Below are 57,671 nucleotides of genomic sequence, written 5' to 3'. Positions count from 1 at the left end.
AGGCGCACTGGCGGCCATCCTATATTTTTCATTACATACAGGACCGTTATTTAAAGCCTGATTTTCTGTTTGATATTTCTGATGCCTACGAGCAAAAAATAAAAGCGGTGTTGTGCTATACAACGCAGTTCAATACAACTGATGCCAGCGAGCCGGAGACCTATATTTCCAACCCTGATTTTTTAGATGTTATAAGAGCAAGGGCGCTTATGTTTGGCAAACGCATAGGCGTAAAATATGCCGAAGGATATTTAACCACAAAGATGATAGGCATTAAAAGCTTTGATGCATTTATACAGCAGGTAACATGATGTAGTTATGAAAGGTTTAAATAGCTTGAAATAATGCATAACTTTTTTTGCGCAAACGTTTGAAATGCATATCTACATCATTGTGCTTTAAATTTGGTAATTCACAACGATGCCTGCAAAGCTTTATTGATACATCTTTATTTTCAAAACCAATGCAGAAGAAAAATTTGTTTAAAGCCGTTTATCTCATTATTGTAACCCTTATTTCCTTTTCGGCATCGGCACAGCAGAAGCATATATTCAGCCTTGGAAAAGAAGCATTCCTGCTCGATGGAAAACCATATCAGATAATAAGCGGCGAAATGCACCCGGCGCGTATTCCGCATGCATACTGGCGGCAGCGCATACAGATGGCAAAGGCTATGGGCTGCAATACCATTGCGGCTTATATTTTCTGGAACTACCACGAAACTTCGCCCGGCGTTTTCGATTTCAAAACAGGTAATCATAACATAGCTGAATTTATAAAGATATGCCAGGAAGAAGGTATGTGGGTATTGCTGCGCCCCGGCCCGTATGTATGCGCCGAGTGGGATTTCGGCGGCCTGCCAACATCTCTTTTAAAAATACCTGATATAAAAGTCCGCTGCCTTGACCCGCGCTATATGAATGCTGTAACGAAATATGTGCAGCAGCTTGCAAAAGAAGTGGCACCATTGCAGTGCTCCGGCGGCGGCCCCATTTTAATGGTGCAGGTGGAAAATGAATATGGCAGCTATGGCAACGATGAAGCCTATCTTGAAACATTAAGAAAGCTATGGCTGGATAATGGCATCAATGTTCCTTTTTATACCGCCGATGGCCCAACGCCTTATATGCTTGAAGCCGGCAATGTTTCAGGCGCAGCCATTGGCCTGGATAGCGGCGGCAGCGATGCTGATTTTGATGAAGCCAAAAAACATAATCCCGATGTGCCGGCATTCAGCAGTGAAACCTATCCCGGCTGGCTTACACACTGGGGCGAGAAATGGGCAAAGGTGGATACGGCTTCTATTGTAAAAGAAGTAAAATGGCTGCTCGATAATAAAAAATCATTCAACCTCTATGTAATTCATGGCGGCACCAATTTTGGCTTTACGGCAGGCGCCAACGCATTCAGCCCAACGGCTTATCAGCCTGATATTACAAGTTATGATTATGATGCGCCGATAAATGAACAAGGCCGGGCAACGCCTAAATATTATGCATTGCGTAATCTCATCAGCCAGTATGTAAGCTATAAAATTCCTCCTGTTCCTGCTGCAATCCCCACTATTGAAATACCGGCTATAAAGATGGAAAAATTTGCCAGTATCTGGAATATGCTGCCATCGCCCATACAATCGCCGCAGCCAAAACCGTTTGAAGATTTTGATCAGAACCAGGGCTGCATGTTGTACAGAACAACTTTAACCGGCCATAAAAGCGGCACGCTTACCATTACCGAGCCACATGATTATGCACTGATATTTTTAGATGGAAAATTTATTGATACCATTTTTCGCGAAGGCGGCAAATGGAGCGTAAAACTTCCGAAAACGGATAGTAAAAACCCGGTGCTGGATATATTGATGGAAGGCATGGGCCACATCAATTTCGCACAGTACATGATAGACCGCAAAGGTATTACCGACCGTGTTACTTTAAACGGCATGACGCTGATGAACTGGCAGATCTATCCTTTGCCTTTGGATGATAAGTTCATTGTATCCGTAAAACAAACATCTCTTGATGGCCCGGCAAAAGGCTTGTTCTTTAAAGGCAAATTCAATTTAAGCGCAGCCGGCGATACGTATTTTGATATGAGCCAATATACAAAAGGCAATGTGTATGTGAACGGTCATAATCTCGGAAGATATTGGAGTGTTGGCCCGCAGCATAGTTTATATTGCCCGGCATCGTGGCTGAAGAAAGGGGAGAATGAAATTGTGGTGTTTGATTTATTGCAGGAAGAAGCGGCGGATGTAAGCGGCGTGAAAACGTTGAATTAATTTATTCGTCAAATGTCAACCAATAATGTTTACTTAAGGTTTAATTTTTGAAATATTCAGTCATCAATATTCAATATTCATTTTGCTAAGCATTCCTGCCCGTCCGGCAGGCGGGGATCGTTGTATTATTGAATATTGAGTGTTTTCTTAACTAAACAACATCGAAATGTGAATAAAAGAAAAGATTTAAAGTGTGTTAGAAACAGTGATCAGATTTAGAAGTTTTCACGTTTGACGATTCACGTAAAAAAAATCACGCTATAAAACCTTACAAATGGAAAGACGGAAATTTATACACAACACTGCAATGACAACAGCGGCTTTTGCAATGGCATCCAAAGCTGCATTTGCCGCACCGGCAGACAGCAAAGTGAAAATTGGTTTAATCGGCACAGGCCTGCGTGGTATGAGCCATTTATCGCTGCTGCTGCGCAGGGACGATGTGGATGTGGTGGCAATGTGCGATATAGATGCGAAGATGCTCGACCGGGCAAAAGGCATTGTAACCAAAAGTGGTAAGAAAATGCCTGAGATATTTACAGGTAATGTATATACGTGGAAAGATATGCTGGCAAAAACCCAGTTGGATGGCGTAGTGATCGCCACGCCATGGGAATGGCATAACCCGATGATGCTGGGCGCTATGGACGCCGGTATAAAATATGTGGGCTGTGAAGTGATCATGGGCATTACACTGGAAGACCACTGGAACCTGGTGCGGGCTGCCGAAAAACACAATGCGCATGTAATGATGCTGGAAAATGTTTGTTACAGGCGCGATGTTATGGCTGTTTTAAATATGGTGCGGCAGAATATGTTTGGTGAACTTATTCACTTGCAGGGCGGTTACCAACATGATTTACGCGGCGTGAAATTAAATGATGGCAAGGACGGTGGTGTGGGTGCTGAGTTTGGCGAAAAAGGTTTTAGTGAAGCCAAATGGAGAACCAACCATTCTGTATTCCGCAACGGCGATCTGTATCCCACACATGGCATTGGGCCCGTTGCCAACTATATCAACATAAACCGCGGCAACCGTTTTCTTTCTTTATGTTCTTATGCCACCAAAACGAGGGGCCTGCATAATTACATTGTAAAAGTGGGCGGCGAAAATCATCCTAATACAAAAGTGCGTTTTAAACTGGGCGATATTGTTACTACCATGATTCATTGCAATAACGGCGAAACCATTTTATTGCAGCATGATACCAATTTACCCCGGCCTTATTCGCTTGGTTTCCGGGTGCAGGGCACAGAAGGCTTATGGATGGATGTGAATCATAGTATTTACATACAAGGCAAATCAAAGGAAGAAGATGCGTGGGATGATGCGCAAGCATGGCTTGATAAATACGACCATCCTTTATGGGCTAAATATAGCAGCGATGCAAAGGGCGCCGGCCATGGCGGCATGGATTTTTTTGTGGTGAATGCTTTTGTTGAAAGCATTAAGCGAAAACAGCCTACACCGCTTGATGTATATGATGCGGCGGCATGGAGCGCCATTACACCTTTAAGCGAACAATCCATTGAGCTGGGCCAGCAAACTGTGGAATTTCCTGATTTCACCGGTGGCCAATGGATGTACAGGAAGCCGGTTTTTGCATTGGGTGATGATTATTAGATTGCATTAATTTCTCCTGTAAATTTTATTGTTTTTTTTGACAGGAGTAACCTTTGGTGAAATTTTTCATGCTTGTTTTGTGTAATCTTCGCATAAAAAATTTCATGCCGGTTTGGTTTATATAACCGAAAAAAGGCTGCCTCAAATTGAATCATTCCTTTTTATTTAATGCACCTGTATAAATTGATGAATCAACAAAGCATATTTCTTTAATAATTTTGCACAATGCTTACTACTGAACAACCGTCGCATTACAGGCATCTTGAGGAAATGCAGGTTAAAGAAATAATTGAGTATATAAACGGGGAAGATAAAATGGTGGCCTTTGCAGTTGAAAAAGCTTTGCCCCAGATTGAAAAATTGATAGAAGCCATTGCAGATAAAATGCTTGCCGGCGGCAGGCTGTTTTATCTGGGTGCCGGTACCAGCGGCAGGCTTGGTATTTTAGATGCGAGTGAATGCCCGCCCACTTATGGTGTGCCTTACGATCTTGTGCAGGGCCTGATTGCCGGCGGCTTTAGCGCCATTGTCCGGGCAGCGGAATTTGCAGAAGATGATACAGAGCAGGGATGGATTGACCTGAAAGAAAAAAATATTTCAGATAAAGATTTTGTAGTGGGCGTAGCCGCCAGCGGAACAACGCCGTATGTGATTGGCGCTTTAGCGCATTGCAAAAAAAATAATATTGAAACGGGTTGTATAACCTGCAATGCCGGTTCGCCGCTGGCTGCTGCCGCAGATTACCCGGTTGAAGTGATAACGGGGCCAGAATTTGTTACGGGCAGTACACGCATGAAAGCAGGCACAGCGCAAAAAATGGTGCTGAATATGATCTCAACCACCGTGATGATACAATTAGGCCGCGTGGAAGATAATAGCATGGTAAACATGCAGCTGAATAATGAAAAGCTTATTGACCGCGGTGTAAAAATGCTGATGCAGCAGGCAAATATTAAAGCCTATGCTGAAGCGAAAGATTTACTGGTAAAAGAGGGCAGCGTAAAAAAAGCAGTTCAATCCATTCATAAAGACTGACCTGTTTTTCTTATACGTGATCTTCAATTTTAATCATCTTAACCGGATGCGCATAGCTTAAAAACTATTGCTGTAACATCAGCTCTGCTCTCAGCAAAGCCTGCAGCTTAATAACAGACTCTTCTTTCCCGCATAAATCTGCCAGCGTCATTTTATCCAATACCTGATCGAGGGTGAATTGAATTATTTTCCATAGCGAGCGCGCCGAGCAATCAACAGAATTGGTGCAAAGATTTAAGGCCCCAATATGTGCAGCGCAAAATTCTTTATCAAACAAAGCGCCGCCAAGGGTTTTTAAAACCTGGTTAACGTTAATTTGAGAAGTGGGCCTTGAAAGTACATAACCGCCTTTTTGCCCGGGCGTGCTTTTTAAAAAGCCGCCTAACCGCAACTGCCGCGTAAGCTTGGCCACATAATGCGGTGTTAAGCCTTCGGCTTCACTTATTTGCGGTATGCTTAAACCATTTTCATCGCCGCATCTTGCAATGCGAATGAGAATGCGGATGCCATATTCTTCCTGTGCGGTTATTTTCATTTTTCATTTAGTTTAAAAGTTCACTTGTTCACAAGTTCACGAGTTGTTTTACAACTCGTGAACGCGTAAACTTGTAAACTCGTGAACTATTGCTGTTGTTCTACAGACAGCGGATCAACGTCATACGTTGAAATAAAATACTGCCTCAATGCTTCAACAGCCGCATCCTCATTTTCTTTTGTGCAAACCTTACTGTACTCCTGCATCAATGCATCAGCAATATCGCCGGCTGCGCTTCTTTCAATCTGGTAGCGATGCAGGATGAATACCAGCTCACCATCTTTAAACAATGAAATGGTTGGCGAGCTTGGTGTAATGCCCGGCAAATATTTTGAGCGAAACAATGCCACTGCATCTTTTTCCATACCTGCAAACAAAGTCAGTTTTTCATCAGGAACCACTTTGCCAAACAGGGAAAGCAATGCACCCGGCCTTGCTACCCTTGCACCGCAGCCACAAACAGAATTTAATACCACCATTTTTACCTTGCCGTCTGTTACGCCCAGGGCCTTGTCCACATCTTCTGCTGTAAGCAACTGGGTAAAGCCATTATCCGTAAGTTCCTTACGAAATGGTGCGGCTATTTGTTCAGGATATGAAGGGCCATTGTTGCCCATCAAACTATCTACGCTTATCTGTGCCATAAATTTATGAAGCCCATCCCTAAATCCCTTCCCTACAGGAAGGGACTTTGAAGAGCGTTTTGTTTTTATTGTTTAAAAATATATAAGAACTTGTTTTGCTTTTTAATAATCAGAGGCCTTTAAACTCCCCTTTAAGGGATGAGAGTTACATAAAACCCAAATCTAACTGTGCAGCTTCACTCATCATACTTTTATCCCACGGCGGGTTCCATGTTACAGAAACATGCACATCGTTCACGTCTTCAATCTCTCTCACTTTCTGGTCCACTTCAACGGGAATGCTTTGTGCAGCCGGGCAACTTGGCGCCGTTAACGTCATTGTTATTTGCACGTTGTTGATTGGTAACACATCCACGTTATAGATTAGTCCCAGATCATAAATGTTCACCGGAATTTCCGGGTCATATATTTCCTGGAGTTTTTCTATTACTTTTTCTTTTAATTGTTCTTCGTTCATAACCTCACCCTTGTTCCCTCTTTATATAAATAAGAAAGAGGCCAGGCTTTTGTTTAATAATTTATTTTCTGCTACCGGTCAGACGCTTCAAAACGTCTGACCGCGTTACACCTTTCAACTATTCAACTTCACGCTATATGCCAGCGCATAATGCTTCATCTGTTTCACCATCGAAAGCAAACCATTGCTGCGGGTTTGCGCCAGGTGGTTTTTCATGCCTATTTTATCAATAAATTCAAGCTTTGCATCAATTATTTCCTGCGGCGTATGACCGCTTAAAACCCTTATCAGCATGCTTACCAGCCCACGAACAATTACCGCATCGCTATCTGCTTTAAAGTATATCCTTCCGTCATGTTCCGCTGCAATTAACCAAACCTGGCTCTGGCAGCCTTTTATTTTGTTCTCGTCAATCCTGAACCGGGTATCTAAAGGTTCCAGCTTTTTACCAAGGTCAATGATATATTCATATTTATCTTCCCAGTTATCAAATAATGAAAACTCATCTGTGATTTCGTCTTCTGTTTCCTGTATGGTTTTCATTTAGCTGTTAGCTGTTAGCCATTAGCTAATAGCTTTTTTATTTTTACTTTAATGTTTCAAGTTTCTTCTTTCTTCCCTTTAGGGGATGGGGGCTTTACTTCAGCATTTTCATTGCCTTCCCCACACCTTTCACCAATTCATCCACTTCTTCTTTCGTATTGTACATGGCGAAAGAAGCACGTATCGTTCCCGGAATTTCAAACCTATTCATCAAAGGCTGGCAGCAATGATGGCCTGTTCGTACAGCAATGCCATAATTATCTAAAAGAATTCCCATGTCCTGCGGATGAACGCCATCTACTATAAACGAAACAACACTTGTTTTGTGTTTGGCTGTTCCAATCAGCCGCATGCCATCAATTTTTGATAGCTGCTCCATTGCATATTTTGTGAGCATTTCTTCATGCCTGCGGATATTTTCCTTGCCCACCGCCTGTACAAAATCAAGCGCCGCCTTAAAGGCTACTGTGTCTGCAATATTCGGCGTGCCGGCTTCAAACTTATACGGTAATTCGTTGTACGTAGTTTTATCGAATGTTACTTCTTTAATCATTTCACCACCGCCCATGTACGGCGGCATTTCTTCCAGCAATTCTTTCTTGCCATATAATACGCCGACGCCGGTTGGCCCGTAAATTTTATGACTTGATATAACGAAGAAATCACAATCCATAGCCTGCACATCTATATTTAAATGAACAGAAGATTGTGCCCCATCTACTAATACAACCACGTTATACTGATGTGCTATATCAATAATTTCTTTTACAGGATTGATGGTGCCCAGCGAATTGGATGCATGGACTATCGAAACAATTTTTGTTTTGGGTGTGATAAGCTTTTCAAATTCACTTATCATTAATTCACCATTATCATCAACGGGGATAACTTTCAGCTTTGCCCTCTTCTCTAAACACAACATTTGCCACGGAACAATATTGGAATGATGTTCCATGCCGGAAATGATGATCTCATCGCCTTCCTTAATATTTTGCCTGCCATAAGTGGCTGCTACCAGGTTAATGCCTTCTGTTACGCCTCGGGTAAAAATGATCTCCTCGCGATATTTTGCGTTAATGAAGTCTTTTACCGTATCACGTGTGGCTTCAAATGCAGCCGTAGCTTCTTCCGCCAATGAATGAATACCGCGATGGATATTGGCATTATACTGATGATAGTATCGTACCAGTGCATCAATAACAACCTGCGGCTTTTGCGCTGTTGCCGCATTATCAAAATACACCAGGTTTTTTCCTTTTACTTTTCTTTCAAGCACAGGAAATTCTTTGCGTAATGCTGCCACATCAAAAGGTTTTATATCTGTTTCAATTGAAGTCATAATTCAATTGTTATGCTTTGTGAACGTTATTTTGACTAAAGGAGAATGCGAAGCATCTCAAATTCAAATGAAAATAAATTGCGCCATTTGAAACTCTCCCGATAATCCATCTGCTTCAATTTATAGAGATGTCTCGTTACCCCGACATGACGTTTAAATTCTAAATTCAAATATCTATTCAATCTTCACTTCGGCTAAAGCCACTTCAACAACCATCTTAACCAACCCAAGGCTTAAGCCTTGGGTTAAAAGCAAAATATATAATTGGCTTTTAACCCAAAGAATTAAATCGCTTCAATTTCCAAACGCTCATCTATTTTTTGTTCGAGATAAGTGCGCAACACTTCAATCTTCACTTGTTCCAAAATATCTGCAGCAAAAGCATGTAACAATAAAGCTTTTGCTTTCTTTTCGCCAATGCCTCTTGCACGCAGATAAAACAAAGCTTCATCATCCAAACGGCCAACCGTGCAGCCATGCGAACACTTTACATCGTCTGCAAAAATTTCGAGCTGCGGCTTTGTGTTCACAGATGCATTATCGCCCATCAAAACATTCTTGTTGCTTTGATAAGCATTTGTTTTTTGCGCATCCTGCCGCACAAAAATCTTCCCGTTAAATACGCCGGTAGCGTTGCCATCCATGATGCCTTTGTAAAATTCATTGCTGAAGCAATTCGGCTTCACATTATCAACGATGCTGTGATTATCCACATGCGTTTTGCCATCCACCATATACAAACCATACAAATGGCCTTCGTTATTTTCTGCTTCCAGAATCATATTGATGTTGTTGCGGATGGTGCCGCCGTTCAGTGTTACCGTTACACAATGCGTAAAACATTTGCCCACCTGCTGCACATGCGTTGTGCCAACATGATGGCAATTTTCATTTTCATCCTGCACTTTATAATATTCAAGCCTTGCATTTTCCTGTACGGCTATTTCAATCACTTCGTTGGTAAAGCTTTCGTGCAGGCCATTGTTTTTATACAGCTCAATCAATTGTACCTGCGCATTTTCTTCAATTACAAACAAACTTCTTGGCTGTACAAAAACATTGTCGCTGGCTGTATCGGTTAAATGATAAATAAAAACAGGCTTTTCAACAGCTTTATTCTTCTTTGCCACCACAAACAAACCATTGGCTGTGAATGCAGCATTCAGGGCATTCATGCCATCTTTCATGTATTTGCTGCTTTGGTTTAAATGCTGCTGCACATAATTTTTATATTCACTTTCTGCGGCTTCATGCAGGTTTAAAACCACCAATGCATCGTTTGTATAAGTTGAAATCTCTTTTACAAAAACGCCATTTACAAAAAATAATTCTGCTGCATATTCAGTTTGCAAACGCACCTTGTTCAACGTTTCTTTACCCGGAACAACAGCGGTTGTATGCACTGAGAAATTCTTGTTGGTTAAACCAGTTAAACGGGTATATTTCCATTCTTCGTTGTGCGAAGAAGGAATGCCCGATTTATTATATAATTCAAATGCCTTTGCACGCATTGCGCCCAGCAAGCCATTACCGGCAACTGCGTTTAGTTCGTTGTATTTATTTTGTATCGTTTCTGTTAAATTCATAGAAGACCTCACCCTCAATCCCTCCCGAATGGTCGGGACAAGTTCTCCAAAGGAGAGGGAAGCGCCGGGCTTTTGTTTTTTAATTTATCTTTTGTAAGAACTCTACAGTTTTTGTTTTTCAATCAGCAGCCTCATCCTCAATCCCTCCCGAATGGTCGGGACAAGTTCTCCAAAGGAGAGGGAGGCCAGGCATGTGTATTTAAATCATCTGTTGTATTAACAATTCTTCTTTTATTTCTTTAATCAGCTTTAAAAAATGCTGAAAGCATTTTTATGATTATGTAACCAGCTTTTGTATTTATCTCGTTCATTATATTTTTTTAAGGTCTCGATGAAAGCTGCGATAATTTTTTGTTTCCGGCTGCAGCTTTTCAATTGAGCTTCGTTGCGTCGCACACTGCAACCGCAATATTTCAATCAACATTTTTAGAAATAACTATCGGTCTGACGCTTTGTAAGCGTCTGACCGCGTTCAGCCTTTAAAATAACTCGTGAACATTGAAACTTGTGAACGCTTAAACTTCTTCCGCAACAGTTTGCTTAATAAAATCATAACCTTTTTCTTCCAGTTCCAATGCCAGCTCTTTACCGCCTGATTTTACAATGCGCCCTTTATATAATACATGCACAAAATCGGGAACAATGTAATCCAGCAAGCGCTGGTAGTGCGTGATTACAAGTGTTGCATTGTCTTTACTGCGCAAAGCATTTACGCCGTCTGCAACGATGCGCAAAGCATCTATATCTAAACCGCTGTCTGTTTCATCTAAAATAGCGAGCTTAGGTTCAAGCATGGCCATTTGAAAAATCTCATTGCGTTTCTTTTCGCCGCCGCTGAAACCTTCGTTTAAAGAACGGCTTAAAAGAGACTGGTCAATCTTTACCAGCTTCATTCTTTCTTTCATCAGCTTTAAAAACGAAACGGCATCCAATGCATCTTGTCCGCGATGTTTACGGGCTTCATTCACCGCCGTTTTAATAAAGTTGGTGGTGCTTACACCAGGAATTTCAATCGGGTATTGAAAAGCTAAAAACAAACCTTCTCTTGCTCTTTCCTCAGGCGGCATTTCCAGCAAATCAACACCATCAAATTCAACTGATCCACCAGTAACTTCATAATCGCTTCTGCCTGCCAGCACAGATGCCAAAGTGCTTTTGCCCGAACCATTTGGTCCCATAATCGCATGCACTTCACCGGCATTGATATGAAGGTCAATTCCGTTTAATATTTTTTTGTCTTCAATCTGTGCGTGTAAGTTGTTAATCGTTAACATAAAAAAGCCTCTCCCTAAATCCCTCTCCGAAGGAGAGGGATTTCGAAGAGCGTGAATATTTAAATTGTTTTATTAAATGCAAGAACTTAATAAGCCTCCCCTTCGGGGAGGTTTGGAGGGGCTGCTGCTGTTTACCCCACGCTTCCTTCTAATGAAATTGCCAAAAGCTTCTGCGCTTCCACCGCAAATTCCATTGGCAACTGGTTCATCACTTCTTTTGCAAAACCATTAATGATTAATGCAACGGCCGTTTCTGTATCAATACCGCGCTGGTTGCAATAAAATATCTGGTCTTCACCAATCTTGCTGGTTGTGGCTTCATGCTCTACTATTGAAGTGCTGTTCTTTGTTTCGATGTAGGGAAACGTATGCGCCCCGCATTTATCGCCCAGTAACAAAGAATCGCATTGAGAGAAGTTACGGGCATTATGGGCATTTTTCCCTACCCGCACCAAACCACGGTAACTGTTCTGGCTTTTGCCGGCAGAAATGCCTTTTGAAACAATGCGGCTGCGGGTGTTTTTGCCCACGTGCATCATTTTGGTTCCGGTATCTGCCTGCTGGTAATTATTGGTAACAGCTACGGAATAAAATTCGCCCACGGAATTATCGCCTTTTAAAATAACGCTTGGATATTTCCAGGTGATGGAGGAGCCGGTTTCCACCTGCGTCCAGGAAATCTTTGCATTGGCGCCGCAGATACCGCGTTTTGTAACGAAGTTGTAAATGCCGCCTTTGCCTTCTTTATCGCCGGGGTACCAGTTCTGTACCGTGGAATATTTTATTTCAGCATTGTCTAATGCAATCAATTCTACAACGGCTGCATGCAACTGGTTTTCATCCCGCATGGGCGCCGTACAACCTTCGAGATAGCTAACATAAGCGCCTTCATCGGCCACAATTAATGTTCTTTCAAACTGGCCTGTATTTTCTGCGTTGATGCGGAAATAAGTTGACAATTCCATCGGGCAGCGAACGCCTTTTGGAATGTAACAGAATGAGCCATCGGTAAAAACGGCTGAATTCAATGCCGCGAAAAAGTTATCTGTCATTGGTACAACAGAACCCAGGTATTTTTTTACCAGTTCAGGATGGTCGTGAATAGCTTCTGTTATCGAACAGAAAATAATTCCCTGTTCAGCCAGTTGCGCTTTAAAAGTAGTACCAATAGAAACGCTGTCAATCACCGCATCTACCGCCACACCGGTAAGGCGTTTTTGTTCCGTTAAAGAAATGCCGAGCTTCTCAAAAGTCTTGCGCAATTCAGGATCCACTTCATCCAAACTCTTTGGCTTTGCCTTTTGTTTGGGCGCAGAATAATATTTAATTGCCTGATAATCAATTTTAGGATACGAAATATTTGCCCAGGTTGGTTCTTTATCTTCAATGCTTTTCCAATAACGGTAAGCTTTCAGTCGCCATTCAAGCATCCATTCCGGTTCTTCTTTTTTGGCAGAAATAAAACGGATAATGTTTTCATTTAAACCAAACGGAGCTTCATCTTTTTCAATATCGGTAACAAATCCATATTTATAGTCACTCAGGGCTGTTTCCTCTAAAGTTGCTATCATTTCGCTCATGGGGCAAAAGTACAAATGAATTTGTACAAAAAAGTATAAATTAAATTTATAGCAACATAAAGCGCATCAATCAGCTAAAAAGTTTTCTAATTCGTAAACCGGAACATCCAATATAATATTGTTTGGGAAGATGTGTTCAAAAAAGGCTCCATTTTAAATTTAATGATGCGGTAATCTTAATTCGGGCATTTACGTAGATATTTGTATAAGAAAGAGCTGGCAAATAATTTGATGCGTGTAAATATTACTTCATCATTAAATTAAAAATGATGGCAAAAATAGGGAAAGAGAAAGCCCAAAGTAAAGCGTGCCATGGATGAGATGAAAGAAGGCAAGCTTAAAGGCGGGCGAAGCGGCAAAAAAAGCGCAGCTAAGAAATCAGTAAAAAAATCAGCAAAGAAGCGTTCTAAATAAAATTATTAAATAAATTGCCCTCGGTTTAACTTTTTGGGTTGCTGCTTAAAACAATCCTTTTAAAGGTCACAATGTGCTGTGGCCTTTACTTTTTATATCATTATTGCCCGACTAAATAATTAAAAATCTTGTATTTCAATGTTTGACCTCACCCCCCAACCCCTTCCGAATGGTCGGGACAAGTTCTCCAAAGGAGAGGGGCCAGAACCCGCTCTGGCAAATGGTTTCAAGAGATTCGATAATTTTTATCCGGACAATAATGCTTTTTTATAGCTTTTCAACTGCCATAAAAACAACACTCATGGGCGGCAATGTAATATAAACACCGTTTGCCGCATTTGCCGAATACGCTTTTACCGCCGCATAATTTAAAGGGCCGCCGCCCGGTAAACTTGTTCCCTGCCCGTTTACATAAACTTTTCTTGAAAAATTCCCGTTGTCTGTGCCGCCGGTTAAGGTGTACCAGTAAAATTTATTTCCGGCATTAAAATTTTTGTACGCAAGTTTTATGGTTTGGGCTGAAGAAGACTGGTTTACCAATGTTACCCCATTTCTCCTTGCGTTTTGCTGGCTTTGATTTAAATAATTTATTATCGCAGAAGGTATGCTTGGCAGTGCCGCAAGCACTGAAGCAGGCGAAGCATCTGTTTGATACGCTGTAACCGGTAAATTCATCTGAAAAATAAAGACCGGTAAAAGACAATTCACACTTAGCTTATCACTGCATTGCTTTAATATGCTTTTGCAAAGAGCACCCTTTGCTTGGAAGGCTTGCCGGTGAGTATGCAGGCGCCATCTTCCTGTTTGGCATCAAACGGAATACAACGGATGGTTGCTTTTGTAAGTTCTTTTATTTTTTCTTCTGTTTCACCGGTACCATTCCAGTGTGCGCTTGCAAAACCGGTTTTGTTTTCCAGCACATCTATAAATTCATCCCAGGTGTTTACTTCGGTAATGTGCGCATCACGATATGCTTTCGCCTTGTTGAAAATATTGTTTTGAATATCGCTTAGCAGGTAAATAATTTCACCCATTATATTATCAAGGCTTATTGTTTTCTTTTCTTTGGTATCCCTTCTTGCAATTTCAGCCGTATTGTTTTCCAGGTCTTTTGGCCCGATGGCGATCCGCACCGGCACGCCTTTCATTTCATATTCGGCAAATTTCCAGCCCGGCCTCGCGTTATCCGAATCATCGTACTTGACCCTTATGCCGGCTTGCTTCAGCACTGCGATAATTTCATTTACCTTTTCGCTAATCTGCGCTTTCTGCTCATCATTCTTATAAATAGGCACAATAACTACCTGGTGTGGTGCAATTTTAGGCGGAAGCACCAGCCCGTCGTCATCGCTGTGCGCCATTACCAGTGCGCCAATCAACCTTGTGCTTACGCCCCAGCTTGTGGCCCAAACATAGTCGAGCTTATTGTTTCTGTCGCTGAATTTTACATCGAAAGCTTTGGCAAAATTCTGCCCGAGAAAATGTGACGTGCCTGCCTGCAATGCCTTGCCGTCCTGCATCAGCGCTTCAATGCACAAAGTATCTTCTGCACCGGCAAAACGCTCATTGGGCGTTTTGGTGCCTTTAATTACCGGCACGGCCATGAAGTTCTCCACAAAATCGGCATACACATCCAGCATTTGCCTGGCTTCAAACAAAGCTTCTTCTTTGGTTGCATGGGCGGTGTGGCCTTCCTGCCATAAAAATTCTGCGGTGCGTAAAAACAGGCGGGTGCGCATTTCCCAACGAACCACATTGGCCCATTGGTTGATTAAAATAGGCAGGTCGCGGTAACTTTGTATCCAGTTTTTATACGTGTTCCATATAATGGCTTCACTGGTGGGGCGAACGATCAGTTCTTCTTCAAGCTTTGCCTCTTCATCTACGATGAGCCTGCCTTTCCTGGCAGGATCTGATTTGAGCCTGTAATGGGTAACAACAGCACATTCCTTGGCAAAGCCCTCTGCATTTTGCTCTTCCGCCTCAAACAAACTTTTGGGTACAAACAATGGGAAATAAGCGTTCACATGGCCGGTATCTTTAAACATCTTATCAAGTGCATCCCGCATATTTTCCCATAGTGCATAACCATAAGGTTTTATGATCATGCAGCCTCTCACGGCACTGTAGTCTGCCAGTTCGCTTTTTAAGATAAGATCGTTGTACCATTGCGCGTAATCTTCACTTCTTGCTGTTATTGCTTTGCCCATACCGTTTATAAAAAAGACCGGTTATTTAAATGTTAAACGCGGCAAAAGTAATAACTTAGCACACAAACCATGTGAGAATGAAAAAGAATTTAGTTTACCCTCTTTGTGCGGTTGTATTGTTTTTTAGCTGTTCGCCCACCTATAAAACTTCTCAAACACCAGATGATGTTTATTACTCTCCTGCAAAGAAAATAGAAGTTCAGGACAGGTATGATACTTATACCTCAGCTTCTGATGATGATTATTACCTGCGCATGAAAGCAAGGGATTATGATAAGTGGAGCGGCTTGGATGATTACAGCTATTGGTACGACAGCCGTTATTACTACAATAACTGGTATAGCCCATACACGTCTTACCTTTCCTTAAGCCTTGGTTATGGTTTGGGCTGGGGCAGTTATTACAGTTATTATCCTTATTATGGTTATAGCTCCTGGTATAATCCCTGGTATTCATGGTATAGCCCTTACTATACCGTAGTGTATTATAAGAATCCCGATGTGTATTATAAGCCGGTTCGAAACAATACAAACTTTTCAGGTTATGCTAACAGGAGTTATAATAATAATAACTACAGCATGCCTTTGCAGAATAGCAGCCGCAGCCGGGCATATAATACCGGCAATGCAAACAGCAGCAACAATAGTTATTATTATTCAAACCGGTCTAACAGCTCAAATCAATACAATAATTCTACGCCTGTTCGCACATTTAATAACAGCAGCAGTACAAGTTCAGGCAGCGGTGCCCGAACAAGCGGTAGCGGTTCCCGAACACGCCCGTAAACAAATTCAGAAATAAATATGCTCATCCATAAAAATCATTTCGATTATTTATGCGGAAAGTTTTGCTTTTAACGATAGGCGCCTTTTTATGTAATTATGGTTTTTCGCAGCTCGTAGATGACGTGGCAAAAAATGCCTGGTTTGTGCCTTATGGCACGGCGAGAAGTGTTTCTGTTGGCGGCGCTATCGGCGCTTTGGGTGGCGATATAACCTCTTCTTCCGTAAACCCTGCCGGCCTCGGGTTTTATAAAACCAGTGAAGTGGTGTTTTCCCCTTCTTTTTTAATGAATAATAATAAATCCGATTACAGGGGCTCTGCACTGGATAATATTAAGAAATCAACATTCCAGTTAGGAACCACGGGAGTGGTTTTTGGCGGAAAAATGAGCAGGCCGGACCGCTCCGCTGCATTTTCAATCTCCCTCAATCAGCTGGCAAGTTATAATAACAAAATTTCTTACAGCGGGCTGAATGATTACAGCTCTTATTCTGAACAATATCTTGAACAGCTTGTGGCAGATAATGCCAGTGTGCAGTCGGCATCCAACGATTATCCTTTCGGATCTTCACTGGCTTTTTTTACTTATTTGATAGATAGTATCTCCAGTCCTTCCGGCGGGCTGCTTGGTTACAGGAGCCTTGTGCCGGTTGGCGATGGTAATAGTGTGCAGCAGCAATACGATGAAACAACCGGCGGGGGGCTATACGAGGTTTCATTCGGCTTTGCCAGCAATCACAGCGATAAATTGTTGCTTGGCGCCAGCATCAATGTGCCTTTGTCTTTTTATACGCAGGATATTTCTTATACCGAAACAGACCCTACCGGCAATACTAACAACGATTTCGCCTATTCCACTTTCACGCAAAAACATACGCTTAATGGCTATGGCATAAATGCCCGGCTGGGATTAATTTACCGCCCTGAACAATCATTAAGGTTAGGCCTTGCCATTCACACACCTTCTTTTATGAGCTATACCGATAAATTAAAGGCAGCCATAACAACAGACACAGAAGATTATGCCGGTGTGCAAACATCTAAAAGCAGCGATTTTGATAATGCAGTAGAACGTACACAATATAATGAAATAACGCCGTATAAAATAGTGGCAAGCGCTGCTTATGTTTTCAGGGAAGTGGAGAATGTTAAATTGCAGAAAGGGTTTATTACGGCAGATATTGAATATGTGAACCATCGCGGTTCCCGTTTTTTGCAGCAGGCCGATGATGATGGATACTACAGCGATGACCTTAATGATTACTATAAATCCCTGAATGATATAATCAAATCTTATTATAAAGGCGCTTTTAACTTCAGGCTGGGCGGCGAAATAAAATTTTCGCCTTACTCAATCCGGCTGGGCGGCGCTTATTATGGAAGCCCTTACGATGACAAACAGCTAAAAGCAAACCGCATTATGGCTGCCGGCGGCCTGGGTTACCGCAATCATGGGTTCTTTATTGACCTTGCCATTGCACAAACATTTAATAAGGATGTAAGCTTCCCTTACCGTCTATCAGACAAAGCAAATACCTATGCTTCATTGAAAAATAACCGCCTCAATGTATTGCTTACGGCGGGCTTTAAGTTTTAAGGATTTTATTGCGGTAAAAAAACATATATTGTCAATTCTACATTTTTTCATCATTTTACACCGGATGAAAAAGTTTATCTCTGGCGTGCATTTATTCCTGCTGTTAATCAGCCATTCCATTTTCGGTCAGCAAAAAGATACAGTGTATTTTAATTTGTCGCTGTCAGATGTGGCAACGCATATTGTGCATGTGGCCATGCAATGTAATGCTGATGACAAAAACAACATGGTTTTTAAGATGCCGCAATGGACGCCCGGTTATTACCAGATTATGCATTATGCTAACCATGTAACTAATTTTGAGGCTGGCAATGGTACAAATGCACTTGCCTGGAAGAAAGAAAATGAGAGCACGTGGATGGTTGAAACAAAGGGTGAAAAAAATATTGTTTTGAAATATGATGTTATTGCCGATTCGCCTTTTGTGGCAACCAGTTTCGCCGATACATCGCATGCTTATTTAACGCCGGCTGCTACCTTTTTATACATTGATAAAAAAATTAAAACGCCTGTTTCGCTCGTTATTGAGCAATATAAAAACTGGGGCCGCATTGCAACCGGTTTGGATTCCATTGCAAACAAGCCATACACTTATACAGCGCCTGATTTTGATATGCTGTTTGATTGCCCCATCCTTGCCGGCAACCTCGAAGAACTGCCTTCCTTTACTATGCATGGTATTCCGCACCGGTTTATTGGATATAATATGGGAGAGTTTGATAAGGTTGCTTTTATGATTGACCTTAAAAAAATTGTGGAGGCCGGCGTAAGCATCATGCAGGACATTCCTTATAAACATTATACATTTCTTGCCATTGGCCCGGGCAATGGCGGCATTGAGCATTTAACATCATCGGCCAACAGCTTTGATGGCAATACATTAAATACGGATGCCGGAAGAAAACGCATGCTTACTTTTTTGGCGCATGAATACTTTCATAATTACAACGTAAAAAGGATCAGACCGGTTGAGCTTGGGCCTTTTGATTATGACAAGGGCAGCAAAACAAACCAGCTCTGGATATCGGAAGGGTGGACGGTGTATTATGAATACCTTATTACGCAGCGGAGTGGAATTATTGCCGATACCGATGTATATAAGCTTATGCGCGGCAATATACTGGCTTACGAAAAGCATCAAGGAAAAAACCATCAGTCTTTAGTGCAGTCAAGTGCGGAAACCTGGAGCGACGGCCCCTTTGGCAATGATCCTGATAAAACCATTTCTTACTATACAAAAGGGCCTGTGGTAGCGCTGATGCTTGATTTTGCCATCCGGCATTATACAAACAACAGGCAGTCGCTGGATGATGTAATGAGAAAATTGTATAATGATTTTTACAGGCAGCAAAACCATGGTTTCACGGAAGCAGAATTCAGGCAGGTGGCAGAATCTGTTGCCGGTAAGAAACTGGATGAAATATTCAGTTATGTTTATACAACGAGGCCGCTGGATTATAAGAAATATTTCAACTATGGAGGTTTGGATATAGAACAGGCAGATCAATCTTTCTACATATCACCGCTTAAAAATCCTGACGCCCTGCAGGCTGCTATATGGCGAATCTGGCTGGGCAGGTAAAAAAGCTTCACACCAATAACCGGCGGGCAATTGACAGTATTTGCCATAGCAACGCTGCTTGTATATGCATATTTTTTTTATAACCGCATGGCCGGCCTTCTTCTTTTTTTAACTACAACGTTTTCGTAAATAAATTTTAGTAATTGTGCGCATGACAATTAATAACTGTTTAATCTTGCGTTAAGAAATTATCAGGAAATGATTGGCTGTATGGATTGTAGGCATCCTTTACACTTCATAAAAATTTAAGACTGAACAAACCTGTTTGCGAAACTTTAAGTAACTGCTAAAATTTAATATTTATTGATGAAAAGATTATTCCAGGTTTTTGCATCCGCAAAACCTGCAAGGCTTTTATTACTAAAACTACATACTGTATGAACATCCACAATTGTTATGTTGTACAATTGTTTTCTTTCCCATTGCGAGAGAAAACCTTTAAACCGGCGCAGTTAATTTGCTGTGCATTAACTGCATTTGTATTCCTTGTTTGCGTTGAAAATACAAAGGCGCAAACAGTCACAGTAAGCGGCACGGTAAAAGATGAAACCGGCAAACCATTGATGGGCGTGTCTGTTGTTGTTAAAGGCGGCAGCATAGGCACATCCACAAAAGAAGACGGCAGCTACAGCCTGAATGGTGTTTTTTCAAACACGGTGCTGGTATTTTCTTATATTGGCTATGTCAGCGAGGAGGTAATGGTGGGGAATAAAACAACCATCAATATTGCATTAAATCCAACCGGCGCAGGATTAAACGATGTGGTAGTTGTAGGGTATGGAACGATGAAAAAAAAGGATCTTACAGGTTCTATAACATCTATAAGGCCGGATAAGATTGCTGAGGAAAACCCAAAGACAGTTCAGGATATTATTCGTGGCACGCCAGGTTTAAGTGTTGGCTTTACTCCCGATGCAAAAGGGGGCGGATCTATGCAGGTTCGCGGGCAGCGTTCCGTATATACCAGCAATGGCCACAATGATCCTTTGCTTATTCTGGATGGTATGATTTTCTATGGTGAATTATCAGAGATCAATCCGGATGATATAGATCAGATAGATATACTTAAAGATGCATCGGCTGCTGCTGTTTATGGCGCTAAATCCGCCAACGGCGTTATCATTATTACAACAAAAAAAGGAAGGCAGGGAAAACCTAAAATTAATTTAACGGCGAATACCGGCTTATCTGCCATGGGGGCTAACCGGCGGGTTTTTGGCCCGGAAGGGTATATGCAATACCGCCACGACTGGTATGTAGCGGCTACGTACGGCACTAATTCAACTACAGGCGATTATGAACCCTACCAAACTACTTATTCCTCACAGCCGGGATATTATGAACAGCCCACCACCGAAAACCTTTCCAAGTATGGTATTACAATTGATGAATGGCGGGCTTATTCTACCAATACTGACGATGCAACCGATGATGAGATTTGGGCGGAGCGCCTGGGCCTGCAATACACCACATTGACCAACTACCTGGCCGGCAAAACATTCGATTGGTACGATCATAGTTTTCGCACAGGCCTGAATCAGGATTATAACCTTAGCGTATCTGGTGCAAACGACCGTATGAATTATTACCTGTCTGCGGGCTATTTATCTAACCAGGGCGTAGCCGTGGGAAATGATTACAAGGCAATACGGGCAAATCTTAAAGTGGATGGTAAAATAACTAAATGGCTGGATATAGGCGCCAATGTAAATTTCCAGGATCGCAGCGATGGCGATCTTACTGTAGATTGGGGCACTCAAATCATTAATAACAGCCCTTATGCTGATTATTTGGATGAAGATGGCAACCTTGAAGTGCATCCTATGGGAGATGACTTTTCGGGCAATAAGGGTTATAACTATGATTTTAACCGCCAATACATAGACTATTCAAGTGGATATACTGTATTTAATTCCATTTTTACGGCCAAGGTAAAATTGCCTTTTAATATTACGTATTCATTTAATGCAGCGCCCCGTTACCAGTTTTATTATTACCGGTATTTTACTTCGTCTGAACATCCTGACTGGTTACCCACTTCTACCGGTGTAACACGAATACAATCCAAAAGATTTGACTGGTCACTAAACAATACCATTAACTGGGAACAAACGTTTGCTAAAAAACACCGTGTGAATATTACTTTGGTACAGGAAGCTGAAGAAAGAAAATACTGGTATGACTATATTTATGCAAGTAATATTCTTCCCAGTGATGCGCTTGGCTATCACGAAACGGCAACCGGAGACCCTGATTATAGTGATTTTGATTCTGATGATTCTCATGAAACAGCCGATGGTCTGCTGGCCCGCTTGTTTTATTCTTTTGATGACCGTTATATGCTTACCACCTCGGTGCGCCGCGATGGTTATTCAGCATTTGGCACGTCCAATCCCCGGGCAACTTTTTTCTCAGCCGCATTAGGCTGGACGTTTACCAATGAAAAATTTTTTAAATGGAAAGCCATGAACAGTGGCAAGTTGCGGTTGTCTTACGGTCAAAACGGAAACCGCTCACTGGCCAGCCCATACATTGCATTGGCTAACCTGAGTGCCGGAACTACAACCCAGGGCTATTATGATTTAACCGGTAATTATGTGCAATACTATTATTTTCTTATAGACCGCATGGCAAATACGCACTTAAAATGGGAACGGACAACATCTTATAATGTGGGGCTGGATTTTGCGTTTTTTAATAACCGCCTTACCGGAACTGCAGATTATTATATAATGCCCACAAACGATATGATCATGAGCCAGTCGCTTCCTGACTTTTCAGGTTTCAGCAGCATAACTACTAACCTTGGGGAAGTAGAGAATAAAGGTTTTGAGATTTCTCTTACTTCCCAAAACATCAGCTCCAAAAATTTTAACTGGAATACAACTATCGGGTTTCATAAATACAAAAACACTATCAAGCATTTATATTACACCTATGAAGATGTGCTGGATGATGAAGGTAATGTAATCTCCACAACGGAAGAAAGCGATATTTCTAACGGGTGGTTTATTGGAAAACCAATAAGCGCAATATGGAATTATAAAGTTACCGGTATATGGCAAACAGACGAAGCTACAGAAGCGGCTGTATATGGGCAACGCCCGGGCGATCCGAAAGTTGCAAACATATATACAGAAGATGATACCGAAAATGATGATGGTACCACCACCCCGGTATATAACAATAGTGATAAAGTATTTTTAGGACAAACAGACCCTCCGGTTATGTGGTCTTTAAGAAATGATTTTACGTACAAAAATTTCAATTTTTCGTTTAATATTTATTCCTATTGGGGCCACAAGAGCCTTAGTTCAGCCTATCTTAACCAGGATAATAGCACTTCGCTGGTAACCTACAATGCAAATGCTTACTCAAAAAAGTACTGGACAATTGAAAACCCCAGTAATGTGTATGCCCGGTTAGATGCTACGGGGCCTTCTGGTATAACTTCACCATACAGGCTTTTCGACCGCTCATTTATTCGTTTAGATAACGTAACTGCCGGATACACTTTTCCCAATAAGCTGCTTGCCAGGCGAGGTATAATTATAGAGAGCCTGAAAGTGTATGCTACCGTGCGCAATGTGGCGGTATGGCAAAAAGACAAAAACTGGGATTATTGGGATATTGAAACTGGCACCATAGCCCCAAGGTTATACACGTTTGGATTAAACCTGACTTTTTAAAAAAATAATATAATGAAAAAAAATAATTATAAAATATCCATTGCCATCATTGTAATTATATGTGGCATGGCTGCAGGCACAGGTTGTAAAAAATCATTCTTGCAACCCGATCCCTTATCTTTTTACGAACCGGCCACTACGTTCAGCACAGAGTCGGGGCTTACATCTGCAATAGCAACCTGCGACAAACATTTACGCAGTTATTGGAGTTATTACAGCACAAGAGATTTATCGTTGCCCATAAGCAGTGAATATATGTTGTCTGACCTGGCAGTGGCCGGCAAAACTGACGATGGGGCCATTTTTGCTGATGTTGCCACGCGTTTAACGCCATCGGATGGATTATACGAAAATGATGTAAATATGCTTTCTTATTTCTGGGAGCAAAATTATGACGGTATAAAGTATGCCAATACCATCACTACTTATATTGATAATGTAGAGGGGCTGGATGATGCAACAAAAAATGAGTACATAGGCAGGGCTTATTTTCACAGGTCATTCCGGTACATGGCACTATGTTTCCTGTTTGATAATGTGCCTTTGGTAACCAAAATATTATCAAACCCCAAACAAAGTTATAAGAGCACAAGCCATGAAGCCATATTGGAAATGATTACATCAAATATGGAATTTGCTGTACAGTGGGTGCCCGAGCAATCAGAAATGTCATATATCGGTATGGTAAGCAAGGGTGCTTGCCGTCAGCTATTAATTAAATGCTATCTGGCTACAGGCCAGTGGGACAAAGCCATTGCAGAGGCAGATACCCTCATCAACAACGAAGGGTACGCTTTAATGACCACAACCTTTGGCACTTTTGAAGATCCCTTTCCTACAACCTGGCCCATCACCCGGAATGTAATATGGGATTTGCATCGCCCGGTAAATAAATGTATTGTTGCCAATACCGAATCCATCCTTTCTATGCCGAATGAAAGTGGTACGGATGCTGCAATTGCCATGCGCACCATGCGTAACTGGGGGCCATTCTGGAATACCTCAACGCTAAAATCTCCTGCCGGTTATTATATGCAGGCGTATGCCACATCCAGCAGTAACTATAATTCTGCTTTAGATTTTAATTCTGCTGTTGGCCGTGGCATTGCAGCCATCAGGCCTACCTATTTTGCCCAGCATGGGCTTTGGGAAGTAAATGGCGTGGAAGACACTGATGACCTGCGTCATAATAGCAGCGTAGGCAACTGGGCAAGAATGGATTCATTAAAATACAACGACCCAAGCGATGTTACGTATTATGGCCAAAATCTCCGGCTTTATAATGGCTCTACGCTTTTATGCACCGATACAGTTCGAGATTGGTTCGACTGGCCACATTATAAAGTGTTTGTCACCGATCCCGATCACACTGCCAGCACCACCAGTACCAATAACAAGGGAGGGGCCGCAAACTGGTATTGCTATCGTTTGGCAGAAACCTATTTGCTGCGTGCAGAAGCCGAATTTTATAAAGGTGATGTTTCCGCTGCTACGGCTGATGTAAACATTATAAGGAGCCGCGCAGGCTGCAGCCAATTGTATTCTACCGTTACTATCGGTGATATTGTGAATGAACGTGCCCGCGAATTGTATATGGAAGAATGGCGGCATACGGAGCTAAGCCGCATCTCCTACTGCCTTGCACTTAGCGGCAAATCAGATGAGTGGGGCAATACCTATTCCACAACTTCATTGTCTGACAACAGCTATTGGTACCAGCGTATTCAACATTACAGCGATTATTACAATAAAGGCAATGTAACGGTTAAAGGGCGTTATTATACCATAGACCCGCACAATATTTACCTGCCCGTTCCACAAGATGCAATAGACGCCAACCTGTATGGTACATTATGGCAGAACAAAGGATATGATGGTTACGATGCCGGCATATCAATGTGGACAAACTGGGAAGACGCTGTTGCTGATGAGGATATTACCAATTAATCCATCCCGGTAAATAAAAAGATGGCGGGCAAACCGGTTATTGTTTAAAAATTATAAAGAAGAGAATGGTGAAATGATATAAAACAGAATAAAGAAAATAATTATAAGCCAGGGAAAATGGTTTTTGAAATAATCAATAAGCCTTCCCTGGTTTATTTATATTCTTATTATCACGCTGCCTTTTGTTATAATGGAAATAAATAAGATGGGTTGGCATATTATTTTGTTGGTTGCAAAAGCGTTTCAATTTAATCAACCGGTTAACCAGGCTTTATGGTAGCCGGCAAATTTCGCAAGGTATAATTAGGAAGAAAAAATTATACCTGGCACAGCTATGCCGGTGGCAGTTTAATTTTATAGGGTCAGGATTATATTTATTATAGCAAGTTGTACAAAAACTCAGGTTTGCCAACCAATGCAGGAGGCTGTCTGTGGCTTAGATTATAAGACCACTCTTTTGAGTTTGCATTTGGCAACCTGTAAAAAATAATACTGGAAATTGCAGCTTGAAACATCCATGTCTGCTAAGAGAAGATTGTTTTTATAGAACCTGAAAAAATATTGCATCAACCCAAAGGCCGATGCAATATTGAAATTTTAACACCCGAGGTTTGGGTTTCAACATAGAAGACAACCTCTTTTATAAAATCTGTTTATTTTCTTTAGGAAAAAACTTCCTTCACTTTATCGAAAAAGCTTTTTTCATTTTTGCCAGGCTGCGGTTTAAAATTCGGGCTGCTGTTTAACTGGTTCAGCATTTCTTTTTCTTCATGGGTTATATGTTGCGGTGTCCAGACATTTACATGAATCAACTGGTCGCCCCTGCCATATCCATTCACTTCAGGAAAACCCTTGCCTTTCAGCCTAAATATCTTGCCGCTATGCGTGCCGGGCGGGATTTTTATTTTAGCCCTGCCATCAATGGTAGGCACTTCCACGTTAGTTCCAAATACAGCATCCGGGAAAGAGATATGCAGTTCATACGCCACATTCAGCCCGTCGCGCTGCAATTCTTTATGCGCTTCCTCTTCCACCAGCACAATCAAATCGCCGGGCATACCGCCGCGTTCGCCCGCATTTCCCTTGCCGCTTAAGCTAAGCTGCATGCCTTCCTGCACGCCGGCGGGAATATTAATGTTCACGGTTTCTTCGCCATATACACGGCCTTCGCCCTTACAGGCGGCGCATTTACTGGTAATGGTAGAACCTTCGCCGTTGCAGGCCGGGCAGGTGCTTACGGTTTGCATCTGTCCTAAAAATGTGCTGGTAACTTTTCTCACCTGGCCGCTGCCGCCGCAGGTGCTGCAGGTTTGAATGCTGCTCTTATCTTTAGCGCCACTGCCGTTGCAGGTGTGGCAGGATACATATTTTTTTACCTTGATGTTCTTGGCAACACCATTAGCCATCTCTTCATAATTCAGCTTCAGCTTGATGCGAAGATTGCTCCCTCTTGTACCATGGCCCCGGCTGCTGCCGCTTCTTCTTCCACCGCCAAAAAAACTGCCGAAAATATCGTCGCCGAAGATGTCTCCAAACTGGCTGAAGATATCTTCCATATTCACGTTCTGGCTGCCGCTGAAACCGCCGCTGCCGGGTGCAAATGCTGCATGGCCATAACGGTCATAACGCGCCCTTTTGTCAGCATCGCTTAATACTTCATAGGCTTCGGCCGCTTCTTTAAATTTTTCTTCCGCTTCTTTATTGCCCGGGTTCCTGTCGGGGTGATATTGCATGGCTACCTTGCGGTAAGCTTTTTTAATTTCCTCGCCGGAAGCTGTTTGTGTAACGCTTAATATTTCGTAATAATCTCTTTTTGTCATGTAACCTGCCCTTGTTTATTGTTTGCCTACCACCACTTTTGCAAAGCGGATGATCTTATCGTTTAAATAGTACCCCTTTTCAATTTCATCAAGCACTTTGCCTGCAAGTTTTTTATCGGGCGCAGGTATTTCGGTGATGGCTTCATGTTTTTCCACATCAAAATCCTTGTTCAGGCTTTCCATTGGCTTCAAGCCCTTGTTTTCCAGTGTTTTTTTGAGTTTATTGAAGATGAGCAACGCGCCTTCGGAAAACTGTTTCAGGTCTCCGGAAGATGCCAGTTGTTTTTCAGCCCTGTCGCAGTCATCCAGCACATCTAAAAGGGATATAATAATTTCCTTTCCGGCGGTTTGGCGTATTTCTATGTTTTCCTTTGCGGTGCGCCTGCGGTAATTATCAAATTCGGCAAAAAGCCTTAAATATTTGTCTTTTTGTTCCTGAAGCTCAGCGGTTAACTTTTCTGATTGGGATTCTTCTTCCACCGGGTTGTTCAGGTAATTGGTGCCGGCTGCATTTTCGTCAGCATTAATATCTAAACCGGCCTCGTTTGCATTTGTTTGTTCCTGTATATCTTTTTCTTCCATAATGAATAATAGAAAGTATGGTTGGTCAAAATTTTTGCCAGCGGCAAATAGACGAAAAATTGTCAGCCCGCAAAAACTAAATTTCCTGTTAACAGCCAGAATTGGCTGCATTAACAATATTTATGTTAGTGTATAATTTTCACAGATGGGTCCACCCACCTGCGAAAATTTGAGATACGCCCGAGATTGTATTTGACGTGCATGTTTGTATTTTTACCCGGAATATTCATGAAGAGGGAAGTGAAATCTTTTTACAGTTTAATTGCCAGTTTTTTCTACATGATAAGCCTTCTTCCGGCTTTTCAAAATGTATATGCTCAAGATACCGGCAGTGTTTTTAAAGTAATCCCACTGGGCGTGTATGGCGGAAGCGATGAAAGCAATCTTTCCGCTTATATGCTTGCACCCGTCAATTCGGATAAATATATATGCCTCGATGCAGGCACTTTGCATGCCGGCATTGAAAAAGCAATTGAAAAAAAATCGCTTAGCGGCCATGCGGGCGATATTTTGAAAACGGATATTAAAGGCTATCTTATTTCACACCCGCATTTAGACCACCTTGCCGGCATGGTTATTAATTCGCCTGATGATACATCCAAAAATATTTATGCTTTACCTTTTTGCATTAATACCATCAGCGAGAAATATTTTAGCTGGAAAAGCTGGGCAAATTTTGCCGATGCGGGAGAGCAGCCTTTGCTGAAGAAATATCATTATGTTAGTTTGGGCGATACGGAAACGGTTTTGCAAAATACAGGCATGTATGTAAAGGCATTTGAGCTTAGCCATTCCCATCCATTTAAAAGCACTGCATTCCTGATACGGCATGATTCTTCTTTTGTTTTGTATTTGGGCGATACCGGCGCAGATACAATAGAAAAGTCAACAAAGCTTGCAGCGCTCTGGCAGTATGCGGCGCCGCTGGTGGCGCAGCAAAAACTGAAAGGGATTTTTATTGAAGTTTCTTTTCCCGATGAGCAGCCGAATAACAAACTGTTCGGCCATCTCACCCCTTCATTATTGCTGGATGAAATGGGAAAGCTTGCCGCCCTGTGCGGCCATAACAGCTTGCGGAAAGTACCTGTTATTATTACGCATATAAAACCAACAGAAAATAATGAAGCGTTGATTAAAGAAGAATTGAAAAAACAAAACCAGCTTCAGTTACAATTCATATTTCCCGTGCAGGGCGAAATGATCAGCCTATAAAGAAATATACTGCTGGCCGCTTTCAAATTCAATTTTCAAAGCATTGAGCAAAGCCTGCAAATGTTCTTCATTGCTTAAAAAATCTGCGTTTGCCGCATCCACAAAAATGGTTTTTATGTTGTGCTGTTTTATATAGCTGGTATAGGTTTGCTGTATGTTGAATAAATATTCATCGGCTATATTCTGCTCATATACCCGGTTGCGTTTTTTTATGTTTTTCTGCAGTTTTTGCACGGGTGAATGCAGGTATATCAATATATCGGGAAAAGCAATTTGCTGCTGCATAATATCAAAGAGCCGCTGGTAGAGCTGGAATTCTTCTTCCGGCAAATTAATTTTTGCAAACAACAGGCATTTGGTGAAAATATAATCGGAAACGGTAATGCTTTGAAAGAGGTCGCTGGTGTGTATCATATCTTTTAGCTGCTTGTACCGTTCAGCCATGAAAAACAGTTCCAGCGGGAAGGCATTTTGTTTTGGGTTCTCGTAAAATTTCGGAAGAAAAGGGTTATCGGCAAATTGTTCCAGGATAAGGCGGGCATTCAGTTTTTTGGCGAGCAGGTGCGCCAGCGTTGTTTTGCCTGCGCCAATGTTTCCTTCAATAGCGATGTAATGGTATTGCATTGGCTTTCAAAATTAAAAGCGGCATTTACTTTTTTGCTGAAATTTTATGCACAGCCAGTTTGTCTTTACATTCCGCCAGTAATTCATTCATTGTCTTTTTATATTCAGGGTGTATGATGTTGCCGGCAATTTCCGCCAGTGGTGTTAATACAAATCTCCTTTCCGCCAAACGCGGGTGCGGAATGGTAACCACTGCCGATTCATAAATTATTTCATTCGTGCATATTTGTTTTTTCAGTTGTCTCATGGAACCTCGCCATGTACATTCTCCTGTGTGAGAAAAATTATCATGCTCGGTTTCATTCATTAATAAAATATCAATGTCAATGATACGGGGCGCCATTTTAAAGCTGCGTTGCCTGCCCATACTGCTTTCTATGGCCAGCAGTTGCTGCATCAGCGCATCAGGCTCCAGCAAGGTGCTTACGGATAAAGCCTGGTTGTAAAAATCGGGCTGTTCCGCAAACCCCCAGGCGGCCGTTTGGTATATGGAAGATGTGCTGCCGATGCTGCCGCAATGTTTTTCAACAAGCGCCGCTGCTGTGCGCAGGTTTTGTAAACGGTTGCCCAGGTTACTGCCGGTAAGCAAAAAAGCCATATTCATACAGATTGCAAATATGGCCTTAAAAATCTTTATTTAGTGTTTCTGTATCACATTGCAGTGAATGAACTGCGTTGATTATTTTCATTCATAATGCATTGGCTGGCCTCAAAACCAGGTTTGAGGTGGTTCTTCCGGGGTTAACCTGGCGGCAATAACCGCCATATTTGTTTCAGGCGGTTCTTCCTTTTTCCCGGCTGCCGCATTTTCCGGCGCGTCTGCTTTTTGATGCACCTGGGAAATGGCGCCTTTTATAATACTGCCTTTGTGAATAATGGCCTCACGTGCAAAAATATTTCCATGCACCTCGGCGTTTTTATGTGCATAAACTTTTTCTTCACAATACAGGTTTCCTTTAACCATGCCTTTCACTACAATTTTTTTTGCATAAGCATTGCCGTTTAATATGCCGTTTCTTCCAATAGTCAGCGTATTGTTGGCAATAATGTCGCCATTAACAGTACCGGCAATCTTTCCGTCGTCTTCGGCAGAAATGTTGCCGTTAATTGTGGTGTTCTTTGAAATGTAAAAGGTGCGCCAATGCAAAAACAACGCTTTCATTTTGGAAATTTATGCAATAAAAATTTAACCCTGCTCAAATATGGAGACAGATGTGGTTGCATTGCCAAGGTCAAGCCCTATGCAGCGGGCAGGGTTGTTGTCTGATACCCGGAGTGAATTGTACAAATAACCCAGGCTGGCAACTGTTTCAGGGTTTGGCACCACTTCCACCGGGATAAAATCTTTAAATTCTTCGGCAACAAGATCAGTAAGCTCACGATAATTGGCGCCGCCGCCCATCAGGTAAATTTTAGAACAATGTTCAAGATCGCTGTCCGCGAAATGTTTTCTTATAAGCGGTGATATCACTTCGCGGTAATACTGCTCCAGCAATGTGCGCTTCAATTCTTTAAGGTCTATCCGGCGCCTGTTGGTGAAAAGAGAGCCATTCAAAAAAGCCTCATCCATCTGGTGCTCATTTTTCATGTCCAAAAAATACTGCGTATTCAATTCCCTGGCAAGGTTGTTTGTTACATACCGTATGCCATGAGAACTGAAACAGGTGCGGTGCACAAGCCCGTCGTTGGTTGCAAAGCCGCCTTCTACCGTTCCAAACCCAAAGCTTATGGCGATAAAGTTTTTCGTTAAGTCGGGAGCGTGCACTTTTTTAAGCCCGATAATGCCGCCTACAATTTCCGGTATCACATCGTAGGCGTCCACCTCGAATGTATTTTTCTTTACACCTCCGTTTACATTGAATGTGGCGGTGTCATGCTCAATCATAAAATGCCTGCGGGAGAGGTGTTGCCCGGCAGCGTGTTTATAAACGTTATACGTGGAAAGCGGCAACCCAACGGTTACGGTAAAGGGTTGTTGCACTTTGCTTAAAACATTTACCATGGCGGCCCTGAACAATATGTCAAAATCTTCTTCGTCAGGTGCAGCATTCACCACGCGGCCGGCATTAATTGCATTTCGCCTTGCCATATTTCCAACAAGATACCAGGTTTCATTCTTCTTGATTTTTAAACCGTTCAGGAGGTCTTTTGCAGCGTTTTGCGTATTGCCATAGGCTGTTTCAAAAACGCTGGGAAATGTGATAACATTATGTTGCACGACAGATAGTTTTTGTGAAAATAAGCTTTTTGTATATTTTGATCTCAACCATTGTATAAGTAATAGTAAAATAATAAATGATGAAGTGAAAAAATGGAAGCATATTGATATAACGAAACCTGTATGGCATCCGGATATTCTTTTTAATGCATGAGGCCGGTTAAGATATGTTACCGCAGGAAAGAAATAAAAAAGCGTTTTATTCGCCGAATAAAACGCTTTCCGTCAGTGTATTTTTGATGGTATTATTCTTTCACCCTTTCTACGTAGTCGCCGGTTTTGGTGTTGATGCGGATAATTTCCCCATCGTTCACAAATAAGGGCACCTGTATGGTGGCGCCCGTTTCAACGGTGGCGGCTTTTAAAGCCCGGGTAGCTGTATCGCCACGCAGGCCCGGCTCGGTATAAGTGATTTTTAAAGCAATTTTTTCCGGTAATTCGGCAGAGATGGGTTGCTCTGTTTCTGTATTAACGCTTACAAAAACCTCGCCGCCTTCCTTTAAAAACTGCGGCGCATCAATCATCCCTTCCGCCAGGGCTATCTGTTCAAAAGTTTCATTATCCATAAAGTTGTAGCCACTGTCGTCTTTATATAAAAACTGGTAAGTCTTTTTTTCAACCCTTACAGGAAAAATATTTTCACCGCTGTTCCAGGTTTTTTCAATGGTGCGGCTGTTATCTACGCCTTTCAGTTTAGCCCAAACCTTAGCGGCGGCGCGGGCTGTTTTGTTTTCTCCAAACTCAACTACGGCATACAGGCTGCCATCGAGTTTCAATATCATTCCGCGGGAAATATCTGCTGTTGTTGCCATACTTTACTTTTTAATAGGGCGGCAAAAGTATGGATTCAATTTTAAAAACAGAAACCTTGCCGGCAAAGAGGCTATACCGTTAATTTTACCGCGAAGAGCGTGAAGATATTCATACAGGTATTTTAACGCCGTAATTATTATATGAAGCAAAAACCGGTACACAAAGCCATGCAGGGCTTTTTAGACGGGCAGGTTGTTCTGATTGACAAGCCTTTGCACTGGACATCGTTTGATGCGGTGAAAAAAATAAGGATTCTCACAGGCGTCTCAAAAGTAGGCCATGCCGGCACTTTAGACCCGCTGGCAACCGGGCTGTTGATTATTTGCACTGGCAGGTTTACCAAAAAGATAAATGAATATATGGGGATGGAAAAGGAATACACCGGCACATTTACCATTGGCGCCAGAACGCCCACTTTCGATCTGGAAAGCGAACCTGCTGATTTTAAAGGCATTCATCATATTTCAGAAAGCGATTTATGGCAGGCAGCGCTGTCTTTTACCGGGGAAATATTACAAACGCCGCCCATTCATTCAGCCATAAAAAAAGATGGCAAACCTGTTTACCTGCTGGCAAGGAAAGGGGAGGAGGTAAAACTTGAACCGAGAAAAATAAATATCAGCGTATTTGATATTGTAAAAACAGCGTTCCCTGTTGTGGCATTCAGGGTGGTTTGTTCTACGGGAACGTATATAAGAAGCCTTGCCAGCGATTTTGGCAAAGCGCTTGGCACCGGCGCTTATTTAAGCAGCCTGAGAAGAACGCGTATTGGCAACTTTTTGGTGGAAGACGCTTTGTTGCCCCTGCAGCTTGAGGAAAAAATAATCAGTTTAAAAGCGGCATCAGAAGGGGAGGCCAATGCCTAACTGAACGGCATAGTTATTTCTTTTGGCGCTGATAAGTTTGCCTTCATCGTTATACTTGTCAAATTCATGGTTGCGCCAGGTGAAATGGGCAATATCAAGCCAGCCATTGTTTTCAAGGCGTGCAGGGTCTTTCAGCTTAATGCCCATATCAACCCGTATTAAAAAATAATTAAAGTCGAAGCGCAGGCCGGTGCCCACGCCTATGGCAACATCTTTGCCGAGCCTGTTTATGCTAAATTCACTTTTTGGGTTATCCGTGTCTTTTCTCACATTCCATATATTGCCGGCATCCACAAAGAATGCGCCGCCCAGGTTTAAGCTTGAATAATGTGCAATGGGGTAACGGTATTCCACATTTGCTTCCAGCTGCATATCGCCATACCTGTCTGTGAAAGTGGTGGACGTGTCGCTTAACAAAGAAGATCCCAGGCCTAACTGCCGCAGGCCCCAGGCCCGCATGCTGTTTGGCCCGCCGGCTATAAACTGTTTGTAAAACGGCAGGGTAATGCCCAGGCTTTGCGATACATGGTAATTGTACCCAATGCCTGCAAAAGCGCGGGTGGCAAGCACCGTTTTATGCATGTTGATGGTTTTCCTGTACTCTGCTTCTGCTTTTACAAATTCATAAATCCTGTCGCTTATTTTATATAACCAGGGTACGCTCAGCTCGCTTGAAAAGCGCACATAATTGGTAATATTTGTTTTGCCGGGATAGGTTATAACCAGGCTTCCCCTTGCGCTTATAACCTTGCCGGTGTTAAAGGAGTTGCGCAAAAAAGGATTTTGTTCAAAAGCCTGCACCAGCAGGGGCAAAGTGTCTAAAGCGTATAATTCGATGTTAGGAAAACGTGTTTGCCATACTTTATTTTTCTTTTTCCAGTCGTAACCATAATCGGCAACAAAAGAACGCAGGCGGAAATAATCCCTTCTGTCAGCATAAGAAGCATTGGCGCTTATAACGGTTCTGCCAAAATCGAAGCGGCCCGGCCGTTTTATTTTAAATGGAATGAAAGCCCTGGGGAAACTGTAGGTTTGACCGAGCGAGATCTGGAATGCCTGTATGAGCGAATTGGTTTGCGATTGATTAAGGCTGAGCTCAACGCCATTTACAAAGCTGGTGGACGATTGTACAGCATTGTGCCAAACATTCCTGTTACGGTAAGTAGTGTTTAATGCCAGCCCAAAAAAGTTGGAAGAAGTAAGCACATCGCCGGTATTGCGGCTTGCTTCCAGGTTATAGCTGATGTTTTGTTTCCTGTCGGGGTACAGGAAATAATATATATCAAGCGAATCGCCCCTTATAACCGTTCTTGTATCCACCTGTTTCCATGCCCCGGTTTGGTTTAGGGTATTTACCGTTTTATAAAACAGGTTATCATTATATAAACGCTCGAAATGAAGGAAGTTGAACTGCCTGAAAATCTTGGGCCTGAACAAGCCCTGCATGTAATAAACTGAGTAGTTTCTGAAATTATGTGTTTTATAAAGGGCTGTATGTTTTAAAATGGTATCAGGCAATTCCGTAATATAGGTTTCAGGAAAATAATAAATATTGCCGGTATAAAACCGCCTGAGAAAAGAAGTGTCCTGGGTTGAATTGGCTGTATCGGCCAGGCGGCGCTGCTGAATGGAAACGGTTGCGGCTGGGTTTTCCTGTTTTTTTTGCTGCGCCTGCTCTGCCAGCCGCATTTGCTCAAAAGGGTCAACGGTAAGGTTAAGTAAAGCAATATTGCCTGTGTCCACTACGGTAACAAGATTGCTGCGTTGCAGCAAATAATATCCCCTGCTCCTGTAAATATCTACCAGGCGGTCTAATTCTGCACCTAACACTTCTTTTGAATAAGGTGTTTTGCCCGGAGTTATTTTGCTGGCCTTTGATGTGATTTTTGCAATGCGCTGCAACCCTGTATTTTGAAGATCGTAGCCAAAGGAATCTATAATTACCCTTTTGCCCACATCAATGTTCATTTCTACGGTTGTACGGTACTGCGGCGGTTTACTGCCTTTACGCACTGTGTCTATATGAAATGTATCACTTATTGCCGTATTAAAATAGCCTTGTGAAAACAGGAAGCTGTTCATAAAGCTGCGCGTGGTGCTTATAAAAGATGTGTCGAATACAGGCGGTTTTTTTAAAATATAACGGTAGCCAAGCTTTTGTACCCGCCTTGCATACAGGCTGTCTGACCAATAACTTACCAGATTTTCCTGTAGCCGGGCTTCTTCATCTTTGCTTATTTTTCCATCTATATTTATTTTATTGTTATATACAAAAGGGGTATCAACCGGATAATTTTTTACTTTGACCCGGTTAATGGCAAACAGGAATTTTTCTTCTGTACAGGATTGCAACAATAAAATGAAGGATAGAAAAATTAAGGTATGTAAAATTTTTGTTCTACTCAAAATCATATTAAATGCTCAGCAGGAATGAAGTCAAATATATCCAAAGTTTAGGCCACAAAAAAAACCGCGATGCCGAAGGTTGTTTTGTGGCTGAAGGGGTAAAGATCGTTGGTGAACTAATACAGGCAGGATTTGTTACGAAAAAAATTTATGCGCTGCCGGATTGGGCCGCTGCTAATAAAAATATAGATAATATGATCGAAGTGGATGAGGCCGGTTTAAAACGCGTATCCAACCTTGAAACGCCCAATAAAGTAGTTGCTGTGGTTGAAAAAAAGAAGCTGCCGAAAAATCCCGTTTTTGAAAATAAGATTACGCTTGTGCTCGATGGCATACAGGATCCCGGGAATCTTGGCACCATTATAAGGACGGCAGACTGGTTTGGCATTGAAAGCATAATTGCATCGTTCGATACCGCAGATGTTTATAATGCCAAGGTGGTGCAGTCAACCATGGGCAGCATAGCGCGTGTAAATGTGATTTATACTGATTTGCATAAATTTTTATCTGCCAGTAAAATGCCTGTTTATGGCGCCATGCTTAACGGCGAAGATATTTCCGCCATAAAAAAAATGAATGAATGTTTTGTGGTGATAGGCAATGAAGGCAAGGGTATCAGGGAAGATATTCAATTCTTCATTCAAAAGAAAATATCCATTCCGAAAATTGGCGATGCAGAATCTCTTAATGCCGCCGTGGCAGCGGGGATTGTGCTGTACTGTTTAAGGTGTAAGGTTTAGAAAGTTTGAATGTTTACGGGTTCCAGAGTTCACGCGTTAGCGCTGCACGTGAAAATTATATTCGGCCTTATCTTAACCTGCAACCTGTGAACCTGTAAACTCGTGAACTTTTAAACTATTAAAGCCGCCCCATTTGCTTCAGGAAAGAAACATGGGAAATTACTGCCTGGTACATGCGCGGGTATTCAACATACGTAATATTATATTCACGGCAGGCCTGCTTTATTATTTTGCTGATGGCAGGATAATGAATATGTGAAATTTTGGGAAACAGATGATGCTCAATCTGGAAATTTAGTCCGCCCACAAGCCAGGAGATAACGGGGTTTTGTGTGGCAAAATTAGCCGTTGTTTTTAACTGGTGAATAGCCCATTCATCGTCCATTTTACCGGAGGCTTCATTTGGCATGGGAAAATGGGTGTGTTCCACCGTATGCGCCAACTGGAATACAATGCTTAAAATAAAGCCGGCTACCAGGGTCATTATCAAATAACCAATAATGGTATCGCCTACGCCTACCTCAGCCATGGGTATAACGATAAAAATTGAGTAGCTGATAATTTTGTACAGCCAGAAATAGAAATGGTCTTTTATGGCCATTTTCTTTAATGGCATATCTCCGATTTTGCGGGTGAAATATTTTTTATAATCGGCAAAAAATATCCAGTATATGTAGAGCCAGCAATAGAAAAACCAGAAATACCAATGCTGAAAGCGGTGAAATTTATATTTCTTTTGAGTTGATGCCATTCTTAAAAAGGGCTTTGCATCAATATCATCATCCACACCGTCAATATTTGTATAAGCATGGTGGATAATGTTATGCTTTACATTCCACATAAAATGGCTTCCGCCCAAAAATCCAAGCGTTACAGCAGCCATTTTATTCAGAACAGGGCTTTTGCTAAAACTGCCGTGAGCGCCATCGTGCATAATATTAAAACCTATGGAAGCCACGGTGCCGCCAAGCAATATGCATTCCATAACAGCCCAAAATGCTGAAGGCGTGAAAAATACAAGGTGCACGTATAAAAATATAAGCGCCGAAATTAAAATAACAGCCTTTGTCCAAAGTTTGTAATTGCCCGCAGTTGATTTGCCTGTTGATTCAAAATAGTATGTAATACGATTTTTTAATTCCGTATGGAAAGAAGGCTTTAATTGCGCAAATTTGGGAGTAACGTTCATGAGAAGAAAACGGCTTTTAAAAAATTGAGCCGCAAATGTAATAAACTTATGGGTTAAGGTTTATGCAATATTGTCATTTAACTGTAGCTTTTTATTTAAATAAATTATCGAACAGCCTGATGATGTTCCTGAAACGTGAAGCGTAGTTTGCTGAAAATATTGAGAGCAGGGCCAATATATTTTTTTTAATAACATAAGTATAATAAGGCGGTTTTTCAATTTCGACAGGATTAAATAATTCTTTAAACCGTACTAAATTATTACTGCCGCCATAGCTTATATTATAATATTCTTTGTTTTCGTTATAAAAGCAATCCTGCATGGCATAGAAATGCAGTTTGGCCGGTGGCGACTCGTTGGGATGGTAGCCGGTCACTCTTAATGCACTGGTATAATGGTAATACGATTGCCCATCCTTCACAACGAAAACTGCATTTACAAGCTTGTTATTTAAATAGGCTGTGTACCAGTCGCACAGGTTGTATTTTTTGCCTTCTTTATAAATAGCTTCATATATTTTAAAAGGCCGAAAGCCATAACCTTTGTTATCTGTAACCTCGCTAAACAGCAACCGTATATCGTTCAATGCATTTTCATCGGCTTTTTTATATATAAACCCCACTCTTTCCGATAAAACCATTTTACGGCGGCATTGCATTTTAAAACCTGCAAGCAATTCTTTTTCGGGCTTGTTGTAAATATTCAGGTTTGCTTTGTCTTTTACATGATATGGAAAATATACCTTTTCTTCAAAGTCTTTATCTGTTTGCAGCATATTTATAACGGGGGAATTATCGGCAGGCCTTATTTGCAAATATGTGTAGCCTTGTTTAACGGAAAAGTTTTTCAAACTGCTTATTAAAGGCTGCATGTCTATACCGGTTGCCAGCAAAACAGGACCGCCTTCAATAATGCCTATTTTAAGCGGGGAAATACCAATTTCAATAATGGCCGCATACGCTATATCCTGCCCGTTGGCCACGTATTTTATAAAGCGGGTTCCTGATAAGAATGAATTATACTCATTTGATGTATAGTATGGAAACTGGTTGAATACAGCGGTTACATTTTTAAGTTTTTCATTCCAGCTTATTGCTTCATTTTTTGATATGGGTGTCCAAGACATTAGATTAGTAAAATTGAAGGATGCACAATTTATTCCAATTTAGCAAACTAAAAATCAAAAAAGCCTCTAAATAGCCACAAATATGGATTAGAAACTTTTTGTTATTTCACCTAAATAAGTGAATTTGGATGCAATTTACCTCATCGGTTATGCAGGTACAGCAAATGGCTACACATTTCCAATCATATCAAACTCCTTCTCATCGTCATAAAAATTATCAATTTTGTCCAGAGACTGCAAGGCTGCATAAATTGAAAATAAAAAACTTAAATTTATTTTGCAGATTTTTTTAATACCTTATCTGGTAAGAACTTAACATTCATGCTTTATGACCTTTGCCATCTTTGTTTATTATCTTCTTTTAGCAGTTATTGCAACAGGCAGTTATTTTTACAGGCACACGTACAATAACCTTACTGAAAAGAATACCCAGCTTGAACGCAAAAATAACAGGATAGAATTAGAATCAAAAGCTTTCAGCAGCCAAATGAACCCGCACTTTATTTATAATTCATTAAGCGCTGCCCAATACCTTATAATGGTAAATGAAAATAAAAAGGCGTTTGATTACCTGTCAGACTTTTCGCTGCTGCTTAGGCAAATGTTTGAAAATGCCAGGAAACCCGAAGTATCGCTGGCTGATGAACTGACTTTTATAAAAAGGTATATAGAACTGGAACGGCTTCGGTTTAACGAAAGTTTCGACTATGCCATTAATCTTAATAATATAATAGAGCCCAAAAATATTTATATACCTACCATGATGGTGCAGCCCCTGGTTGAAAATGCGGTACGGCATGGACTGGCCCCAAAAAAGCACAATGGCGTTCTGCATATTGATTTCTATATGGATAAACTTTTAATCTGCAAGGTTGATGATAACGGCCTTGGCTTAAAACAAGACTTTCAAAGCAATCCCAATTATGAAAGGTCGGCGCTTAAAATTATTAATGAGCGCATTAAGGTAATGAATGAAACCTCAGAAATTAAAGCTTATATTGGTTTTGTAGATAAAAAAGCGAACGGAGGAGAAGGGCTTTTGGTAGAATTGGGCCTTCCCTTTCAAAATATTTAATAAGTTTTATATCCATCTTTCAAAAAATTTATTATAATTGCTGTCTATGAGAAACGTTAGAGTTGCAATTTTGGATGATGAAGTATCCAATATCGAAATACTGAAAAGTATTATCCTAAGCTGCGAAAATGTAGAAGTTGTTTGGATTGCAGACAACCTGGATGATGCTTTGGCTAATATTGAGAAAGAAAAGGTGGATGTTATCTTTATGGATATACAAATGCCGCCTTATACTTCTTTTGAGTTATTGCCAAAAATCCCCAAAATTGATTTTGAGATTGTTTTTGTTACGGCCTACCAGGAATATGCCATACGTGCCCTGAAGATGGCCGCGATGGATTATATATTAAAACCCATTAAAACTTCCGATATTGTTGCCGCCATTGAAAAGGTGAGAAACAAACAAAACAAATACGGGGAAATAACAGGGCTCATCAAAAATTATTTTACAAATTCTCCAGAGAATTTTTCAAAAATAGTGGTGCATGTTGCCGATGGCTATGATATTGTTGACATCAGCAAAATAATGTACATAGAAGCTTTGGACAGTTATTCCAAAATAAAGCTTACCGGCAATGTAAGTTATGTGGCATCGAGGTCGTTAAAAGATTTTGAAGAACTGCTTACTGAAAAAGGTTTTTACCGTGTGCATAAATCCTATCTTATTAATATAAGGCACATGATAAAAATTGTAAAAGGCGTAGGCGCATCAATTATAATGACTGATGGTGCATCTATACCCATCTCCGCCCGCAAAAAAGATGTTTTCTTCGAAGAACTAAAAGGCGTTATTTCTTTCTAAACTATTGTTTTACATACACTTCAATTGTACCGTTTGTTGGCCTTCTTGGCGCAAGAAAGCTGTCTGTTTTCCTGTAATAAACCTGCAATGAATCCCTTATTCTGAAAGGAAAGAAATTATTCAGCGAAGGAATGTATTCAAACAAAACAACATCATATTGTTTGTTTTTTATTTTGCTGCAATAATCATCGCATTGTTTATTGAACATGCAAACGCCGAGGTGGTCCCACAAGGGGTGGTTTTCACCGGTTTCCAGTTTGTAACCAAACTCATAATCCAGCGGCGTTAATTCGGTCATATTCAAAACGGCTGCATTCCTGCCTTGCAGCCCGGGCATTTTTTTCAGCCTTTGTATGCCTGCTATGGTAGATGGCGGCAGGTAGATTTTTTGAAACGATTTGAGTGAATCTATCGTAGCCCAGGTGCTTTCATCTTCATAATAACTGGAATCGAGGTTGAGCATGTATGTGTAACGGTTAATTACATTTTCAGCAGGCAATGAATCTTTTTTTTCCACAACCGGGGCAGGTGGAAAAATGCGCATGGCGATCCTGTTGATATATTGCCAGTAACCGGCCGACCACCAGAATAAAATAAGTATGGTCAATCCCAAAAAATAAGAAAAACGGTTGAAATTAATGGACGTTATCTCAGATAAGCCTGTAATAATGTAAGCCAGGGCAAAACTGTGAAAGAAAATATTATTATCAGGCGGCGTATAGCTTGTTACACCAAAAATTAATGCTTCCGCTAAAATGCCCAGCGTAAGCAGCAGGAAGATCATTTCATGCCTGTCAGAAAAAAAACTGCGGTTATTTTTTATTTTAAAGGCGACAATTACAGCAATCAATAAAAAATAAAATTTTATCCATTGCGAAGCGCCAAAAAGCTCACCCAATATATCAGCGCCCGAAATTCTCGCTGTGTGTGGCGGTTGCCCATGATTAAACCAGTAACCGAAACTGTATTGTGTAAAAGGTAAAATTACCAGTACAGCGATAATGATGTAAAGCAGAAAAAAAAGAAAAAGATCTTTCCATTTTTTTGTAATGATCGCATGGTATAAAACCAGTGCTGCGGCAATGGCGAATCCTAAAAATCCGCCGTCCTGTTTGGTGAAAAATGATGCAAAAAGAAAAAAGCAGCTTAAGAGCAAAAGTGTATATTTCTTTTTGTTTTCACTATTTAAAAAGCCCAGCAAAAAATTCAGGCCAGCCATTTGCCATATAATAACAGAATTATTGTACCAGGGCCAGAAATTGGGCAGAATATAGGAGAGGCAAAAAACAATTATCGCGGCAATTCTTGTCCCGTCAGGAAGCCGCAGTTTTTTTAAGATGCCCCTGAAAGAAAAGCAGCATATAAAATTCAGGAATACCTGCGCCTTTACCAGCGTAATAAGATAAGGGCCAAAAATTTTGAAGAAAACAGCCGGAACAACCCAGTAGCCGAAACCCATAGGCAAACCAAAATCACGGTAAGGCACCTGCCCGAGATACAGCCTGTAAGCGCCTTCCCACGAAAGAAAAATATTTACCCTGTAGGGAAAATTCATGAAAAGAGGGATGCAGCAAAAGAAGATAATGATAAATAAATCTGAATTTCTGAGCCAGTTATTTTGAGAAACAGAAAGATTGAACTTCATTTCGTTATAAAATTATAGAATCAGTTTGAATATCGTTTAACGTTAAAAATAACACGCATATAGGATAAAACGGAATATTCACTTAAAAGGAAATAAAAAATTTTCCCTCCTGTTTTAATTTAGTCCGCGATATTAAAAAATTTAATTGGTATGAATTGTATATCCAATGCCGCTGATGGGCTAAAAGCGCTTATAAAACAGCATAACAACGCTTATGCTTTAGCGGCCCTGGCCTCCAATCTCTGCCCCGATAATCCTTTTAAGATGGATATTCTGAAAAAAAGCGCTGTGCAAATTACCCGGTATGCCTGAAAATGCTGGTTATAACGTGTTCTTCAAATGCAGGGAGGAAGGTAAGAAAGCCGTGCAATAACTTTATCAAAAAAACCAACGCCGTTAATTAGATGCGAATTTTATATCCGGAGGCTGATGAGAAGAAAATATCAAACCTCCTTACCCTGAAAGGAAAAGACATAGTGATTGTAGGCATACAGCCCTGGTATTATCACGTGGGAAGCAACTGTAAAGACATTGCTTTACGGCTTGCTGAGCATAACAGGGTGTTATATATAAATAAACCTTTGAACAGAAAAACCTGGGTTTCAAAAAATAAAGATGAAGGCGTTCAACTGCATTGCAGCGTTGTGAAAGAGCATGGCAATAAGATGGAGAAGATCAGCAAAAACCTGTGGCAGTTTTTCCCGGCCTCCATTATTGAGTCTATAAACTGGCTGCCTTCAACTTCGGTTTTTAAAAAGATTAACTACATTAATAACAGGCGTTTTGCAAAAGATATAGAAGGGGCAATGAAGGAGCTCGGTTTTACGGATATAATATTGTTTAACGATAATGATATTTTCAGCGGTTATTATCTTAAAGAATTATTATCGCCGTCATTATATGTGTATTATTGCCGCGATTATTTAAGAGGCTTCGATTACTGGAAAAAGCATTGCGACGTTTTGGAGCCCGAGCTTATTGAAAAGGCTGATGTGGTGGTAACCAATTCAGAATATTATGCGGATTACTGCGGCCGTTATAACGCATCGTCTTATTACATTGGGCAGGGCTGCAATACAAAGCTTTTTAATGCTGGCGCAGATTATGAAGTGCCTGCCGATATGCAGAATATTCCGTACCCTGTTATTGGCTATACCGGCGTATTGGACCTTGAAAGGCTTGATGAAAATATTATTGCAGCTATTGCCCAAAAATATGCCAGTGCAAATATTGTTTTGGTGGGGCCGGAGCAGGATAATTTTAAAAATTCCCGTTTGCATAAGTACAGTAATATCCATTTTCTGGGAAGAAAGAATTTGCCGGAACTGCCGGCTTATGTAAATGCTTTTGACGTTTGCATTAACCCGCAGGTGAAAAATGAGATCACCAAAGGAAATTATCCTTTAAAGATTGATGAATATCTCTCTATGGGCAAGCCTGTTGTGGCAACAAGAACAGAAGCTATGCGCATGTTTGAGCCATTTACTTATCTTTCTGATTCCCCCGGCGAATTTACCGGCCTTATTGAAAAAGCGCTTACGGAAGACAGTGATAAACTAAGAACGGAACGCATAGTTTTTGCCAGTTCGCACACATGGGAAAAATCTGTTGAAAAACTAAGCGCTATTATTAATAAATACTTAAGTTAGGCACAATGGTTACATCTGGTTCAATAGAAAATAATAAATCTGTGTTACAGTATATAAGCCTGCTTCGCCCGAAGCACTGGATAAAAAATTCGTTTCTTTTTCTCCCGCTGTTCTTTTCAGGCGAAGTGTTCAATATTCAAAAATTACTGTCGTGTTTTGCCGGCCTGATGGCTTTCTCTTTTACAGCCAGCGCCATTTATATAATTAATGATTACATGGATATAGAAGCGGATAAGAAGCACCCTGTTAAGTGCGCAAGGCCATTGGCTTCGGGCGCCGTTTCTAAAAAATCGGCCATCACATTATTTGTAAGCTGTGTGGTAGCAGGCATAACAATAGCAGCGCTTGTAAAGGGCAAATTCCTTTTTGTTTTAATGCTGTATTTTGTAATGAACCTGGGTTATTCCCTCGGCCTTAAAAATATATCCATTCTTGATATTGTGCTGGTGGCCATAGGCTTTGTTTTGCGCATTAAGGCAGGCGGTGTTATTGCAGAAATAGGCATATCGCAATGGCTCATGATCATGGTGTTTTTGCTTGCCATGTTCATGGCAATTGCAAAACGCCGCGACGATGTGTTAATTAAACTTGATTCAGGGCTTGATATGCGCAAAGCCATTAAAGGGTATAACCTTGAATTTTTAAATGCCATGCTTTCTCTGTTTACCGGCATCATCATCATAGCCTATATCATGTACACCATTTCGCCTGAAGTAATGCAGCACTGGAATACATACAGGCTTTATTATACAGCTTTGTTTGTTATAGTGGGGCTGATGCGGTATTTGCAGATAACATTCATTGAAAAGGACAGTGGCTCACCAACCGATCTTTTATACAAAGACAAATTTTTACAGGCAACGCTGGTTTTATGGATAATAAGTTTTTACCTCATCATTTATTTACCAGACGTTTCAATATTTAAATAATGGCACAGAAGAACATAGCAAACTGGGGAAATTACCCGGTTATAGAAAGCAATGAGCGCAGCTTTAGTTTTGATGACCAGTTGGAGCATCTGGTAGAAGAAAGCGATCACTTTATACCACGTGGCAATGGCCGCTGCTATGGCGATGCTTCGCTGGCGGAAGAAACCATCAGCACTTTAAAATATGATAAAGTACTTTCTTTTGATACGGTGAATGGCATACTGGAATGCCAGAGCGGGCTTACCCTTGATAAGATACTGGAAATAATTGTGCCCAAAGGCTGGTTTCTGCCGGTTACGCCCGGAACGAAATTTATTACGGTTGGCGGTGCGGTAGGCAGCGATGTACATGGAAAAAATCATCATGTTGACGGTTCTTTTTCCAGCCATATTATGGAGATGCAGTTAATACTGGCTGATAGCTCAACTATTATTTGCTCCCCGGAAAAGAATGCAGACCTGTTTGAAGCCACCTGCGGCGGTATGGGCTTAACAGGTTTGGTTACGAGGGTTAAATTCAGGCTGAAAAAAATTGAAACTTCATACATTAAACAAAAACAAATAAAGGCAGAGAGCCTTGATGATATTATCCGTTTGTTTGAAGAATATAAGGATTATACTTATTCTGTAGCCTGGATAGACTGTTTAAAAAAAGGCAAACATTTTGGCAGGAGCATTCTTATACTGGGCGAACATGCAAAAGTGGAAGACCTGCCTGAAAAATTAAAATCAGACCCGTTGAAACTTCCAAAAAAAATTAAACTAAATTTCCCCTTTAATCTTCCTTCTTTCGCATTGAATCAATTTACTGTTAAAGCCTTCAACTTTTTATTTTACGGCAAAAATTTTAAGAAGGAAATTGACAATGTTGTTTCTTATGAACCTTTTTTCTATCCTTTAGATGTTATGCATAATTGGAATAGAATGTATGGCAAGCGAGGATTCGTGCAATATCAATTTGTTCTGCCGTTAAACAGTAAACAAGGATTGATAGAGATAGTTAAAAAAATTAATGAAAGAAATATGGGCTCATTCCTTACTGTATTGAAAGTATTTGGCCAGCAGGAAAGCATTATTTCTTTTCCGAAGGAAGGATATACGCTGGCGCTTGATTTTCCTGTAAGAAAAGGCTTATTTGAATTTTTAGATGAGCTTGATCAGGTGGTGTTACAATATGGTGGAAGATTGTATATGAGCAAAGATGCACGCATGAAGCCCGAAGTGCTGAAAGCCGGCTATCCGGAATTAGATACATTCAGGCAGATTGTAAATAAATATAACCCTACAAATAAGATACGATCTGTTCAATCAAAAAGGCTGGGTTTAACTGCATAAAATGCAGAGCCGTTTGTATTTTTAACCGTTCAGGTAACGTAACCAGGAATGATAGGGAAGATAACTGCAGAAGAATGCTCTGCCTTCATTAGCCGGTAAACAAAAAATTGCCCCAACAGCTTATTTAATTATGCCAACAGTTTTAATATTAGGTGCCACTTCCGATATGGCAGTAGCCATTGCACGAAAAATGGCGGAAAAAGGAAACAACATACAACTGGCAGCAAGAAATGCTAACCGTTTGCTGGCTTTACAATCCGATATTTCGGTACGCTATGCCGTAAACTGTACCATACACGAATTTGATGCAACGGATTTTGCAACGCATGCTTCATTTTACGAGTCATTAATACCAAAACCGGATGTTGCGATTTGTGTGTTTGGTTATATGAGCGATACAGTGGCGGCCGGTAAAAACTGGGAGGAGAGTTTCAAAATGATCAACAGCAATTATACAGGCGCCGTATCTGTTTTAAATATTATTGCAGAGGATTTCGCCGCGCAAAACAGCGGCGTTATTGCTGGTATAAGCTCTGTGGCAGGGGAGCGGGGCAGGCAAAGTAATTATATTTATGGCAGCGCAAAGGCTGGTTTTACGGCATATTTATCGGGATTGCGAAACCGGCTGTACAAGAATAATGTGCATGTGGTAAGTATTTTGCCGGGCTTTGTAAATACAAAAATGACCGAAGGTTTAAAATTGCCGCCTTTGCTTACTGCAGAGCCCGGAGATGTGGCTGCAGCCGTGGAAAAAGCAATAAGAAAAAAGCAGAATGTTGTTTATGTAAAATGGTTTTGGAAATGGATAATGCTGATTATAAAATCCATTCCTGAAAATATGTTTAAGAAGAAGAACTTATGACATCTGATAAACTGCAAATGAAACCGAGCATGATAATTTTTTCTCACACAGGAGGAATGTGCATAGCGAGGTTCTCCCGAAGCAAGTTCGGGACAGGCATGAGGCCATTGAAAAATCAAACTTGTACGAATGAAAACTGCCGATATAGCTTTTTTTGATTTTGACGGAACCATTACTTCAAAAGATTCCCTCGCAGAAATTTTGAAGTTCATTAAAGGAAAGTTCAGCTATTATGCAGGTATTCTTGTTTTATCTCCTGTAATTGTTGCGTATAAGATTGGCATACTTTCCAATCATACAGCGAAAGAAATTTTGCTGGCCTATTTTTTAAAGGATCTTGATGTAAAGAAATTCAATGCGCTTTGCGTGGAATTTACAGAAAAGAAACTGCCTGGCATACTCAATAAAAGTGCCCTGCTCGAAATACGAAGGCACATGCAGCAAAATACACAGGTTGTAATAATTTCTGCATCGGCAGAAAACTGGCTGGCGCCATGGTGCACAAAATATAATATTACATGCATTGCTACCCGGCTGCAGGTAAAGAACGGAAAACTTACCGGCAAAATTGAAGGCCGCAATTGTTCAGGAAAAGAAAAGGTGCGGCTTATTAAAAATAACTATGTGCTTTCTGATTATAAAAAGATTTATGCTTACGGCGATTCGCCCGATGACCTTCCCATGCTGGCCTTAGCAACAGAGAAAAATTATAAACCGTTCAGGAAATATTTCTATTAAGCCCCGAGCAGGTTATTTCTTATAGGCGCATTCATTTATCCAGTTCACTTTTTTATCTACTTCCGCATTGCCCGAATTGTTGCAGATCACGTTGCCTTTTGCATAAGAATCAACCGTGCGGTAAACCCGTATGGCATGATCGGTATTTTTGCCGATCTGATTGTTCAGTATAAAAAGTTTTGTGCTGTCAACCGGCTGGGTGGGCCTTGTATCAATCATAATGCCTGCCATGCCATTAGCCGTTTGGCCGCTTAAATAACCACTGTTATTTATGTTGTTATTTTTTATTAAGATACTGCCGCTGCCCAGGCAAAGTATGCCAAGCGCATACGTGTTGTTAATTGTATTGTTATAAACCTGGGCCTGTGTATAACCGCCAAGGCTAATGCCATTGCCCTGTACAGGGCTTAATTCAAAGCCACAATTGTTAACCTCATTGTTATATATTTCGTTCAGCATGCCCTGGCCGCATGATAATTGAATGCCGGAACGGCCCGTGCTGTCAATAATATTGTTATACACTTTTATATTGCCAAGGCGCAGTGGCTTAGGCGCTATAACTTTTCCATTGCAGGAAACTTCCCTTGCTCCATTCGGGTCGGTTGAACCAAGGTACATGCCTTCCTGGCCCATTTGTGTGATCTTATTATCGTGGATGTACATGCTATTGATAACCCAGTTAGGATATTGAAGCGAATCAACGCAACAGCCTTCCTGTTTTATCCAAAAACCATACATTTTTTTGTGAATGAAAAAATGCTGCACTTCTATATGCGCTGACCTTCCATGAATATCCACACCTACACCATTTGATGCTATGTCTTCAACTTTAAACCCGTATTTTTCTTTTTTGCAGCCGGTTCCCGTAACATTAATATAGCTGCAGTTTTCAAAAGCCATCCCGTTGCTTAAATTCACCTGCCCGTCTTCATTAATAATTGTAACGGGGCAGTCTTCTGAACCGTGCAGGTTGCCCAGTGAGAAATAGGAATAAGGATTGCCGGACGCTTTTAATACCAAAGTATCGCCGGGGGTATAGCTAAATGATTTTCCATCAAGATAAATGCCGTTGTCATCGCCTTTTTTTATATAAATCTTTTTACCGGTGCAGGCTGGTTTTTTCAGCGTGCTTCTTAACAGCGATGAATCTGTAGCCATGCCTGCAGGTTCATATTGCGCTGGCAAACTTTGTTTGGCATAAACCGGTAAAGGCTGGTTTAAACAGGCGCTATTTATAACGCAGAACATAAAAACAAAAAAGTGTTTCATAGATTTTTTTACTTCGTTTGGGTACTTAACGAAGCCGCAGCTTTCTTAGTTGGCTTCTAACCCTCGAAGGTAAATCATAATCGTTTACATGCCGTTGAATTGTTCGTAAAAATTCTTTTCCTTTTATGCTTAAAAAATTAGTGCGGTAATGATCTTTATCAATTACGGCAAGCCTGCCATATTCCCGGTAATTCTGTTTTCTTGCGCCAAACATTTTAGTGATGTTTTCCCAATCTTCTTTGGGGTCAACGCCAATTTTCTGATACAATTCCCCGCCGCCCACCGGCTGTGTATGTTCCATGGTAATGCAGTCAAACACCATAAGTTTATCTTCCGGGTAATCAAGTATCTTAGACCAGACAGAATCCACGCCCCAGCTTGATTTGTTGCCAATAAAGCTGGGCAAACATTTGGCCAGTGCTTCCGACTTAAATAAGGGAGCCATTACTTCTATCTGCCCAACAAAACGGCAAAAACTGCCGTCCTGTGTTTTAAACATCGGCCAGCTGCAATAGGAGTTTTTAGATAAACTGGCCTGGCTTATCCAGCTATCCAAAGCAGCGCTTAGCTCAAACATTTTATTTATTTGATGCGTGCCTATTTTTATATCATCATCCAGGAAATAGAAATAATCATATTGCTGCAGCCATCCGGGTTTTACTTCGGTAAGCAATTTGTAAAGCATGTGGTATTTAAAATCTTTCAGGTGAAAGAAATAATCAACATCATTATATAATCCCGGATCGTTTATTTTTTCATGATAAAAAAGCAGGCACAGGTCGAAATTTTTAATTTCTTTTTTATCGAGCCAATGCTGGTAAAACATGGTTGATTTGTTGCCGCAGGGCGCTATAACAATATTTCTCATTATGTGGAAATTGCTTTTACAACAGTAAAATAACGTTAAACAAAAAATATGACTATTTCGCCGTCAATTTAGGCTTAATTCTTATGCGATATGAGTTTTTGAACTAAGTTTGAACAGTTTTATCTGTACCATTACTTGAAAAAATTAATATCCGAAAATTGAAACGCTATTTCTCTTCGTACTGGATTCGTTCTGGTTTTTACTCTGTACTTCAACGGTTTTCGCTCACAGTTTTCGGACTGGTAAATTTTATAATTTTAACCAGGGTATTAAGTACAGCCGAAATGGGAACATGGGCTTTATTTTTAACCGTTACCTCTGTTTTTGAAGCAACCAAAAGCGGGCTTTTAAAGAATGCGCATGTGAAATATGTGAGCGGTACAGATGATTTGCGGGAAAGAATATCCGTTGCTTCGTCATCATTCATGATTAATGCACTAATAACGCTGCTGTTTATTATTTTCATTGTCTTTTTCTCAGATTGGATGAGCATAAAGCTTCATGCCGGAAAGGAACTCTCTGCAACATTATATTGGTTTATTCCCGGTTTAATATGCATGGTATTTTTTTCCCACTTCGAGGCCACTCAACAATCGCATCTTGATTTTAAAGGTGTGCTGCTTGGGTATATTGTAAGGCAGGGCCTCTTTTTTGGGTTTCTGGGTTTTCATTTTTTTATTGGCAGGCCTTTTACATTGTCCAATCTGGCAACCTATTTATCCATAAGCATCCTGGCAGGATCTGTGGTGCTTTATGTGTATAGCAAAAAATATATAAAACACTACTTCAGGCCTGATAAAGCATCTGTGAAAAAGATTTTTGGGTACGGTGGATATATTTTTGGATCGGGCGTTATGTCGAATATTTTTTCCAATGTTGACCAGGTTATGACCGCCGCGTTCATATCAAACAGTGCGGTGGCTTTTTATAGCACTGCCTCAAAAATAAATGGCCTGGTAGATATTCCTTCTTATGCTGCAGCCGATATTATTTTCCCAAAAATTTCAAAAGCATCCTCCGATAAAGACAGCGGTGATAAGGTGAAATACCTGTACGAAAGAATGGTGGGTATTTTGCTTTCTTTTACGCTGCCGGCTGCGATATTTATTATCATCTTTCCAAAATTTCTTATCACAATCATTGCAGGGGCCAAATATGTTGAGGCTGCCCCTATTTTACAGCTGTATATGATTACCGGCTTAATGCGGCCAATGCAAAACCAGGCGGCAAATCTGCTGAATTCCATTGGCAAGCCATCTTTATGCTTTGTAATTAATACCGGCTCTCTTTTTGTCAACCTTGTTATTTCTTACATCTGTTTAAAACAATTTGGTTTTTATGGCGCCGCTATCGCCACTTTAATTGCCGGCGGCATTGGCTTTATAATCTGGTATTTTGTCATGAAAAAAGAAATAGAACTAAAGCTGTCTAATATAGTAAAATATGTTTTTGCTACTTATAAAGACATATATGTAAATGCCTTAAATCTTTACCGGGAAAAAGGGTTGCAGTTCTGGCATTAACCATGAAAATAGCATTTCTCATATTAGGTCACAAAAATCCGAAGCAATTGCAAATGCTTTTACATGCTTTGCAGCATCCTGCCTTTCATTTTTATGTCCATATTGATAAAAAAGCTGATGCCGGGCCTTTCCAGTACCTGTCATCATTATTCAGTAATGTTTCATTCATTAAAAAAAGAGCTAAAATTTACTGGGCTGCATTTGGCACAATTCAGGCTACACTAAACGGGTTTAATGAAATACCGCTTGATGATTATGCTTACGTAAATGTAATCTCTGCCCAGGATTTCCCGCTGCGGCCGGCCAGTGAAATTTATGAATACATATTAAAAAGAAAAGGCACCGAGTTTATAACCTGCGAATCAATAGAAGATGAATGGCCGGTGGCGCCAAGGGTAAAAAGGTATCATTTGATCAACTGGCGCATTCCCGGCAGATACAGGCTTGGTGATCTTTTAACGTATATTTTACCGGAAAGAAAATTCCCGGTTAACCATACCATTGTAGGCCGGGCCAACTGGTTTACGCTTACTACAAAAGCCATTCAATACAGCCTTGATTTTTTAAAGAAAAACCCTGCGGTAATCCGGTATTATAAGTATTGCTGGGGAGCAGATGAATTTATATTTTCCACCATTTTATACAATTCTTCATTTAAAACCAATATTGCAGAAAACCTTGTGTATGTAAAATGGAATGCTGATAAAAATATTGCCCACCCGGAAATCCTTACCATTGATGATTTTGACGAACTGGTTAACTCTTCAAAATTATTTGCCCGGAAGTTTGACATAGAAAAAGAGCCTTCAATCTTAAAGAAACTGGAAGCGTACATTGGCGTAACTGAAGCAACTGCTGAACGGGAATGACAAACCGTTATTGAAAACAATTTAAATAGGAATAAAAATCTTCTTTTTCGCCAATAAAAACCCTCAGGATTTTTCCTTTATCATCAATTGGCTTCCGTGTTGAAATAATTGAGAAAAATATACCCCCCAACAATATTATACTTCACGCCGCATAAGAATGAGTATTGTTATTATCAAAGAACTGGAAATTGAGTGTCATTAATTTTTCAATATTGTGTTGATGAGCCTCATTGATTTTTTGGCAGATTTTAATCATTATTGTCCGGATAAAAATTATCGAATCTATTGAAACCATTTGCCAGAGCGGGTTCTGGCCCCTCTCCTTTGGAGAGGGGTTGGGGTGAGGTCAAACATTGAAATACAAGATTTTAAATTATTTAGTCGGACAATAATTGATTTTAATAAATCATGACCTTAACCCGGGAACGTTTAACATAAACCAAGTATATAGCTGGTATAGCTTTGCGAACGGACATGGTTTGAAGTTATGGGAAATGATAGGCTTTGTGCTTCGTAGGCTGCAATATCCCTGCCTGCGCTTATTGCTTTTGAGAAGACATTGCGGGGAAGGAATCTATGGTACTTTGTTTTATAGTTAATCAAAGAAGGGCGAGAGGTAACTACCCGTAATGTGAGGTAGAAAACAAAGCCGGTGTGCCGGTTTTAAAAAATTACCGGTAATCAATGTAAGTATTATGATGATCACTGTTTATTTTTAAGGCTTTCAAATAAAATAAACTGCATAGCCACATGAAGAAATTCTTTGTATTTACCACACTTGCGCTGACTGTTATTGCCTATTATTCATGCAGCAATAAAAGAAGTGAAAAACCGCGTGTGCTTATTTTCAGCTTAACAAAAGCGTTTCACCACGACGCGATAGCGGATGGCATCGGCGCTGTTCAGAAACTTGGGCAGGAAAATAATTTTGATGTGGACACGACTACAAACCCTGAAATGTTTACAGACAGTACGCTGCAAAAATATTCAGCCGTTATATTTTTAAGCACCACCGGCGATGTGCTTAATTACAGGCAGGAAGCCGCTTTTGAGCGGTACATACAGGCCGGCGGCGGTTATGTGGGCGTGCATGCCGCTGCTGATACGGAGTATGACTGGGGCTGGTATGGAAGGCTTGTTGGCGGGTATTTCTACGACCACCCGGGCATTCATGATACGGCGCGCAATGTGCAGGAAGGCATGCTGGAAGTGGTTGACCAAACCAATAATGCTACCAAACATTTGCCCAAACAATGGAAACGCACCGATGAATTTTACAGCTTTAAGAAATTCGACTCTGCCAGGGTGCATGTATTAATAACGATTGATGAAAATACCTATCATGGCGGCAGGCGCATGGGTTATCATCCTATGACCTGGTTTCATGAATATGATGGCGGCCGCGCATTTTATACAGCGCTCGGCCATACAAAGGAATCTTACACAGAACCTGAATTTTTAAAATTATTATTAGGTGGTATTCAATATGCAATAGGAGATAACCTTGAATTAAATTATAGTAAGGCAAAAACGCAGATGCCGCCGGATGCAGACCGTTTTGTAAAAACACAATTGGTACAGGGTAAATTTTTTGAGCCTACGGAAATGACTATTCTTCCCAATTTTGATATACTGATCGCCCAGCGCCGCGGCGAATTAAAGATTTATAAAAACGATACAAAAAAAGTAAAGCAGGTTGGTTATCTGAATGTTTACTGGCATACCAATACGCCCGGCGTAAATGCGGAGGAAGGCTTTATGGGCCTGGCCAAAGACCCCGGCTATGCAAAGAACAACCGGATATATATTTATTACAGCCCTGTTGACAGTTCCGTAAACCGGCTTTCCCGGTTTACGTTTAAAAATGATACACTGGATATGGCTTCAGAAAAAGTGATTCTTGAAGTGCATGCGCAGCGGGAAATATGCTGCCATACCGGCGGTTCCATTGCATTTGGGCCAGATGGCTTATTATATCTCTCTACCGGTGATAACTCCACGCCTTTTAATGAGCCGGGCGTGAAATATGTTTCCAACAGTTTTGCACCGTTGAATGATATTCCGGGCCACCAGCAATACGATGCCCGCCGGTCGGCAGGCAATACGAACGATTTGCGCGGCAAGATTTTGCGCATACGGGTGAAAGATGACGGCACGTATGAAATTCCTGATGGCAATCTTTTTCCCAAAGGCGAAGACAGCACCCGCCCTGAAGTTTATGTGATGGGCGACAGAAACCCTTACCGCATTTCTGTTGACCAGAAAAACAGTAATTTATATTGGGGCGAAGTAGGCCCTGATGCCAATAACGATAGCCTTGATACAAGAGGGCCGCGTGGTTATGATGAGGTGAACCAGGCGCGTAAAGCCGGTTTTTTTGGATGGCCTTTGTTTGTAGGCAATAATTACGCTTATCACGATTATGATTATGCCACCGGCAAAAGCGGCCCGGCATTCGATCCGGCACACCCGGTAAATACATCCCGCAATAATACCGGCTTAAAAAACCTGCCCCCGGCGCAGCCTGCATTCATCTGGTATCCTTATGCCGCATCGCCCGATTTTCCACAGGTGGGCACAGGGGGCAGAAATGCTATGGCAGGCCCGGTTTACTATACCGATATGTTTCCCAAAGAAACAAGGCTGCCTGATTATTATAACGGCAAGCTGCTGATATACGACTGGATGCGTGGCTGGATAAAAGCCGTAACCCTGCAGCCCAATGGTGATTTTGACAAGATGGAACCTTTCTTTGAAAATATACAGATGAGCAATTGCATTGATATGGAAGTGGGGCCTGACGGAAGGATTTACCTGCTGGAATATGGCACAGGCTGGTTTCAGGAAAACCCCGATGCAGGCCTGGCGAGAATAGATTATATAGCCGGCAACCGGGCGCCAAAGATTATTTCAGTTAAGGTAGATAAAGCTACGGGGGCGCTTCCGTTCAGCGGCATAGCCACAGTTGATGCAAAAGACCCGGAGCATGATAAGATCACCTATTACTGGCATCCGGGCAACGGCACAGTGAAAGAAACCAAAGAGCCCAGGCTTGATTTCAGTTATACCATTCCCGGCGATTACAAGCTTACGGTTACGGTAAAAGACCCTTCCGGTGATTCATCTGTAAGCGAACCGGTGGCTTTGTATGCAGGCAATGAAACACCGGCTGTGAACGTTCAGCTCAACAGCTCCAACAAATCATTCTACATACCCGGAAAGCCTGTTGGTTATTCGGTAACGGTTGCCGATCCAAAAGATACTTCCAAAATTGACCCGGCCAATCTTTTTGTTTCGGTAGATTATATGGAAAACTACGGCAAAGAGAAATTTGTTAGCGGTACAGAGCTCGAAACGGCTTCCATAACCGGCAAAATACTCACCCAGACACTTGATTGTAAAAGCTGCCATAAAGAGAATGAAAAATCCATCGGGCCATCATTTATACAGGTATCGCAGAAGTATGCAAAAGACCCTAAAGCAGTTGCCTACCTTTCGCACAAGATTGTTAATGGTGGCGGCGGCGTGTGGGGCGAAACGGTAATGGCGGCGCATCCCAATCTTCCTGAAAGCGATGTACAGCAAATGGTAAGCTGGATATTATCGCTCTCCGGCGAGCATACCGGCAAAAAATCATTGCCGGCCAGTGGCACTATTGTACCGCCGGCCAATGCAAAACTAGGCGCCGCTATGGTGCTGTCGGCAAGCTATACCGATAAAGGCGGCAATAACATAAAGGCTTTAACCGGCAAGGGCACAGCCATATTGGGCAGCAATACAGTTACATTTAAAGGCACCGAGAAAAAAGAAGGCTATGCAAGCTTTAATTTAAACGGCACTAATTATATGGTGGTACCCAAACAGCAGGCATGGTTTGCTTTGGATAGCATTGATCTTACCGGCTTACATACGGCTGCCCTGATGCTTGGCTGGCAGCTTCCCCCAAAATATGGTTTTGATTTTGAAGCGAGGTTAGATGCGCCGGATGGAAAATTACTGGGCAAAAGCAGCCTGGCGCCACCGGTGGGCAAACAGAACAGCGCTATGGTGAATATACAATTATGGCCCGTAACAGATGCAAAATACCATACGGTTTATTTTGTATCAAAAGCGGCGAACGACAAGGAAACAGCGCAGGCCGGCGTTGGCTTTGTGCAGTTCAGGTAGGGGGCTGGTTACTGGTTACTGGTTGCAGGTGTTGTAAGTAATGAACGATGGTTTGTTGTGCATGGTGACAGAGCAGCGCCCACGACCCGGGTTAAACCTGAAACAGGCAATACATCATGCTTTGCTCCGGCGGCGGGCATATATATAGTTTATGCCCAATACCACTATCAAAATAACAAGGCCGAAAAATTCACGGGTTTCTTCAATCCAGGGTTTTTCGGCCTTCATTGTTGCGGCAATGTCTTCTGCATGGTGTTTGGTTACCCAGTCAATCAGGCCGTTTGCATCAAATACTTTATAAACCGCATAGCCCAGGTAAACGATAATACCGATAATATAAGCAGACGGATAAAATTTATTCCTGAATGCCAGCCAGCATAGGACAGCGGCATATAAGTAAATGGCAATCCATTTAATGGCATCAGGGTCGTTGTACTGCAGGGCGGCAAACAAAATAAATATTATGCACCAGGTGATATTGAATACTTTCATAGCTGCAAAATAATGATTGTCAATTAATGTATTGCCTGAGAAAAGGCTAATTAATAATTTGAGGTGCCGGATCGTTTTATTTTAGCCCGAAGGGCTGGAATGTAAATAACCCTCCGCGTTGCGGAGGGAATACAGGGGCGGGCCAAGACATTCAACCCCGCAACGCGGGGTTGAATGTCTTGAAAACTAATGTAAATTACAGGTTTAAATAGCAAGCTTTTATAACCAATGAAAATCAAGCACTATGAGCTACCGTCAGATTTTTTACCAGATCGTTTTCGGCACGAAGCATCGCAAAATGACAATTGCGGAAGAAAATTGCGAAGAGCTTTACAAATACATTTGGGGAATTATAAAGAATAAAAAATGTAAACTTTACCGCATTAACGGAACAGAAGACCACATTCATATTTTTTCAGACCTTCACCCATCAACATCACTCGCTGACTATATTAAGCAATGGCTGGATGAAAAGCAGCGGTTTATTTCCGGGTTTTAAAGGATGGCAGGATAGTTATGGCGCTTTCACCTATTCGATAAAAGAAAAAGATGTCATTATCAATTATATCAAAAACCAAAAGCAGCACCATCAAAAAGAAACATTCTATGATGAATTCAGGAGATTGCTTATAGAGAATGGTGTTGAGTTTAATGAAAGATACCTGCTTTAATCTGCTTCATTCAACCCCGCAGGCGGGGTTGCCTCGCTCATATATGCCTTTTACCCTGAGTT

The 57,671-nt window shown here is 41.3% G+C and carries 49 protein-coding genes (1 of these 49 running past the window's edge); 25 read left to right on the top strand and 24 right to left on the bottom strand.

The window, feature by feature from the left end:
- From bshB1 to murQ, 4 genes are all read left to right on the top strand, one after another.
- Nucleotides 1-311, top strand: partial view of a bacillithiol biosynthesis deacetylase BshB1 gene (gene bshB1, locus QM629_RS04900; RefSeq protein WP_415157779.1) — the 3' end only. 418 nt of this gene lie to the left of the window's left edge; 311 of the gene's 729 nt are visible here — the last part of the coding sequence; the start codon falls outside the window, past its left edge; its stop codon occupies nucleotides 309-311.
- Nucleotides 312-463: 152 nt separating this feature from the next.
- Nucleotides 464-2,281 carry a glycoside hydrolase family 35 protein gene (locus QM629_RS04895; RefSeq protein WP_415157776.1) on the top strand — a complete coding sequence of 606 codons (1,818 nt, stop codon included), beginning with the start codon at nucleotides 464-466 and terminating at the stop codon, nucleotides 2,279-2,281.
- Between the two features lie 274 nt (nucleotides 2,282-2,555).
- The gene (locus QM629_RS04890; RefSeq protein WP_415157774.1) at nucleotides 2,556-3,905 is read left to right on the top strand and encodes a Gfo/Idh/MocA family protein; all 1,350 of its coding nucleotides are present in this window, start codon (nucleotides 2,556-2,558) and stop codon (nucleotides 3,903-3,905) included.
- A 225-nt stretch (nucleotides 3,906-4,130) separates the two neighbouring features.
- Nucleotides 4,131-4,940 carry an N-acetylmuramic acid 6-phosphate etherase gene (murQ, locus tag QM629_RS04885; protein ID WP_415157772.1) on the top strand — a complete coding sequence of 270 codons (810 nt, stop codon included), beginning with the start codon at nucleotides 4,131-4,133 and terminating at the stop codon, nucleotides 4,938-4,940.
- A 64-nt stretch (nucleotides 4,941-5,004) separates the two neighbouring features.
- Here the strand turns inward: murQ and QM629_RS04880 are convergent, their stop codons facing one another.
- The 10 genes from QM629_RS04880 to proS all read right to left on the bottom strand — a co-directional run bounded on the left by QM629_RS04880 (nucleotide 5,005) and on the right by proS (nucleotide 15,522).
- Entirely contained in the window at nucleotides 5,005-5,475 is a 471-nt protein-coding gene (locus tag QM629_RS04880) for an RrF2 family transcriptional regulator (RefSeq protein ID WP_415157770.1), read from the bottom strand.
- An 86-nt stretch (nucleotides 5,476-5,561) separates the two neighbouring features.
- Nucleotides 5,562-6,119, bottom strand: a complete 558-nt coding sequence (locus tag QM629_RS04875; protein ID WP_415157768.1) for a BrxA/BrxB family bacilliredoxin — start codon at nucleotides 6,117-6,119, stop codon at nucleotides 5,562-5,564.
- 145 nt (nucleotides 6,120-6,264) lie between these two features.
- Nucleotides 6,265-6,576: a DUF59 domain-containing protein gene (locus QM629_RS04870; RefSeq protein WP_415157766.1), complete on the bottom strand. Its 312-nt coding sequence runs from the start codon at nucleotides 6,574-6,576 to the stop codon at nucleotides 6,265-6,267.
- Between the two features lie 114 nt (nucleotides 6,577-6,690).
- A complete protein-coding gene (locus QM629_RS04865) occupies nucleotides 6,691-7,119 on the bottom strand; it encodes a SufE family protein (protein ID WP_415157764.1) in 429 nt (142 codons plus the stop codon).
- Between the two features lie 94 nt (nucleotides 7,120-7,213).
- Nucleotides 7,214-8,458, bottom strand: a complete 1,245-nt coding sequence (locus QM629_RS04860; RefSeq protein ID WP_415157762.1) for a SufS family cysteine desulfurase — start codon at nucleotides 8,456-8,458, stop codon at nucleotides 7,214-7,216.
- A 284-nt stretch (nucleotides 8,459-8,742) separates the two neighbouring features.
- On the bottom strand, nucleotides 8,743-10,044 hold the full coding sequence (gene sufD / locus QM629_RS04855) for a Fe-S cluster assembly protein SufD (protein ID WP_415157761.1): 1,302 nt from the start codon (nucleotides 10,042-10,044) through the stop codon (nucleotides 8,743-8,745).
- A gap of 515 nt (nucleotides 10,045-10,559) precedes the next feature.
- A complete protein-coding gene (gene sufC / locus QM629_RS04850; RefSeq protein ID WP_415157759.1) occupies nucleotides 10,560-11,318 on the bottom strand; it encodes a Fe-S cluster assembly ATPase SufC in 759 nt (252 codons plus the stop codon).
- A gap of 131 nt (nucleotides 11,319-11,449) precedes the next feature.
- Nucleotides 11,450-12,889 carry a Fe-S cluster assembly protein SufB gene (gene sufB, locus QM629_RS04845; protein WP_415157841.1) on the bottom strand — a complete coding sequence of 480 codons (1,440 nt, stop codon included), beginning with the start codon at nucleotides 12,887-12,889 and terminating at the stop codon, nucleotides 11,450-11,452.
- 690 nt (nucleotides 12,890-13,579) lie between these two features.
- On the bottom strand, nucleotides 13,580-13,987 hold the full coding sequence (locus QM629_RS04840) for a hypothetical protein (RefSeq protein WP_415157757.1): 408 nt from the start codon (nucleotides 13,985-13,987) through the stop codon (nucleotides 13,580-13,582).
- Nucleotides 13,988-14,043: 56 nt separating this feature from the next.
- On the bottom strand, nucleotides 14,044-15,522 hold the full coding sequence (proS, locus tag QM629_RS04835; RefSeq protein ID WP_415157755.1) for a proline--tRNA ligase: 1,479 nt from the start codon (nucleotides 15,520-15,522) through the stop codon (nucleotides 14,044-14,046).
- 77 nt (nucleotides 15,523-15,599) lie between these two features.
- Between proS and QM629_RS04830 the strand changes: the two genes are divergently transcribed.
- The 5 genes from QM629_RS04830 to QM629_RS04810 all read left to right on the top strand — a co-directional run bounded on the left by QM629_RS04830 (nucleotide 15,600) and on the right by QM629_RS04810 (nucleotide 25,120).
- The gene (locus QM629_RS04830) at nucleotides 15,600-16,307 is read left to right on the top strand and encodes a hypothetical protein (RefSeq protein ID WP_415157753.1); all 708 of its coding nucleotides are present in this window, start codon (nucleotides 15,600-15,602) and stop codon (nucleotides 16,305-16,307) included.
- 50 nt (nucleotides 16,308-16,357) lie between these two features.
- Nucleotides 16,358-17,902: a hypothetical protein gene (locus tag QM629_RS04825; RefSeq protein ID WP_415157751.1), complete on the top strand. Its 1,545-nt coding sequence runs from the start codon at nucleotides 16,358-16,360 to the stop codon at nucleotides 17,900-17,902.
- 64 nt (nucleotides 17,903-17,966) lie between these two features.
- Nucleotides 17,967-19,484 carry a M61 family metallopeptidase gene (locus QM629_RS04820; RefSeq protein WP_415157749.1) on the top strand — a complete coding sequence of 506 codons (1,518 nt, stop codon included), beginning with the start codon at nucleotides 17,967-17,969 and terminating at the stop codon, nucleotides 19,482-19,484.
- Between the two features lie 377 nt (nucleotides 19,485-19,861).
- The gene (locus tag QM629_RS04815) at nucleotides 19,862-23,173 is read left to right on the top strand and encodes a SusC/RagA family TonB-linked outer membrane protein (protein ID WP_415157747.1); all 3,312 of its coding nucleotides are present in this window, start codon (nucleotides 19,862-19,864) and stop codon (nucleotides 23,171-23,173) included.
- Nucleotides 23,174-23,185: 12 nt separating this feature from the next.
- Complete coding sequence (locus QM629_RS04810) at nucleotides 23,186-25,120, top strand: RagB/SusD family nutrient uptake outer membrane protein (RefSeq protein ID WP_415157745.1); 1,935 nt, start codon at nucleotides 23,186-23,188, stop codon at nucleotides 25,118-25,120.
- Nucleotides 25,121-25,782: 662 nt separating this feature from the next.
- Here QM629_RS04810 and dnaJ read toward each other — a convergent pair.
- Together dnaJ and QM629_RS04800 are read right to left on the bottom strand one after the other, a co-directional pair.
- Nucleotides 25,783-26,940: a molecular chaperone DnaJ gene (gene dnaJ / locus QM629_RS04805; protein ID WP_415157743.1), complete on the bottom strand. Its 1,158-nt coding sequence runs from the start codon at nucleotides 26,938-26,940 to the stop codon at nucleotides 25,783-25,785.
- A 15-nt stretch (nucleotides 26,941-26,955) separates the two neighbouring features.
- Nucleotides 26,956-27,522, bottom strand: a complete 567-nt coding sequence (locus QM629_RS04800; RefSeq protein WP_415157741.1) for a nucleotide exchange factor GrpE — start codon at nucleotides 27,520-27,522, stop codon at nucleotides 26,956-26,958.
- Nucleotides 27,523-27,801: 279 nt separating this feature from the next.
- Here QM629_RS04800 and QM629_RS04795 point away from each other — a divergent pair, with 279 nt between their 5' ends.
- Nucleotides 27,802-28,734: an MBL fold metallo-hydrolase gene (locus QM629_RS04795; RefSeq protein WP_415157739.1), complete on the top strand. Its 933-nt coding sequence runs from the start codon at nucleotides 27,802-27,804 to the stop codon at nucleotides 28,732-28,734.
- On the opposite strand, the gene QM629_RS04790 is transcribed toward QM629_RS04795, so the two are convergent.
- From QM629_RS04790 to efp, 5 genes are all read right to left on the bottom strand, one after another.
- Nucleotides 28,729-29,358: a deoxynucleoside kinase gene (locus QM629_RS04790; RefSeq protein ID WP_415157737.1), complete on the bottom strand. Its 630-nt coding sequence runs from the start codon at nucleotides 29,356-29,358 to the stop codon at nucleotides 28,729-28,731. The two genes, QM629_RS04795 and QM629_RS04790, sit on opposite strands and share 6 nt — an antisense overlap.
- A 25-nt stretch (nucleotides 29,359-29,383) precedes the next feature.
- A complete protein-coding gene (folK, locus tag QM629_RS04785) occupies nucleotides 29,384-29,956 on the bottom strand; it encodes a 2-amino-4-hydroxy-6-hydroxymethyldihydropteridine diphosphokinase (RefSeq protein ID WP_415157735.1) in 573 nt (190 codons plus the stop codon).
- Between the two features lie 111 nt (nucleotides 29,957-30,067).
- Entirely contained in the window at nucleotides 30,068-30,520 is a 453-nt protein-coding gene (locus QM629_RS04780; protein ID WP_415157733.1) for a bactofilin family protein, read from the bottom strand.
- Between the two features lie 24 nt (nucleotides 30,521-30,544).
- A complete protein-coding gene (locus QM629_RS04775) occupies nucleotides 30,545-31,624 on the bottom strand; it encodes a hypothetical protein (protein ID WP_415157731.1) in 1,080 nt (359 codons plus the stop codon).
- Nucleotides 31,625-31,821: 197 nt separating this feature from the next.
- Nucleotides 31,822-32,388 (bottom strand): elongation factor P, encoded by a 567-nt coding sequence (gene efp / locus QM629_RS04770; RefSeq protein WP_415157729.1) that lies wholly within the window; start codon nucleotides 32,386-32,388, stop codon nucleotides 31,822-31,824.
- 141 nt (nucleotides 32,389-32,529) lie between these two features.
- On the opposite strand from efp, the gene truB reads away from it, so the two are divergent.
- Nucleotides 32,530-33,255, top strand: coding sequence for a tRNA pseudouridine(55) synthase TruB (gene truB, locus QM629_RS04765; RefSeq protein ID WP_415157727.1), 726 nt, complete (start codon nucleotides 32,530-32,532; stop codon nucleotides 33,253-33,255).
- Here truB and QM629_RS04760 read toward each other — a convergent pair.
- A complete protein-coding gene (locus QM629_RS04760) occupies nucleotides 33,232-35,661 on the bottom strand; it encodes a BamA/TamA family outer membrane protein (RefSeq protein WP_415157725.1) in 2,430 nt (809 codons plus the stop codon). The genes truB and QM629_RS04760 overlap by 24 nt on opposite strands.
- Before the next feature lie 11 nt (nucleotides 35,662-35,672).
- On the opposite strand from QM629_RS04760, the gene QM629_RS04755 reads away from it, so the two are divergent.
- A complete protein-coding gene (locus QM629_RS04755) occupies nucleotides 35,673-36,401 on the top strand; it encodes an RNA methyltransferase (protein ID WP_415157723.1) in 729 nt (242 codons plus the stop codon).
- Nucleotides 36,402-36,519: 118 nt separating this feature from the next.
- Here the strand turns inward: QM629_RS04755 and QM629_RS04750 are convergent, their stop codons facing one another.
- Together QM629_RS04750 and QM629_RS04745 are read right to left on the bottom strand one after the other, a co-directional pair.
- Complete coding sequence (locus tag QM629_RS04750) at nucleotides 36,520-37,590, bottom strand: fatty acid desaturase family protein (protein WP_415157721.1); 1,071 nt, start codon at nucleotides 37,588-37,590, stop codon at nucleotides 36,520-36,522.
- 91 nt (nucleotides 37,591-37,681) lie between these two features.
- A complete protein-coding gene (locus QM629_RS04745) occupies nucleotides 37,682-38,716 on the bottom strand; it encodes a hypothetical protein (RefSeq protein ID WP_415157719.1) in 1,035 nt (344 codons plus the stop codon).
- Nucleotides 38,717-39,044: 328 nt separating this feature from the next.
- Between QM629_RS04745 and QM629_RS04740 the strand changes: the two genes are divergently transcribed.
- The gene (locus tag QM629_RS04740; RefSeq protein WP_415157717.1) at nucleotides 39,045-39,791 is read left to right on the top strand and encodes a sensor histidine kinase; all 747 of its coding nucleotides are present in this window, start codon (nucleotides 39,045-39,047) and stop codon (nucleotides 39,789-39,791) included.
- A gap of 46 nt (nucleotides 39,792-39,837) precedes the next feature.
- A complete protein-coding gene (locus tag QM629_RS04735) occupies nucleotides 39,838-40,593 on the top strand; it encodes a LytR/AlgR family response regulator transcription factor (RefSeq protein ID WP_415157715.1) in 756 nt (251 codons plus the stop codon).
- A 1-nt stretch (nucleotide 40,594) separates the two neighbouring features.
- On the opposite strand, the gene QM629_RS04730 is transcribed toward QM629_RS04735, so the two are convergent.
- Nucleotides 40,595-42,148, bottom strand: a complete 1,554-nt coding sequence (locus QM629_RS04730) for a hypothetical protein (RefSeq protein ID WP_415157713.1) — start codon at nucleotides 42,146-42,148, stop codon at nucleotides 40,595-40,597.
- Between the two features lie 240 nt (nucleotides 42,149-42,388).
- On the opposite strand from QM629_RS04730, the gene QM629_RS04725 reads away from it, so the two are divergent.
- The 6 genes from QM629_RS04725 (at nucleotide 42,389) to QM629_RS04700 (ending at nucleotide 47,750) form a co-directional block, all read left to right on the top strand.
- Nucleotides 42,389-42,550 carry a hypothetical protein gene (locus QM629_RS04725; RefSeq protein ID WP_415157711.1) on the top strand — a complete coding sequence of 54 codons (162 nt, stop codon included), beginning with the start codon at nucleotides 42,389-42,391 and terminating at the stop codon, nucleotides 42,548-42,550.
- Nucleotides 42,551-42,642: 92 nt separating this feature from the next.
- Entirely contained in the window at nucleotides 42,643-43,887 is a 1,245-nt protein-coding gene (locus QM629_RS04720) for a glycosyltransferase (RefSeq protein ID WP_415157709.1), read from the top strand.
- A gap of 5 nt (nucleotides 43,888-43,892) precedes the next feature.
- Nucleotides 43,893-44,816, top strand: coding sequence for a UbiA prenyltransferase family protein (locus QM629_RS04715; RefSeq protein WP_415157707.1), 924 nt, complete (start codon nucleotides 43,893-43,895; stop codon nucleotides 44,814-44,816).
- Nucleotides 44,816-46,150 (top strand): FAD-binding protein, encoded by a 1,335-nt coding sequence (locus QM629_RS04710; protein ID WP_415157705.1) that lies wholly within the window; start codon nucleotides 44,816-44,818, stop codon nucleotides 46,148-46,150. Before QM629_RS04715 ends, QM629_RS04710 begins: the two co-directional genes overlap by 1 nt.
- A gap of 130 nt (nucleotides 46,151-46,280) precedes the next feature.
- On the top strand, nucleotides 46,281-47,012 hold the full coding sequence (locus tag QM629_RS04705) for an SDR family oxidoreductase (RefSeq protein ID WP_415157703.1): 732 nt from the start codon (nucleotides 46,281-46,283) through the stop codon (nucleotides 47,010-47,012).
- A 129-nt stretch (nucleotides 47,013-47,141) separates the two neighbouring features.
- Complete coding sequence (locus QM629_RS04700; RefSeq protein ID WP_415157701.1) at nucleotides 47,142-47,750, top strand: HAD-IB family hydrolase; 609 nt, start codon at nucleotides 47,142-47,144, stop codon at nucleotides 47,748-47,750.
- Nucleotides 47,751-47,762: 12 nt separating this feature from the next.
- Here QM629_RS04700 and QM629_RS04695 read toward each other — a convergent pair whose 3' ends face one another.
- Together QM629_RS04695 and QM629_RS04690 are read right to left on the bottom strand one after the other, a co-directional pair.
- Complete coding sequence (locus QM629_RS04695; RefSeq protein WP_415157699.1) at nucleotides 47,763-49,019, bottom strand: right-handed parallel beta-helix repeat-containing protein; 1,257 nt, start codon at nucleotides 49,017-49,019, stop codon at nucleotides 47,763-47,765.
- A gap of 25 nt (nucleotides 49,020-49,044) precedes the next feature.
- Nucleotides 49,045-49,887 carry a hypothetical protein gene (locus QM629_RS04690; RefSeq protein ID WP_415157697.1) on the bottom strand — a complete coding sequence of 281 codons (843 nt, stop codon included), beginning with the start codon at nucleotides 49,885-49,887 and terminating at the stop codon, nucleotides 49,045-49,047.
- 158 nt (nucleotides 49,888-50,045) lie between these two features.
- Between QM629_RS04690 and QM629_RS04685 the strand changes: the two genes are divergently transcribed.
- The 3 genes from QM629_RS04685 to QM629_RS04675 all read left to right on the top strand — a co-directional run bounded on the left by QM629_RS04685 (nucleotide 50,046) and on the right by QM629_RS04675 (nucleotide 56,446).
- A complete protein-coding gene (locus tag QM629_RS04685) occupies nucleotides 50,046-51,410 on the top strand; it encodes a flippase (protein ID WP_415157695.1) in 1,365 nt (454 codons plus the stop codon).
- Between the two features lie 2 nt (nucleotides 51,411-51,412).
- Nucleotides 51,413-52,279: a beta-1,6-N-acetylglucosaminyltransferase gene (locus QM629_RS04680; protein ID WP_415157693.1), complete on the top strand. Its 867-nt coding sequence runs from the start codon at nucleotides 51,413-51,415 to the stop codon at nucleotides 52,277-52,279.
- Between the two features lie 750 nt (nucleotides 52,280-53,029).
- Nucleotides 53,030-56,446, top strand: coding sequence for a ThuA domain-containing protein (locus QM629_RS04675; RefSeq protein WP_415157691.1), 3,417 nt, complete (start codon nucleotides 53,030-53,032; stop codon nucleotides 56,444-56,446).
- 114 nt (nucleotides 56,447-56,560) lie between these two features.
- Here the strand turns inward: QM629_RS04675 and QM629_RS04670 are convergent, their stop codons facing one another.
- Nucleotides 56,561-56,938 (bottom strand): transmembrane 220 family protein, encoded by a 378-nt coding sequence (locus QM629_RS04670; RefSeq protein WP_415157689.1) that lies wholly within the window; start codon nucleotides 56,936-56,938, stop codon nucleotides 56,561-56,563.
- A gap of 244 nt (nucleotides 56,939-57,182) precedes the next feature.
- Here QM629_RS04670 and QM629_RS04665 point away from each other — a divergent pair, with 244 nt between their 5' ends.
- Both QM629_RS04665 and QM629_RS04660 read left to right on the top strand, forming a co-directional pair.
- Nucleotides 57,183-57,437 carry a transposase gene (locus QM629_RS04665; protein WP_415157687.1) on the top strand — a complete coding sequence of 85 codons (255 nt, stop codon included), beginning with the start codon at nucleotides 57,183-57,185 and terminating at the stop codon, nucleotides 57,435-57,437.
- Complete coding sequence (locus QM629_RS04660; RefSeq protein WP_415157685.1) at nucleotides 57,406-57,609, top strand: hypothetical protein; 204 nt, start codon at nucleotides 57,406-57,408, stop codon at nucleotides 57,607-57,609. The genes QM629_RS04665 and QM629_RS04660 overlap by 32 nt, the downstream gene beginning before the upstream one ends.
- Nucleotides 57,610-57,671: the final 62 nt, after the last annotated feature.

It is taken from the genome of Parafilimonas sp. (genome assembly GCF_047606085.1).
Lineage (GTDB): Bacteria > Bacteroidota > Bacteroidia > Chitinophagales > Chitinophagaceae > Parafilimonas.
The sequence above is the reverse complement of the archived record's forward strand: the minus strand, read 5'-3'. Positions and strand labels throughout refer to the sequence as shown.

Coding starts and splice junctions, on each gene's coding strand:
- QM629_RS04755 (WP_415157723.1), top strand. CDS start 35,673: ATGCTCAGCAGGAATGAAGTCAAATATATCCAAAGTTTAGGCCACAAA.
- QM629_RS04880 (WP_415157770.1), bottom strand. CDS start 5,475: ATGAAAATAACCGCACAGGAAGAATATGGCATCCGCATTCTCATTCGC.
- QM629_RS04810 (WP_415157745.1), top strand. CDS start 23,186: ATGAAAAAAAATAATTATAAAATATCCATTGCCATCATTGTAATTATA.
- sufB (WP_415157841.1), bottom strand. CDS start 12,889: ATGATAGCAACTTTAGAGGAAACAGCCCTGAGTGACTATAAATATGGA.
- QM629_RS04675 (WP_415157691.1), top strand. CDS start 53,030: ATGAAGAAATTCTTTGTATTTACCACACTTGCGCTGACTGTTATTGCC.
- QM629_RS04670 (WP_415157689.1), bottom strand. CDS start 56,938: ATGAAAGTATTCAATATCACCTGGTGCATAATATTTATTTTGTTTGCC.
- QM629_RS04690 (WP_415157697.1), bottom strand. CDS start 49,887: ATGAGAAATATTGTTATAGCGCCCTGCGGCAACAAATCAACCATGTTT.
- QM629_RS04710 (WP_415157705.1), top strand. CDS start 44,816: ATGGCACAGAAGAACATAGCAAACTGGGGAAATTACCCGGTTATAGAA.
- QM629_RS04735 (WP_415157715.1), top strand. CDS start 39,838: ATGAGAAACGTTAGAGTTGCAATTTTGGATGATGAAGTATCCAATATC.
- dnaJ (WP_415157743.1), bottom strand. CDS start 26,940: ATGACAAAAAGAGATTATTACGAAATATTAAGCGTTACACAAACAGCT.
- QM629_RS04840 (WP_415157757.1), bottom strand. CDS start 13,987: ATGAATTTACCGGTTACAGCGTATCAAACAGATGCTTCGCCTGCTTCA.
- QM629_RS04700 (WP_415157701.1), top strand. CDS start 47,142: ATGAAAACTGCCGATATAGCTTTTTTTGATTTTGACGGAACCATTACT.
- QM629_RS04800 (WP_415157741.1), bottom strand. CDS start 27,522: ATGGAAGAAAAAGATATACAGGAACAAACAAATGCAAACGAGGCCGGT.
- QM629_RS04870 (WP_415157766.1), bottom strand. CDS start 6,576: ATGAACGAAGAACAATTAAAAGAAAAAGTAATAGAAAAACTCCAGGAA.
- proS (WP_415157755.1), bottom strand. CDS start 15,522: ATGGGCAAAGCAATAACAGCAAGAAGTGAAGATTACGCGCAATGGTAC.
- QM629_RS04660 (WP_415157685.1), top strand. CDS start 57,406: ATGAAAAGCAGCGGTTTATTTCCGGGTTTTAAAGGATGGCAGGATAGT.
- QM629_RS04820 (WP_415157749.1), top strand. CDS start 17,967: ATGAAAAAGTTTATCTCTGGCGTGCATTTATTCCTGCTGTTAATCAGC.
- QM629_RS04815 (WP_415157747.1), top strand. CDS start 19,862: ATGAACATCCACAATTGTTATGTTGTACAATTGTTTTCTTTCCCATTG.
- QM629_RS04780 (WP_415157733.1), bottom strand. CDS start 30,520: ATGAAAGCGTTGTTTTTGCATTGGCGCACCTTTTACATTTCAAAGAAC.
- sufC (WP_415157759.1), bottom strand. CDS start 11,318: ATGTTAACGATTAACAACTTACACGCACAGATTGAAGACAAAAAAATA.
- QM629_RS04830 (WP_415157753.1), top strand. CDS start 15,600: ATGAAAAAGAATTTAGTTTACCCTCTTTGTGCGGTTGTATTGTTTTTT.
- QM629_RS04865 (WP_415157764.1), bottom strand. CDS start 7,119: ATGAAAACCATACAGGAAACAGAAGACGAAATCACAGATGAGTTTTCA.
- QM629_RS04720 (WP_415157709.1), top strand. CDS start 42,643: ATGCGAATTTTATATCCGGAGGCTGATGAGAAGAAAATATCAAACCTC.
- QM629_RS04705 (WP_415157703.1), top strand. CDS start 46,281: ATGCCAACAGTTTTAATATTAGGTGCCACTTCCGATATGGCAGTAGCC.
- QM629_RS04895 (WP_415157776.1), top strand. CDS start 464: ATGCAGAAGAAAAATTTGTTTAAAGCCGTTTATCTCATTATTGTAACC.
- QM629_RS04730 (WP_415157713.1), bottom strand. CDS start 42,148: ATGAATTTTCCCTACAGGGTAAATATTTTTCTTTCGTGGGAAGGCGCT.
- QM629_RS04725 (WP_415157711.1), top strand. CDS start 42,389: ATGAATTGTATATCCAATGCCGCTGATGGGCTAAAAGCGCTTATAAAA.
- QM629_RS04740 (WP_415157717.1), top strand. CDS start 39,045: ATGACCTTTGCCATCTTTGTTTATTATCTTCTTTTAGCAGTTATTGCA.
- sufD (WP_415157761.1), bottom strand. CDS start 10,044: ATGAATTTAACAGAAACGATACAAAATAAATACAACGAACTAAACGCA.
- QM629_RS04875 (WP_415157768.1), bottom strand. CDS start 6,119: ATGGCACAGATAAGCGTAGATAGTTTGATGGGCAACAATGGCCCTTCA.
- truB (WP_415157727.1), top strand. CDS start 32,530: ATGAAGCAAAAACCGGTACACAAAGCCATGCAGGGCTTTTTAGACGGG.
- QM629_RS04790 (WP_415157737.1), bottom strand. CDS start 29,358: ATGCAATACCATTACATCGCTATTGAAGGAAACATTGGCGCAGGCAAA.
- QM629_RS04825 (WP_415157751.1), top strand. CDS start 16,358: ATGCGGAAAGTTTTGCTTTTAACGATAGGCGCCTTTTTATGTAATTAT.
- QM629_RS04795 (WP_415157739.1), top strand. CDS start 27,802: ATGATAAGCCTTCTTCCGGCTTTTCAAAATGTATATGCTCAAGATACC.
- efp (WP_415157729.1), bottom strand. CDS start 32,388: ATGGCAACAACAGCAGATATTTCCCGCGGAATGATATTGAAACTCGAT.
- QM629_RS04665 (WP_415157687.1), top strand. CDS start 57,183: ATGAGCTACCGTCAGATTTTTTACCAGATCGTTTTCGGCACGAAGCAT.
- QM629_RS04750 (WP_415157721.1), bottom strand. CDS start 37,590: ATGAACGTTACTCCCAAATTTGCGCAATTAAAGCCTTCTTTCCATACG.
- QM629_RS04715 (WP_415157707.1), top strand. CDS start 43,893: ATGGTTACATCTGGTTCAATAGAAAATAATAAATCTGTGTTACAGTAT.
- QM629_RS04695 (WP_415157699.1), bottom strand. CDS start 49,019: ATGAAACACTTTTTTGTTTTTATGTTCTGCGTTATAAATAGCGCCTGT.
- folK (WP_415157735.1), bottom strand. CDS start 29,956: ATGGCTTTTTTGCTTACCGGCAGTAACCTGGGCAACCGTTTACAAAAC.
- QM629_RS04745 (WP_415157719.1), bottom strand. CDS start 38,716: ATGTCTTGGACACCCATATCAAAAAATGAAGCAATAAGCTGGAATGAA.
- QM629_RS04680 (WP_415157693.1), top strand. CDS start 51,413: ATGAAAATAGCATTTCTCATATTAGGTCACAAAAATCCGAAGCAATTG.
- QM629_RS04860 (WP_415157762.1), bottom strand. CDS start 8,458: ATGACTTCAATTGAAACAGATATAAAACCTTTTGATGTGGCAGCATTA.
- murQ (WP_415157772.1), top strand. CDS start 4,131: ATGCTTACTACTGAACAACCGTCGCATTACAGGCATCTTGAGGAAATG.
- QM629_RS04890 (WP_415157774.1), top strand. CDS start 2,556: ATGGAAAGACGGAAATTTATACACAACACTGCAATGACAACAGCGGCT.